The sequence below is a fragment of the Spirosoma sp. genome (genome assembly GCF_026391055.1).
GTDB lineage: Bacteria > Bacteroidota > Bacteroidia > Cytophagales > Spirosomataceae > Spirosoma.
Genome location: NZ_JAPLET010000022.1, coordinates 461,372 through 519,042 on the forward strand (window position 1 = coordinate 461,372; position 57,671 = coordinate 519,042).

A 57,671-nucleotide genomic window follows, 5' to 3' on the forward strand; every position below is an offset into this window, starting at 1 on the left:
CCAGCACGTAGGGTAAGCCGAATTGCAGGGTCCGAAATTCGCCCGCTTTGCCGCCCAAAAATTCGGCGGGGACCAGCTGCACCGGGAGGGCGTAGTTGTAATCGAAGTTGGTAAATAGCCGCGCTTGTGGCAAGAGTGCTGCCCGACTGCCCAACTGCTGCTGGGCTTGTATCAGGCTGTTCTGGCGGGCATTTACCAGGTCAGGATTGTTGCGACGGGCCAACGCCAGGGCTTCCTGAACAGACGATAGCACCGTTTGGGCAGAAGCGGTAAAGGAACAAAGGCACATGCCAAGAAGGGCAAACCGATTCATGTTTTTTTCGAATGGACGACCAAAGGAATAACCTTTCAAATTACCAACCTGACTTGTTTGCGCGAAACGGAAAAAATCATTCACAAAGCTGATTTTTTTACGGGTTAACGCCGTGCTGACTGGGTCGTCAGTCAAGTGAGAAACGGATACGACCCCACCCGATCCTCCCGGTCGGCACTACAGGAGGGCAGCCATCCAGTCAGTAGAAAAGGACTTTAATCGTTTTTTAGAATCAACACTATAACTTCATTTGATCAGGATGACCACAAGACGTTCGTTTCTTAAACATACAGGGGGGAGTCTCGCATTGGCCAGTGTGAGTCCGGCCCTATCGTTGGCCAATTCGCCCGAAACGCGCGGTTCGTCCGGCGATGATCTGTTTAAGCTGGGTATGGCAGGTTTCACGTTCGTTAACTTTAAGCTCGATCAGGCGCTTGAGATGATGCGAAAAACCGATGTTCACTACCTGTGTATCAAAGATTTTCACCTGCCCTACGCCAGCACTGCGGATGAAATAACCGCCTTTCACGAAAAGCTAAAGCAGTCGGGTGTAACGGGCTATGCCGTAGGGCCGATTTATATGAAAACGAAGCAGGAGATCGACAACGGCTTCGACTACGCCAAACGGGTAGGCGTGAACCTCATGGTTGGTATTCCTAATCCGGAAGACTTGCCGTACATCGACAAAAAGGTAAAGGAGTACAACATCCGGTACGCCATTCATAATCACGGGCCGGACATTCCACTATTTCCGAGCGCCACATCGGTCTATACTGCCGTGAAAGATCTGGACCCGCGAATTGGGCTTTGTTTCGATATGGGGCACGACAAACGTTTCGGCGACGACCCCATTGCTGACCTGGAAAAGTACGCCAAACGGATATTCGATATTCATCTGAAAAACGTTACGGCGGCCTCAAAAGAAGGAAAAACCTGTGAACTGGGCCGCGGGGTGATCGATATACCGGCGTTTGTGAGCATGCTTCGTAAGATAAAATACGATGGCTCCTGTAGTCTCGAATATGAGAAAGACATGAAAGACCCACTGGCCGGAATCGCCGAATCCGTCGGGTACTTTAATGGGGTATGTGATACGTCAAAACCAGGTAAGCGGAAGGCCTAAACGGTTCGGCCATTAACGTTTACTACTGTCAGGCTACATCGTGGCTTATCTTGCCGACAGTTAATTAATTAAGCAACCTGTTTCAATGGAAAATTCACGGAGAGAGTTTATCAAAAAAGCGGCTTTGGGCACCGCAGGGGTTACGTTTGGCGGGCTGGCCAATGGCATGTCGGCCAAAAGCTACAATAAAATCATTGGGGCCAATGAACGGCTAAATGTCGCCATTGCCGGACTGGGACGGCGGTTGAGCGCGTATTATGACCCTATTTCGAGAAAAGAAAGCAACGTCGAGCTGGTGTACCTGTGCGACGTAATGAAAAAACAGCGGGAAGCCGCCGTTCAAAAGTTTTCCAAGCACATCACCTACACCCCCAAACTGGAGAACGACATTCGGAAAGTCATCGCCGACAAGAACGTCGATGTCCTGATCAACGCCACACCCGACCACTGGCACGCGCCGGGTACCTGGCTGGCCGTACAGGGCGGTAAGCACGTTTATGTTGAAAAACCGTGTAGCCATAATCCCCGTGAAGGCGAGATTCTGATGGAAATTCAGAAGAAGTACGGTAAAGTTATTCAGATGGGTAACCAGCAGCGGTCGGCACCGGAGTCGATTGATATCGTGACTCAGATTCATAACGGGGTCATCGGAAAAGCTTTCAAAGCCGTTGCTTTTTACGCTAACTCACGTGGTGAGGTGCCCATTCCGAAAAAAGCACCCGTACCCGACGGACTGGACTGGGAGTTGTTTCAGGGACCGGCCCCTCGTACGGCCTATACCCACGATACCTGGGATTACAACTGGCACTGGTATGGCTGGCAGTACGGCACCGCCGAAGCAGGTAACAATGCTACACACGAACTGGATATGGCCCGCTGGGCATTGCAGGTCGAGTACCCAGAGTTCGTATCGGTAGAAGCGGCCAAACGTTACTTTGCTGGTGATGGCTGGGCGGTTTATGATACGATGGATGCTACATTTCGTTTCCCCGGCGATAAAGTCATCAAGTGGGATGGCAACAGCCGGAACGGCTACAAAACGTTTGGCAGTGACCGGGGTACGGTCATTTACGGTACAAACGGCAGCGTGTATGTCGACCGGGATGGCTACACACTGTTCAGTAGGGACGGCAAACCCATCAAAGAAAGCAAGTCAAAGGGGTCGGAGTCGGGCACGGCTTTGGGCGGTGGTGGCGATATGACCACACTCCACATGATGAATTTCTTCGAAGCCATCCGGGGTAAAGCCAAACAGAACTCAACTATTGATGATGGTGCCAAGAGCACACTGCTTTGCCATTTGGCTAATATCTCTTATCGCACAAACAAATCCTTCTCGGTCGATCCGAAGAACGGGCACATAAAAGACGCCGAAGCCATGAAGTTCTGGAGTCGGCAGTACGAGAAAGGCTGGGAACCTCGTGTGTAAATGGTTAGTGGTTAATCGTTATTGCTACCAACTGATACCTGATAACGATTAACCACTAATTATTAACTATAACCCTCTGGCTGTCCAGTCGCTTCATAACGGGTGTAGACAACATGCCGTGCAGGAAGACCGAGAGTAAGATTGTCCAGCCGGTGAGCGACCAGATCCGGGCCGGATCTGCAAAGGAAGCATGATCTAACGCATAGGCTATGTAAAAAAGCGAGCCGATACCCCGTATCCCGAAACCCGCAATAATCCAGCGTTTCAGTCCCCTGGCTCCGGTGCCTCCCAGGGTTATCCAGCCCACCAGCGGCCGAATAATGAACACCAGCAGTAATCCGAGCAGCGCATCCTGCCAGGTTAGTGCAGCCAGCATCCCCTTCGCAATGGCTCCCCCAAACAGCAGCAGCAATAATGCAATCAACAGCCGTTCAATCTGGTCCGAAAACGCGTGCATGTAGGTGTGATATTCGTGCGTACGTTCGCGGCTTCGGATGGTAATGGCCGCAATGAACACCGCCAGAAATCCGTAGCCATGCGCCAGCTCCGTGAGTCCGTAACTGACCAGGGTGACCGCCAGAGCTACAAATCCATAAGCGGTGGTTTTTATGCTAATGCGCTGGGGAAGGCCAAAAATCAGATAGGATAGGAGTTGGCCCGATAACCACCCGCCAAGTATCCCAACACCTACCCGGAAGGCCAGGGCGTACAAGGCCCAATGGGTAAAATCGGCGGTAGAGGCGGATACCGTTTGGGCCAGCATAATAGCCATATATACAAACGGAAACGCCATCCCATCGTTCAGGCCAGCCTCAGCCGTCAGCGCGAACCGGACAGAATCTTCCTGCCCTTCGTTGGGATCGCCCACCTGTACATCCCCTGCCAGAACAGGATCGGTCGGGGCCAGGCTGGCAGCCAAAAGCAAGGCCGAGGCCATCGGCCAACCCGCCCATCCCCAGGCGATTACAGAAAAAACGGCAATGGTAACGGTCATGGTAAGCCACACCAGTCGGATAGGAAGCCGCCAGCCGCGTAAGCTGAACCGACGGTCTATCTTCAGGCCCGTTCCCGTCAGGGCTATAATAACACACAGTTCAGTTAGATGCGTGGTGAGTTTTGGATTTGCCAGAGGAGAGGGGTCTGGCAAGGACACCGGCAACTGGTACAATAGCCACCCCCCAATAACAAACAGAATCGGGTACGAAAGTGGGTATTCTTTTAATAAAGACGGAAGCCAGGCGACGGCCAGAGTAGCTACCGCCACGATGACTAAAACTAAATTATAAGACTCCATAGGAATGTAATGTCATGGTAAGCAGATGGGTATAACCTGCCCACGTTAGAGACAAGTTATACCCATAAAAATTGGAGTCAATGTGTTAGTAAGTAGAGAGTTGGCTCCGGGATTATGTGCTATTGATAAATAGGTCAGTCAATGAATTGTCGGCGTAGCTTATCTCCGGCGTCCCGAAGTCCGGCTGCCCACGAGGGGCCATGACCCTCTGCAAAAAGATCGTTGCCGGGAACGCCCAGCCGCCAGCGGACAAGTTTGTTGTCGGTTGGGTTGCGGCCTTCTTCACGCAGGTAGATGTCTGCCGCAACGATGTCGCTTCGAAAGCGCATGATCCGGCGGAGCTCGTCCTCAACTTGTTCTACTAATTCAGTCGTTTCATTAAAACCAACCGTTTGTAAATCTATTTTGATACTATCAACTGAGTATTGCATAAGGTTATGTTACTGTTTGGGTTTGCCTTCAGTTTACAGATAGCTCCCGGTTTATATTAAAACCGATAAAGCGCTGTAATGTTAACAGAGTTGCGACTGGCCGGAAAACTGGCTTCGTCCAGTACGTACACTTCTCCTCCATGACGCAGTGTGAGTAATGCTACTTTTTCAACCAACGATTCGTCGCCGTCCTGTTTTTCATCGTGGATCGTTGTTGCGAGTGTCACTTCATCAAACTGGCCCCACAACTCAGCATCATCCTGCAGGAAAAGTACCTCGATACGGCCGGTTACGGCCGCTTCCAGTAATTGCCGGAGACCACTCGAAACCAGATTGCTGCCAAGGCTATTCTGATACTGATAGATGCGTTGCTGTTGCGTCTCTTCGAACTTATGGCTGAGCCGTTCATTGGCCATCTGATGCATTTCTTCGGGCTTTATGTGGTCGAAATTGCCCGTTATACCGTCCTCTTGAAGATAGGGGTAAGTATTCACCTGTCGGTAAATGGGTTGGTAGTACGCAACGGATGCCAGCAGCAGAGGAGCATTCTGTGTGCCCATCAGTTTAATGATGGCCTCGTTCACCAGCCGAAAATAATCGGCCAGTAGGTGATCCTTTGCTTTTTGGTCCTTGTTGGAATCGTCGCTGGTGTACACCGCAGCCATGCCGCCCTGGCCTTTGGTACGTCCCTGTAATTCTTCTTCAAAGTCGTAGTATCGTGTGATGGCGTCAAGTCCCGAAGGCATTACCTCCGCTGTGTCAATCAGCGTGATTGAGAAGGGGTCTGCCTGATAAAGACACACGCCTTTTTTGCCGATCTGCAGGATGTAATAGGTAGTAAAAGCCTCAACAAAGGGCAGCAAAGGTCGCAAATGGAAACGCGAATCAAGCCGCGAGCTATCTGTAAAGGGAATTGGACTGTGGAAAATAGAAAAATGATCTGGGTTCCTGAAAACAGCCAGCCCTTCGCGCTGATGTCGCCAGAATTGCGGGTTGTCCAGCAGGGCTTCCATCGGTTCCACGAGATCGTCGATGTCATTGCTGCGTACCATTCGGGCTTCAAGAGCCAAACGGACTGTCTGGACATGGTTTTTAAAGGCAATCTGGTCCTGCCTTTCGTTTACCTGCTTCCCCCGGCGATGGGTTGGTATGAAAATGGAAATGGACTGATCGTGGGCCTTTTGGGCCAGATCGAGCAGAGTTTCTTTACCTGAATTTACGAGAATCATAACCTTGAGCTGTTTATTGTCAAACCACCTGACTGATGGGAATCTGACTAAATACTGTATTAATGAAACGGACGGTTAACAGCAAAAGATTTACAACTGGCAGATTCTAAGGTTTTTCTAAGGCAGGCCGGGCGAAGCTTCTCCTTTTCCTAATGGGTAAGGGCGTAAATAGCCAGGTACGTGGCTGCGCCAGCCACATAGCCCATCAGGGCGAGCCCGGAAACGCGACGTAAGTACCAGCCGAACTCGATTCGTTCCATCCCCATGACTGCTACCCCGGCCGCGGAGCCGATGACCAGCAGGCTACCGCCTGTTCCCGCACAATAAGCCAGAAACTCCCATAATTTGTCATCGGGAGGGTGGGTGCCCAGATCATACATACCCATGGCTGCAGCAACAATAGGTACGTTATCGACAATGGCCGAAGCGATGCCGATAATCAGGACAATACTATCCAGATTGCTAATTGCTTCACTTAAGCTAAGGGCTAGATTTTTCAGGATGCCAGTCGATTCAAGCGCACCTACTGCCAGTAGAATACCAAAGAAGAACAGGATGCTTGGAACATCTACTTTACTCAGGGCATAAGCTGCCGTGTAGCGTTTTCGATCCTCTTCGTCCTTGTCGGCGTGAATGATTTCGGAGACCCCCCATACGATTCCCAGTGACAGCATCATAGCCATATAGGGCGGTAAATGAGTAAGTGATTTTATAACAGGTACCAGAATAATGGCCATCAGTCCAGTGCCGAACATTATACCCCGATCGCGTCGCTGAACGGGTGTAACATAGGGTCTGCTAACGCCAGGGCTATTCGATCCAATCGCTTCGGCAGGAGTTTTTATTGAGAACGTCAGCCAAAGCAGCGGAACGAGCAAACAGACCAGACTGGGCAGAACCAGTTGACTGATGATATTGGCCGTTGTCACCTGTCCGCCGATCCAGAGCATAGTCGTTGTTACGTCGCCAATGGGCGACCAGGCCCCGCCCGCGTTAGCCGAAATAATGATCATCCCGGCCATTAACCGACGCTGTTCAGTATCCCGAACCAGATTCCGGGTTACGGAAACCATTACAATCGCCGATGCCAGGTTATCGAGCAGCGCAGATAGGATGAACGTCAACCCGCTAATGAGCCATAAAAGCGTACGTGGATTTCGCGTAGCAATACGGTCGGTAATAATAGTAAACCCACCATGAATGTCAATGAGCTCAACAATGGTCATGGCACCCAGCAGGAAAAAAAGAATCTGGGCAATTTCGGCCAGGTGATGGGCTAATTGTTCCAGAACGGGTTCAGTATCGTGGACCGAAAGAATATACAGTATCCAACAAACAACGCCGGTTATGAGCGCTGTTGCCGTTTTATTGAAGTGAATAGGGTGCTCAAGGGTAATAAGAATATAACCAATAATAAAGACAAAAATGAGTATGGACATGGAAATAGGTGGCTTAACTTCACTATATCTGATAAGATGTGTATTATCCGCAGAAAAACGCACGACCTGCAAAAGACGGACAATTGCCGCTTATGTTCGAAGAGAAGAGCTTAGAAAATGCTTAGAAATGCTATACTCGTAAACAGGTTAACCAAACGGCTGGTTGTTTTTCAGTATACTCGTGCCGGATAAAAACGTACTTCACAATCGGTGAAATTAACGAGTTCAGGTATGTTAGTAAGCACTTACCAGTCAGACACCATCATTATGCGCAGTATTTTAATAATAGAAGATGACCAGCGTATTGCTAAGAACATTAGCCGTAGCCTGCGCGTGCTGGGTTACAGCACCGAAGTTGCTTTTGACGGGTTTACTGGCCGAGCCCTCGGATTAACCGGCCAATACGAGTTAATTATTCTGGATATCAATCTGCCGGATATAAACGGATACGACATATGCCGTGATATTCGGGCTGAGCACCCTACGCTGCCCATCATCATGCTGACGGCAATGGGTGAGATTGAGGATAAACTAGAGGGGCTGGAATGTGGAGCCGACGATTATATTGTGAAACCCTTTGACCTGCGGGAACTAACCGCTCGTATAGCTACCTGCTTTCGACGGGCCGATCTGCTGGTCAGTTCAACAAGCGAGGAAAGTCTTCAGGTAGCTGACTTAACCCTGAATATAACCTCAAAGATTGTCCGGCGGCAGAACACGCTTATTGAGTTAACCGCCAAAGAGTTTTCTCTTCTGGAATACCTGATGCGGCACCAGGGAAGGGTAGTGTCTAAAATAGACCTGGCCGAAAAGGTCTGGAATTTTAATTTCGATCCGGGTACCAATGTGGTGGAGGTCTACATCAACTACCTCCGCAAAAAGGTTGACAAAGAGTTTGATGTAAAGCTCATTCATACACGTCCCGGACTGGGATACACCTTAAAAGCTGACTAATCGTCCATGACGATCCGAAATCGTATATCGCTGCAGTTTTCATTCATTGTAGCCTCCATTCTGCTGTTGTTTTCGGTAGTCGTTTACGCCACGTCGGCGCATTACCGGAAGGAGGAGTTTTATGAACGGCTAAAACGAAAAGCCCGGACAACGATGCGGTTTCTGGTGGAAGTGAAAGAAATTGATCACAACCTGCTCAAAATTATCGACCGAAATTCGCTGTCTGCACTTATAGATGAGAAAATATTGATATTTAATTCACAGAACAAACTCATCTATGCCAGCATCGACGATAAGATTATTCATTACCGTGCGAGTTTGCTTAACCGGGTGCGTGAGGAACGACAGCTTGAGCTAACCGACGGAGAGAACGAAGTCATTGGCCTGCTGTATCAGGAGAACGGGCAGTCGCTGGTGGTGCTGGCATCGGCCTACGACCAGTTTGGGAAAGCCAAACTCCGCAATCTGCAGCATACACTCATCTGGAGCTTACTGGGGGGCATCGGGCTAACGCTGGCACTCGGCTTCTTTTTTGCCGGGCAGTCGCTACAACCCATATCCCGGATTAATCAGCAAGTACAGACCATTACCGCCAACAACCTACAACAGCGATTGAATGAAGGAAAACGTCAGGACGAGATCGACCAGTTGGCAATTAACTTCAATCACGTGCTGGTCCGCCTGGAACAGGCCTTCGACCAGCAGCGCAGCTTCGTTTCTCATGCTTCTCATGAATTGAGAACGCCTTTAACGGCCTTGAAGTCTGAAATTCAGCTCGGCCTTCTCCAACGCCTTAGTCCTGAGGAGTACGAAGCCATTCTACAAAATCTGCTGGCTGATACCGATCAGCTCATTGCCTTATCCAACAGCCTGCTCTCACTGGCCCGAACACTGGAGAATCTGCCCCGTGTACAGCTAACGACCGTACGGCTCGACGAGATAATCTTTTCGGCTCAGGACGAGCTGCTCACAATCCAGCCCACATTCAGGATTCTGGTCGATTATGACACGATGCCCGAAACAGAATTGCATGTTCAGGGTAATGAAGATTTGCTTCGGCGCGTCGTGTTGAATCTACTGGATAATGCCTGTAAATATTCTGCAAATCACGAAGCGCTGGTGTACATCGGGGCCGATAAGGACAGTTGCTGGTTTACAGTACAGGATAAGGGTATTGGTATGACCGAAGCGGATATATCCCGAATCTTCGAACCATTTTTTCGTGCCAGTAATGCGCTCAGCTACGATGGGTTTGGCGTTGGACTTTCGATTTGCCAGCGCGTTATTGCGCTTCATCAGGGAAGTATAACTGTGGTTAGCGAACCAGCAAAAGGCAGTACATTTACCGTGAAGCTTCCGCAAGCATATAGCCACGCTGCCTGATTACTTTAGCCCGTCCAAAGTCCATTCAGCGCTGAGGAAATCCTTAGTCTTAACCAGCGGAAAATGAAGGGAATTTCTAAGGTTTTTCTAATCGTTTTGTCGCTATTCTTCTACCGTAAACAATGACCTTTGTTGCGTTAATGCTTAGCATTAGTCAATGAGTTTTTGCGCAGGGAACAGGTACGTTTCCTTGTGTTGTTAGTTGGAAAACGCCTAATTCTGGTGAGGGAATGGATAGCCATCTGTCAAAGGCAGATGGCTATTTTGTTGGCTGTAGGTACTGCGTTTGCACAAAAAAAAGAAGCCGTCACCTTGTGGGCTCCGGCTTCTTCAATTGAACTAACTAACTGTATTATAAATCGGCAATTGCTTTATTGATTTCGTCTTTGGTCTTGCCGGTTTTCTGCTGGATTTTACCCCACATTTCGTCTTCCTGACCATCCTGGTAAGTTAGATCGTCATCGGTTAAATCGCCGTAGGCTTGTTTGATTTTGCCTTTCAATTCGTTCCAGCCTCCTTTTAGGGTTGTCTCGTTCATGATCGTAGTGTTTAACGTTGAATGATATTATGTAATCACCGTGATTACATAAATAGAACTATGGAGAGACGAAATTGTTTTCAGCAATGTGGTCGACAATTTTCTTTGAGTCCAGGTTGAGGTGATAGAGAACACCTGTAATAGGAATAGAAAAGCCCAGAAAATACAGTCCCGCTAACTCCGGCTCACCAAACCAGAGCGCTTTCGGATAACCGCGTTCGTTCAGCACTTTTTTTGATACGGTCTCTCCAAGAACAGGCATAAGCCCCGGCCGGTAACCTGTGGCCAGGATAATCGCATCGAAAGGCAGTTCACGTCCGTCGGTGAAGGTTACCGTTTTCTTATTGATACGGGCAATACCCGGCAGAACCGTGATATTGCCCGCTTTGATTTGATCGAGGGTGCCCACATCGATAACGGCGATCTTCCCGTGCCGGGTGTCGTAGGAGGGAGGATGTTTTGGTTTACCCAGTCCATAAGCCGACACATCTCCCACGCTAAGCCGTTGAGACAAACCCGCCATGAAGTCATAAAACCAGTTGGGGAACTTGCTCAGAAATATGGCGGTAGGCTGGGCCGGTTTGCCAAACGTATCTCGTCTAACGATGTTAACCGGCCCCCGAACGGATATAAATGGCTTTGCCTGGTGCTCAAGCAGATCCAGAGCCAGTTCTGCTCCGGTGTTTCCCATGCCCACGATCAGAACATTCTCGTCGCGAAAAGGAGCCCCGTTCCGGTAGTCAACACTGTGCCAGACGATTCCCCGAAAGTCGCGCTGGCCGGGTAGCTCCGGTTGGTTGGGAACCCGGTTATAGCCCGTTGCGACCACAACCCGGTCGGTGGTGAATTGGTCGGTTTCGGTTTGTACCACCCACGTTTTATCTGCTTTGTTTTGCCGGATGCCGATTACCTTTTGATTGAAAAGCGGCTTGATACCAAAGTGTTCCGCATAGCGTTCGAGGTAGTCTACAAACTGAAGCCTGGGTACATAAGTAGGGAAATCGGCGGGGAACGGGAAGTATGGCAACGCCGAGTGCTCCTTAACAGTATGAAGGTGTAGCCGGTCATAATGAGTACGCCAGGCTACACCAATGTGTTCACTAGCCTCCAGTACCGTAAAAGGCAGGTTTCGATGCGCTAGTTGGCCGGCTATGGCCAGTCCCGCCGGACCCGCGCCAATAATGAGTGTATGCATAGGATTGAAGGTTGCCACAGGCCCGAAGCGGACTGCGCCTGGACCGTTATTTTATCCTTGTCCAGGTCTGGGTTTTGCCCAGGAGCGAGATGCCAACGTAGCCACGCACGTCGAGCGTATTCGGGTCTTTGAGGGTCATCTTACAGTTGTATTCCTTGCCATCTTCGGGATTGTAAATTTTCCCGTCACTCCACACATTGCCACCATCGTACTTAAAGTTATACAACAACAGCATGTTCATCAGAGGCCTTGACCTTTTGGAAGCATCGGCGTTTTTTTCGTCGGTTCTGGGCTTGCCCGTGGCGGGGTCTACTGGCTGACCTAACCAGACGAGCTTGCCAAAATAGGTGCCGCCCTGTTTGTAGATTTGAATATGCCCCTTCTTAGTGCCATTGAGCCAGGTACCAACAACCGCTTCGGAATCATCAACTGGGGCAAAAGCTGTGAGTGTCAACAGGAGTGCGAACAGGGGAAGTACTAAACGAAATGATTTCATAAGTGTTAATGAATTGGTATAAAACGATTACTATGTTGAACTAACGCAAATATTGCACAAAATTGTCTGAACCCGAATTTTTAGGATTTAAGTGATTTTTATGATTTTTCATAGAAAGTCAGATTAGTCCGGTGACTGATTGCCGGTTTGGGGAAGGAGTCTGCAACTCAGATTCTTGCCCAGCCTGAACTGATTCAGATGGTTTTTATGTATTCTAAATCAACGTCGCCCAAGGCGTAAGTGCCACCTGGTAAGCCATTGCTCCAGTTAATCCTTTATAAATTCCGCCGGGTTGCCGGCGACAATAGAGCTATGTTCAAACGTGACCCTCAACGCAGCTATCCAACCGAAACTGAATCGCGCGTTATTATTCGTTTCCAGGACTGCGACCCCCTGCAACACCTGAATAACGCCAAGTACTTCGACTATTACTTTAATGCCCGTGAAGATCAGGTTGCCAAGTTGTACGATTTCAACCCCGGCCAGTTATTCCAGGAACTGAAAACCAGCTGGGTCGTTTACCAGCATCAGATCGCCTATGTTCGGCCCGCCCGCGTCAGTGAATGGGTACGCATTTTATCCAGGTTGATCTATGTCAATGAAGACACGACGGTGACGGAATACATCATGACCGACGATGGCAAAACGCACCTCAAAAATGTTCTCTGGGTTACCTCAAAGTATGTCAGCGTAGCCACCGGCAAACGCATTCCGCACGACGACTCAGTGAAGGAACTGCTCGAAGCTATCCTGGTGCCGAACCTGGACTTTCTGCGTATGAACTTCAACGAACGCATCCACGAAATCAAGCAGCAAGTAGTAAAAGCGCATGTTGTATAGGGGAAAATGCCGGGATGTATGACGGAAAATGGCTAATTCAGCTTTTTAGCGGCCATAGTCCGTCATACATTCTTCATTTTGAAGTATCTTTCCCCCAATGAAACTTCTCAATAATCTCACCGTCCGCGTATTGATTGCCATTACGCTGGGTATACTGACCGGCTATTTCTTTCCTGAAACAGCCGCCAAACTAAAACCCCTCGGCGACCTCTTTATCAACCTGATCAAGATGGTCATTGCTCCCATCATATTCCTGACAATTGTGCTGGGGATTAGTAATATGGGCGACCTGAAAAAGGTAGGCCGGGTAGGCGGTAAAGCACTCCTTTATTTTGAGGTCGTTACCACCGGCGCATTGGCTATTGGGCTGGTGCTGGCAAACTTCGTCCGGCCGGGCGATGGTGTTCAAACGGCTTCCGTGAAAGGGGGCGACATTAGCAAATATGCCGAGCAGGGGGCGGGTATGGACTGGACCGAATTCTTTATTCACATCGTTCCCAGTAATGCCATTAAAGCATTTGCCGAAGGTGAGATTTTGCAGGTGCTGGTTTTTTCCGTCCTTTTTGGCGTTGGGCTAACCCGCATGGGTGAAACCGGCAAGCCACTGATTCAAACATTTGAGCGGCTGTCGAAAGTGTTTTTTAACATCCTGGCCGTCGTGATGGTACTGGCTCCACTGGGCGCTTTCGGCGGGATGGCGTTCACGATTGGGAAGTATGGGCTGAGCACGCTGCTACCCCTCGCTAAATTAATGGGAACGGTTTATGCTACCATGATTCTATTCATCTTTGTCGTGCTGAACCTAATCCTTCGCTATTATAAGATCAGTCTGTGGACTGTTCTCAAGTTTATTAAAGAGGAACTGCTGATCGTGCTGGGTACCTCTTCGTCGGAGTCGGCACTGCCGCAGATCATGGACAAACTAGAAAGCCTCGGCTGTTCGCGCTCCGTGGTAGGCCTGGTCGTTCCGGCCGGGTACTCGTTTAATCTCGATGGCACGACTATTTATCTGGTCATGGCTACCGTCTTTCTGGCGCAGGTCTTTGGCGTTGATCTGACTGTTGGTCAGGAGCTAACCATTATTGGTATTTTGATGGTTACGTCGAAAGGGGCGGCCGGGGTTACGGGCAGTGGTTTCATTGTATTGGCCAGTACCCTGACGGCAATCAAAGTTATTCCGGTAGAGGGATTAGCCTTGTTGCTGGGTGTAGACCGGTTCATGTCTGAAGCCCGTTCCATTACCAACATCATCGGAAACACAGTAGCCACCATTTTCATTGCCAACAACGAAGGTGAATTCGACCGGAGCAAATACGAGCGCGTTGTCGGGCAGGAGGGTTAGGTATTGGTGATTAGTTAACCTTCTGGTACTCGCCTTCCAACTGAGTTTGTTGCGCCACCGGGAGTTCGCCCATTAGTATTTCGTGCATATTCCGGCGGATTGTCTGCGAGATTTGATTGAGCGGTAAATCATTACAGTCGAGTCCGAAAGGTTCTTCTATTTCATCGCCAATCATTTCGACACCGAGCAGGGCATAGGCGGCTAGTATAGTTGCCAGAATCGTGAAATAAGCATACGTTTCGACCAGCACGAGGGGCATTATCAGCAGATACAAGGTGATAAACAGCTTGATGAAAAAGCTGTAAGAGAAGGGAATAGGCGTGTTTTTTATTCGTTCGCAGGAGCCGGTAATATCCAGAAAAGCCTGGTGATAAATGCGGATGGTAATCAGGTCGCCGTCGGTCAGAACGCGCTGCTGTTTCAGTTTCTGCAAACGGCGCATCAAAAGGGCGGCAATTCGGCTCGGAACGTGTTTGGACTGGGCCAGCGCTTTACGATCGTTTCCGCCGGTCTCCTCCAGTTCCGTTATGTTCACGCCGGTTCGCAGGTGCCCCTTGAGCGCCACTGCGAAATTGGATAACGCCCGGGCAAAGAACTGCCTGTTCTCCCGGTCGGTATCCGGTAGAAGGGCATCCATCATCACGGCAAAATTACGGCTATAATTGACCAACATGCCCCACTGCCGACGACCCTCCCAGAATCGGTCATATGCGGTGTTGGTTCTGAATACCAGTAGTAAACTTAATAGAATCCCCAGCAGTGAGAAGAAGGTGCCGTCGATCGGTAAATCGATGTTGACTTTGTGCTGGTCAATAAAAGTAACGAGTGCCCCATATGCGCCTACCAGAAGAACACGACGCAGAAGGACCCGGATAACATAGCTGGTATGAAAATGTCGAAGCGCACCAAGCCAATCTTTAGCGTTATAAATAACCACAATTTAACGAGAGTAAGTGAGTGAAAGTCCAGATTGAACTGGAGTAACTAAGTTACAAATCAGCCATTTACGAAAGGATGAATATGTTATTTATCGCTTAAGCGGGCCTTTTTTAGATTTATTTTGAGAATAAGTTAAACCATTCGTGGGCGAATTGTTCAAAAGGACAAATACAACCTGAAACAGTTCACTACCATGAAAAAATTACTGATCTCAGCTGCCGCATTCGTTGTCTTACTCTCCACCAGTGCTTTAGCTCAACGGTACGGCTACCCTTCGCCCAATCCCAACTACCCATCGCAGCCGGATTATAACCGGCAGCCAGACTATAACCAGAACCGGAATTATCCGGGTTATGGTCAGCAAAGTTATAACTATGACTATGACGATTACCAGTTTGATCGGCATCTGGAGTGGTGGGACCGGGAGCTAAATCTAACCCGTCGGCAGGAACGCGAAATTCGAAGAATCCGCGAGCGGTTCACACAGCAAACACAAACCATCGATGTCCGCGACCCGCGCCAGCGGGATTTCTTCCGGCAGGCCAGACAACGCGAATTTATCGACATGATGGCCGTTCTGGGGCCGCAGCAGCGTGACCGGGTTATTGAGCGGATGCGGCCTTACGAGCGTATGGCCGACCGGGGACGTGGGTACGGTAACGGGGGCTACGGAAATAATCGGGGATCAGGAAACAGACCATTCAACTATTAATTTAAAGAAGGGAGAGGAGTAAACGGTCGGCCATTTTGGCTGGCCGTTTTTTGTTTGTCCACTCAGCATTTTTTGCAACCGTCTGTAAGACAAAGGCCTGTATAATTCACGCTAGTTTCGTATTTTTCGGGGAAACTCATTTGACAAACTGGTATGTTAATCCCTCAAATCAAGAAGACTGGCGTTATGCTGGCGATCACTGCTACCGCAGTGTTGGCACAGCCTTCGCCCCAACAACCTAAGATGACCCAAAATCCATTTCTCACGTCGTACACAACACCGCACCAGACGGCGCCGTTCGACAAGATCAAAAATGCTGATTACCTCCCCGCGCTTAAAGATGGTCTGGCACAAGGCCGCAAAGACGTGGATGCAATCGTTACTAATACGGCCGCTCCAACCTTTGAGAATACCATCGTTGCTCTCGAACGTGCGGGCGATTTAGCCGGGAAAGTAACATCGGTGTTGTTTAACCTGAACAGTGCTGAAACAACGCCCGAACTTCAGAAAATTGTGAAGGAAGCGTCGCCCCTGTTGAGTGAGTATGGAAACGACATTACCCTGAACGCCAAGCTTTTTGCCCGAATTAAAGCGGTATACGAGCAACGTGCCAAGCTGAAACTTGACCCGGAAAGTGCTATGCTGCTCGAAAAGACGTACAAACGTTTTTCGCGCAATGGAGCTAATCTGGATGATAAAGGCAAAGAACGTTTGCGGGCTATTGACAAAGAACTGTCGCAACTGTCGCTTCAATTTGGTGAGAATGTCCTGAACGAAACCAACGAATACATGATGGTCGTAACGGACGAGAAAGACCTTGCCGGTTTGCCCGACTTCGCGCGCGATGCCGCCAAAGCAACGGCTAAACAGAAGGGGAAAGAAGGCTGGGTATTCACCTTGCAGGCCCCGAGCTATGGCCCTTTCATGCAGTATGCCGACAATCGGGAACTACGGAAAAAGCTATACCTGGCTTCCAACGGTCGTGGTTTCCACGGCGATAAAAACGATAATTCAGCGATCATCAACAAGATCGTAAACTTACGCTACGAGCGCGCTAATCTGTTGAGTTACAAGACCCATGCTGATTTTGTTCTGGAAGAAAGTATGGCCGGTTCGAGAGATAAAGTCCAAAGTTTCTTGGATGAACTGGTATCGTATGCCCGTCCGGCAGCCGAGCGCCAGCTTGTGGAACTAACGACCTACGCCAAAGCTCATGGTTTCCAGGATGATAAATTGCAGGCCTGGGACAGCGGTTACTATTCTGAAAAGCTGAAGAAAGAAAAATACGATCTTGACGACGAAACGCTCAAACCGTACTTCAAACTGGAAAACGTCCTGAATGGCGTCTTCACGATAGCGAACAAGTTATATGGTGTCACCTTCAAGGAGCGTACCGATATTCCGGTGTACAACCCGGAGGTGAAAACCTTCGATGTTTTCGATAAAGACGGCAAATTTCTGGCGGTTTTTTACGGCGATTACTTCCCACGGGCGGGCAAACGGAGTGGTGCCTGGATGAATGATATCCAGGGACAGAAAATCGAGAACGGAACCAACATCCGGCCGCATATCGTTAACGTCTGCAACTTCACCCGGCCAACGGATACCAAGCCTTCGCTGCTGACATTCTACGAGGTGACAACCCTCTTCCACGAATTCGGACATGGCTTGCATGGTATGCTGGCGAATGGTAAATACGAAAGCCTAAGTGGCACTAGTGTTCCCCGCGATTTCGTTGAGTTACCCTCGCAGGTGATGGAAAACTGGTGTTACGACCCCGAAGCGCTTAAGCTTTTTGCGAAACACTACCAAACCGGTGAAGTGATTCCCAATGAACTGATTGAGAAAATCCGCGCCAGCCAGAACTTCATGGCGGGTATGGCAAACCTGCGTCAATTGCGTTTGGGGCTGATCGACATGTATTATCACGGGCAAAAACCTACGGGAGAAACAATCTCGCAGGTTGAAGGTCGGGTGGATTCCGTTGCGAACCTGTTCCCGCACGTGGATGGGGTAGCAATCAGTCCGGCTTTCTCGCACATTTTTGCGGGGGGCTACTCGGCCGGTTATTACAGCTACAAATGGAGTGAAGTGCTGGACGCCGATGCTTTTGAGTTCTTTAAAGAAAAAGGTGGCCTCGAAAACAAAGCTGCCGCCGACAGTTTCCGGAAGAACGTACTGGAAAAGGGTGGCAGTGAAAAACCTATGGAACTCTACAAAAAATTCCGGGGCCGCGAACCATCGCCCAAAGCCATGCTCCGGCGCAGTGGATTGATATTGTAAAAATAGGCTTACGCAAAAAAGGGGCTGCCATTCATCGGCAGCCCCTTTTTTATGGGTAATAGTTATTGGTTAATGTGTTATTCCTTCCGAATCAATAACCAATAACCAACGACTAATTAAACGATTGTCTAAACTCCAGGGGCGATATGTGCGTCTTGCTTTTAAACAGTTTGTTGAACGATTGCGGGTACTCAAAGCCAAGCTGATACGCAATTTCACTGACGGATAAAGAGGTTGTTGACAGTATCTCTTTCGCTTTGTCAATCAGCTTGTTGTGAATATGCTGTTGGGCGCTTTGGCCCGTAAGCTTCCGTAGCATATCGCTCAGATACGTGGGCGAAAGATGGAGTTTCTCAGATAAGTACTGCACCGTCGGCAGGCCCTGTTCCCGAACCTGTTCATTGTCAAAATAATCAGACAGCAGAACCTCCAAATTCGTCAGCAGATCGTGACTGGCGTTTTTACGGGTAATGAACTGCCGGTTGTAATACCGGTTGGCATACGTGAGCAGGACGTCAATATGCGACACGATCACATCCTGACTATAACTGTCAATCACAGACCGATACTCCTGCTCGATCGTCTGCATGATCGAGTTGATCGTCATCTCTTCTTTATCGGAAAGAAAAAGAGCTTCATTGACCGCATACGAGAAAAAGCCGTGTTCTTTGATGCTTTTGGCTAACGGATAATTTTGGATAAAGTCCGGGTGAATCACCAACCAGCAGCCCGTAAGCGCCATGCCGTCCGGAGTGACCGTCGATATGACCTGCCCGGGAGAGAAAAAAGTCATTACTCCTTCGTCGAAATCGTAGTAGTTCTGCCCGTATCTCAACTTCCCCGTAAAATCCTTTTTGATGCAGATCGAGTAAAAGTTGTAAACTACACTTTTCAGTGTCTCATCGAAATGGCACTTAACGTCGGCCAGATTAATGACGCTCACACATGGATGCTCTGGTTTGGGCAAACCCAACAGGCGGTGCAACTCAGAAATGGAATTGATTATGTATGGGGAAGTCGTCTCTTTTCTCATCTGTAAACGTATTGAACGCTATTGATCGATCCACTGCATACCTGCCGCATCATATCTGTCGCCCGTCGACATACCTAACGGAACAATGGACTCCAGACGTTCCATCTCATCGGCCGTTAACGAAACGCTGGCAGCTGCAATATTCTGCTCCAGGTACGAAACCCGCTTAGTACCGGGAATGGGAACAAATCCTTTGGCTATTACCCACGCGAGCGCTAGTTGGGAAGGCGTCATGTCCTTTTCGTCGGCCAGTTGTTTGATTGCTTTTACCAGGTCGAGGTTCCGGTAAAAGTTGTCACCCTGAAACCTGGGAATGCTGCGCCGGAAGTCATCGGCCGGAAAGTCGTCCGGGCTTTTAAAGGTCATATCGCCCGATAGAAACCCGCGTCCCAGGGGGGAATACGCGATAAAGCCAATACCAAGCTCTTGTAGCGTATCGGTAATGCCCGCTTCCTCTGCTGTTCGCTCAAACAGAGAGTACTCCGTCTGTACGGCGGTTAGCGGGTGAATTTGATGGGCTTTTCGGATGGTTGCCGACGACACTTCCGACAGGCCAATGTACCCGACTTTCCCTTCTTTCACCAGATCAGCCATAGCGCCTACCGTTTCGTCAATGGGTGTATTGGGGTCCAGGCGGTGTAAATAATACAGATCGATGAAATCGGTGCCCAGATTTTTCAGGGAGCGTTCAACGGCTTTTCTGACATAGGCAGGCTGCCCGTTGAACTGCCAGGTAAGTTGTTCATTGTCGTCAATTTCAAAGCCGAATTTGGTCGCAATGATGTAGCTGTTCCGGTTGCCCCGGATGGCTTTAGCAATTAGCCGTTCATTGGCCAGCGGGCCGTACAGATCGGCGGTGTCGAGGAAGTTGCCGCCTAAATCCAGCGACCGATGAATAGTAGCGATAGCTTCCGACTCGTTCGCTTTCCCATAAATATCGGCTCCTGCAATCTGAGTCATGCCCATGCAGCCCAGACCTATGTTGGGCACTGCAAGGCCCTGACTTCCTAAATTAACTGGTTGAATCTTTTCCATAACCTGCCTACTCGTTGTTTAAATTTCTGTCACAAAGGTCAGGGCGAGCAAAAATCAAACAGTAGCCAAATTGAGGAATGTTGTATCCGGATTTTGGTCCGGAGAAATCAAGCACCATAACGTGGTTTAACAGGCGAGGGAGATTTTATCAAAACCTCCCTCGCCTGTTAAATTCACTTTTCCGTTCCTACCGCCAATTCCTGCGGTTGGGTCTGGTACTTGTAAAGGTACTCGATCAGGTCGGCGACGAGGCCCGTCCAGCCGGTTTGGTGGCTGGCGCCAAGGCCCATGCCATTGTCGCCGTTGAAGTATTCGTAGAAGAGATACAGATCCTTGAAATGCGGGTCGTTTTGCATCTTTCTGTCGGCGCCAAAGGCCGCAATACGCCCTGAATCGTCGCGCCGGAAGATATTCAGCAGCCGTTCGATCACGAGAAGCGTTGCTTCTTTCACGCTCATGATATGGCCCGAATGCGTAGGGTATTCTATCTCGAAATCGTCGCCGTAATATTGGTAAAACTTCAGCAGCGAGTCGATGAGCAGAAAGTTTACCGGGAACCAGATGGGACCGCGCCAGTTGGAGTTACCCCCGAACATGCTCATCTCCGACTCGGCTGCTACGTAACGAACCTGGAAAATCTCGCTGTTCAGTTCAAACTGATACGGTGTTTTCTCGTGGTATTTCGATAACGCCCGAATCCCGTAGTCTGACAGGAATTCGGTTTCGTCGAACATTCGTTTCAAGATCATCTTCATACGGTGTCCACGGAGCAAGCTCAGCAGGTGCGTTTCGCCCTTACCCGGCTCGTGCCAGCGCGAAACGAGCGAGGCCAGATCTGGCCGGTTGGTCAGCACCCATTCCACCCGGCGTTTGAAGTCGGGCAGTTGCGAAAGTAGTGACTCGTCCAGAATCTCTACGGCAAAGAGCGGGATGAGCCCTACCATCGACCGAATTTTCAATAGCCGCGCGTTATGGTCGGGCATGTGCAGCACATCGTAATAGAACTGATCTACCTCGTCCCACAGGCTGATGTTCTGCTTGCCGAGGTTGTTCATAGCCGATGCGATATGGAGGAAATGCTCGAAAAACTTGCTGGCCATATCCTGATAGGAGGGGCGCGTGAGCGAAATCTCGCAGGCAATTCGGAGCATGTTCAGCGTATACATGGCCATCCAGCCCGTACCATCGGCTTGTTCAATGCGTCCGCCCATCGGTAATGGCTGGCTCCGGTCAAAAACCCCGATGTTATCCAGCCCCAGGAAGCCCCCGCCAAAGATATTATTGCCCGAAACGTCCTTCCTGTTCACCCACCAGGTGAAGTTCAGCAGCAGCTTGTGGAAGACCCGTTCCAGGAAGTTTACATCCCCAACGCCATTTTGCTCCTTGTCGATTTCATACACTTTCCAGGTGGCCCAGGCATGAACTGGTGGATTTACATCGCTGAAATTCCATTCGTAGGCCGGAATCTGGCCGTTTGGATGCATGTAATATTCGCGCAGGATTACCGCCAGTTGCCGTTTAGCGAAATGAGGGTCAAGTCGGGCTAGGGTTAGGGTATGGAAAGCCAGATCCCAGGCCGCAAACCAGGGGTATTCCCACTTGTCGGGCATCGACAGGATGTTGGCGGTGTACATATGCCGCCACGTTTCATTGCGGGCGTACACCCGTCCCTGAAACGGTACCGGCATTTTGGGGTCGCCTTTTAGCCATTCATTGACATTGTAATAGTAAAACTGCTTGCTCCAGAGCATGCCCGCGTAGGCTTGCCGCTGAATGGCGAGCAGTTCAGTGTCCTGTACATTCTTCTGCAAATCGGCATAAAAGGCGTCTGCTTCATCAAGCCGGTTTTTCCAGATGTCGTCGAAATCCTCAAACGGGCCGGTCAATGTTGTTTGATCACTGAAGCGAAGCCGAACGCTCACACTTCCGCCTGCGGGTACCAGGCGCGTATATTGCGCTGAGGCTTTGGTGCCGATCTGGTTTGGGTTGATAAAGCTTTTCTTACCACCCGAAACGATGTAATTGTTTATGCCGTCTTTGGTGTATTTCGATACGTTTGGCCGTCCGTAGAGTCGTTCAGAGTTCGTGTCGTTATCGCAGAAAAGGAGCGCATCGGCGTCTTCGCAATAGAGTTTATATTTGCCTAATTGCCTGTGATTAACCTCAATCTGATTATTGGCAATGCCGTTGAGCATGGGCCGGGAATTGTACTGCTCGTAGCCCCACGACCAGGTATTACGAAACCAGATGGTCGGCAACAAGGTGAGGGGAGCCTCCGAAGCCGAGCGGTTATGGGCCGTAATTGTAACCAGCCAGTCGTTCTGATCAGCTTTGGCATATTCGATGAAAATGTCGAAATATTCGTCTTTATCGAAAATACCCGTGTCGGTCAGTTCAAATTCGGGTTCCTGCCGATTTCGGCGCGACGATTCGATAACCAGCCGGTTGTACGGAAACTCCTGCTGTGGGTACTTGTACAGCATTTTCATGTACGAATGCGTTGGGGTACTGTCGAGATAATAATACAGTTCCTTTACGTCTTCGCCATGATTGCCCTCGGGTCCGGCCAGACCGAAAAGACGCTCTTTCAGAATATTATCTTTATGGTTCCAGAAGGCCAGAGCAAAGCAAATGTGCCCTTTATTGTCCGAAATGCCACCAATGCCTTCTTCTCCCCAGCGGTAAGCGCGGGAGCGGGCCATGTCATGACTGACAAAGTTCCAGGCATCTCCATAGGGACTATAATCTTCACGGACCGTGCCCCAGGCTCGTTCGGAGAGGTAAGGCCCCCATTTTTTCCAGCCTTTGTTATCGGCTCGTTCGTAGATGCGTTCGCGTTCAGCAGTAGGCATAATGAGTAGCTAATGTCAATTTTACGGTGGTTGAGTGGTGAACTCGGTAAGTTTAACTATCAAAGATAGTAGGCGTGCCGGGTATGTACGAGAAAATTCTTTTGTACTTTACCGTTTACTTCAGGTAATTGTTTGGCAAAATCGATTAAAAATATTCATTATTCTTTATAAAGAGACATAGTTCAGAATATTAATATGAATATTGTGTCAAAAAAGTTGGTTTTGTACTGCCAGTTTAGACTCTCCTTTTTTATGGTTTGTCACGGTCAGGCTATAGATCAACTGGAGAGAAATAGGTTTATTTTTTTTACGGAGGCCTTCCGTCTTAAAACATGGCGATACTACGAAGTGGCTTTCCAGCCTTTTTTCAAGATTACCTTCCTTGGAAGTTTGTTTATAAGTTAGTGGGATTGAGCTACTAATAGGTACCTTCATAACCCCTAAACCAATAACTCAATACTACTAACCAGAACTAAATTATTTACCGTTTTTACAGCATGAATGCGCAACCTAACAATCCACTGCACGGCAAAACACTCGAAGCTATCCTGACCGATTTAGTTGCTCATTACGGTTGGGAGCGGCTGGCTAGGAAAATCAGAATCAACTGTTTTGTGAGCAATCCAAGCATAAAATCAAGCCTTACGTTTCTTCGTAAGACCGACTGGGCACGGAAACAGGTAGAAGAACTCTATCTCGAAATGACTGAACATTGAGACGCTCAAATTTAACTACCTGGTCAATTAGCCACTATGGCGGCTCAGACAGCATCCTGCTGTCTGCTACTAAATTGAAGGGTTACTCGGATATCAACTTGAGAATATCCTGCAAGATGGCATCGGTCTGGCTCGGGCGTTTGGCATTTTCGTCGGCAACCTTGCCTTTCCTATCGATCAAGAGATAACGCGGGATGCTGCCAATGCCGAAATACTGAACGGTTCGGGAATGCCAGCCTCCTTTCGACAAGCCTTGTTCGCCGGTCAGCTGCAGCGCGTTGAGGGCTTTTTTCCAGGCTTCCTCGGAATCGTCAATGGAGAGGTACAAAAAGACGACCTGTTCTTTCTGCTTCTTGGTCAGGCGTTCCTGAAGTTGTTTGGAGAAAGGAAATTCGGCCCGACAGGGGCCACACCAGCTCGCCCACACATCCAGGTAAATTACTTTTCCGATAAACTCATCGAGTGTAACGACTTCGCCACTTAGATTGGTAAAGGAAAATGCATTTGGATCGGCGGGCTTCTTTTTGGTGGTGGCAACGGGTTCGTCTTTCCTGTCCATGACCGCTCCGCATCGGGCTTTCACGATCATTACATACCTGCCTGCATTGGGTGTATTGCCCAATAAGTCGAATACAGTACGAACAGAAGCAGGGGTTGCCTTTTCGCAGTTTTCGACTAGTAGCCGCGCCAGAGCATACTGATAAGGTTGTCCTGTAAGGTGCTTACGCGCCACGGAGGCTTTATCGGTTAAACTGGTGTGTATATCGGCCTGCGTATATTTTACAAAGTTGCGGGCTTTGGAGTTGAGGTAGGTAATGTAGAAATACAGGAAATGTTGATACGGTTCAGCGTAGAGGGCAGCTTCATCATTTACATTCAGGCCAGCCAATTCATCGACCATAATGGCGGGCAGCGATAGCACGTTAGGCTGACTCGTTTGGGCATTGCCGCGTAGAATGGGGTAAGCCAGCAACAAATGCCAGTAATTCCACCGGATACAGGCGTCGATATACAGTTTAAAAGGTGCTGAAAACTGACTCCCCTGGGGGTAGGCTTCGTAAAAAGCAAGCTGGGCTTTCCGGGCATCAAAGAGCTGCATTTCCCAGGCGTCCAGGCCGGTGGTGGCTAGTTTGGTGTATTGGCCGGACGCGTCGAAATTGGTCTTAAACGTTGTTTTAAATGCGGCTAGAAATGCTTTTTCAGCTTCCGTCGTTGCAAGCGTTTCGGCTTCGGGCCCCTGATAAATTGACTGAGCAAAGCTCCGGCTAATGCCCAGGAACAGCAGCAGGATAAGGAAGCGGTAGTAAGTCATATAGTTTTTTGTCTGATCGAAGGGAAGAACAAGTCATTCTTTGCCCAATTTTACGGGCAGATTATCCGAATAAGGTTCGTGCGTTTTCTGCTCAATCGTCAATCCTGTCCTGAAAGAACCTGTTTTATCTGAAGCACAGGCAAACATCATTCCAAATGAAATGTATTTATACGCTGGTCGTGGCGTACTTTTTATCGACTGTCGGAATTGCTCAGTCATCTAATTCGATCGGTATGCAATTCGTCCCGGTTCCGGCGGGCCGGTTTTACATGGGGTCGGAAGGAGAAGGAAAAGATGCCGACGAAAATCCGGTACACCGGGTGACGATCGCCAATGGATTCCAGATGTCGGCTACCGAAGTGACCAACGCCCAGTACGAACGCTTCAGGCCAGAACATAAGGCCCTGCGGGGCAAGAATGGTTTTTCGAAGGAAGACGACGAAGCCGTGGTTTTTATCAGTTATGCCGAAGCCGTTGCTTTTTGCGACTGGCTCTCCCGTAAAGAAGGGAAGTTGTACCGGTTGCCCACGGAAGCGGAGTGGGAATATACCTGTCGGGCGGGTACTGTCAGTAATTTCTGGACCGGAAATACCTTACCGCAGGCATTTCAGAAAAGTCAGAAAACCGACAGGAATCCCGTTGTTGTTTCGTTGAAAGTAGGGCAGACACCGGCTAACCCCTGGGGCCTATACGACATGCATGGCAATGTGGAGGAGTGGTGCCTGGACTGGTACGGCCCTTATCAGGCGGGGGAGCAGCAGGACCCGGTTGGGCGGGAAAGTGGCCTGTTTCGGGTGAGTCGGGGCGGGAGTCATGGCACACCGGTGTCGTTCCTGCGATCGGCTAACCGAATGGCCCTGGTGCCCGATGATAAAAGCTGGCTTGTTGGATTTCGGGTCGTGGAAGCAGCTATGCCCGCCACGAAGTCCCTGCCAGCGGTGACATCGACGGTGACGGTGTCGCAGAAAAGGGCCACCTGGCGACCGGCGCCACCCCAGATTCCCATCTTTAGCGAACCGAAACGGTACATTCGTAAGCCCGATTGCAGCGCGAACGTGCCTTTTTACAGTCATAACCACCAACCGGCCGTAACCTGGTGCTCCAATGGCGATCTACTAGCCATCTGGTTTTCGACGGATGAAGAGTCCGGGCGCGAAATGACCGTGCTGGCGAGCCGATTCCATACTGGTGCGGCCGGTTGGGATGAGCCGTATGAATTCTTTAAAGTACCCGATCGAAATATGACCGGCGCATCGCTCTTTCATGATGGGAAAGGCACGATCTACCACATGAATGGTGTTGAAACCGATGGCGACTGGCAGGATCTGGCTATGGTTCAGCGGACCAGTAAGGACAATGGAGCCACCTGGTCCACCCCCCGTTTTGCCAACGCCGAGCACACCAAACGCAATCAGGTGATAGCGGGGATGTTCCAGACGAAAGAGGGCTGGCTGGTTCAGGCGGCCGACGCCGATCCCGGCCCCAGCGGTGGCAGTGCTATCCACATCAGTAAAGACGGCGGCAACACCTGGGTGAAACCCTACACCGGAGAGCAAACGCCAGCTTTCCGCGCCGGAGAAACTGGTGGGCTTATTGCCGGTATTCACACGGGTGTAGTTCAGTTGACGGATGGACGTTTGCTGGCGTTCGGCCGGAAAGATGATATCCCCGGCCCCAACGGTATTGGTCCGCGAATGCCCATGAGCGTATCCAGTGATATGGGCAAAACGTGGACTTATTCGGCTTCGGAATTTCCGCCGGTTTGGAGCGGGCAGCGGCTGGTGTTGTACCGACTCAACGAAGGCGCCATTTTACTGGTATCGTTCACCCATCACCCCGACGAACGGGATGGTGAAAAGGCGGGAATGTTGTTCCGCGATGCGCAGGGAAATACGTATAAAGGATATGGCATGTATGCGTCTGTTTCGTTCGATGAGGGCAAAACCTGGCCCATTAAAAAACTCCTGACTGACGGGAAGGAACGCTACCTCAACGGTGGTGCCTGGACCGGGGCGTTCCAAATGGATGCTACGCACGCTGAACCCAAGGGGTATCTGGCCATGACCCAAACGCCGGATAATATGATTCATCTGCTCAGCAGCAGTGTACATTATCAGTTTAATCTGGAGTGGCTCAAACAACTGCCGGTCGCGGTTAAATGAGCTGATTTGTTGACGAGACATGTGTGTTTTTAAGGAATGAGAGCAGGCTATCTTTAATCAAAGATTAACGCCTGTTTTATCCATTTTTGAGGCCTTTTGATGTTCATGTTATAGTCGGCGAAATGGTTTATCTGCTGCGGAAAACGACATTTTTCCAGATTGCCGACAGTCAATTTAGTGTTGACAGAACCGTTAAATCAAGGCATCAATCATGAAAACGTTCATCCATCAAATCCCGGCCAAAACCCTGCTCCTCGCACTCGGGTTGGTGGTCGCAGGATGGCAACCCATCATTGCCCAGAATACGCCCTTCGAGCAGCAGCCCGTTACGACCAACGACCCCAATCAATCGCTTTCGTCGACCATCGCACCCTACCGGGACGATGTTCGGCAGTCTGTTTTACTGGCTGCGGGGCAGCCGCAGATCATAAATGGCCTGGTTGCGCAACGAACCGCCAGTCAGCAAGCATTTACTCGCCTGATTCAGACCTACGGGCAGTCCAAGCAGGGCTGGTTCTATGACCTGTCCCGCTTTCCCGATGTTATGCATACGCTAGCTACACAGCCCGCCAGTTCGAGTGAACAGGAGGTGAAGGAGTTAGCCAAAAGCCTGCCCGCCGATACGCAAGAAGCGGCCTGGAAACTATACCGACATCATCATGACGATCTGGTTCAGGTCGATAACATCAGCCAGCAGGCACAGCAGGCGTTCGACGCGATGATTGCCCCCCTCGACAATCAGACCCAACAGGCGTTCCGGCAGTTGATCGACATGCCGGACGTGCTCACCAAGCTAACCGAGCATCCTGAGCAGACAGCTCAGCTTGGCGAAGCGTACCGCAACAACCCCGACCAGGTAACAAGAGACCTGTCTGCCCTGCACGATACGCTCCAGGCACAAAGCCAGCAGGAACTGGCCGATTATCAGAATCAGTTGAATCAGGACCCACAGGCCCGCCAGGAGTTACAGCAGGCCGGGCAAGCCTACGCCCAGGCGAACGGCTATAAAACAGGTGGGATTAATCCCAATCCGGCCTGGGTGAACAGCTCAAATTATTATCAGAACCCGTATCCATTCTGGTTTGGTTATCCCTACTGGTACACCTCGGCAATGTGGTATCCATCGGCCTGGTGGTATGGTACCGGATTCTACAATGGAATGGGAGGCAATATGGTGGTGTTCGGATTGCCTTCGTTCGGGTTTTCCAACTGGTTTTTCCGGACCGGATACACCTATTATCCGCACCTGTACGGGCGTTATAATCAATATTATAATCGCTATATGGGCATGAATCGGCCGTATACACCGGTCAATACCGGATTCATGTCGGCGGCTCACCGGGCTTTTGGCTCACCATCGGGTTTCTCATCTTCCCGTGCCAACTGGCTCAGTAATGGGCGTCAGTATAGCGGGCCGAGCCGTGTGTTTAGCGGAGGAGGCAGGGTAACCGCGCCCTCGACTAATTTTGGCGGTTCCCGTGTACAAAGTTGGGGTGGAGGGGGCATACGCTCCTTCGGTGGTGGTGGCTTTAGTGGCGGCTTTCACGGTGGGGGTGGTTTTCACGGCGGTGGCCGTCGGTAAACAACGCCGTTGATTCGTTTACGCGAATAGAATGTATATAACCAGAGAGGCCCCGCAACAACGGGGCCTCTCTGGTTATATACATGAACGTTTTCCTTCGACTAACTCAGCTATCGTTCCAGCTTGAAACCCGGATCGACCTTTACCCGGTCCGGACGGTTCGCCACGTCCCAGCCCGTCAGGTAAATCCATTTCGCAATGCGGGTTACCTTGGCGGTGTTGATACGGTCGGGTTCGTCTTTTGGCGTGTGGTAATCGGCGTGGAGCAGGGTCGTAAACGCAATGGCCGGTACGTTCGCACGGGCGTAAGGGAGGTGGTCAGACCGGAAATACCAGCCTTCCGGATGCTCCGGTTTGTCCCACAAGGTGTCGAGTTTGAAATGAGCTTCAGACTGGTTCACTACCAGTGCGGCATTAACCAGATCAGTCGAGTTGCGGTGCGGAGGCTGCTGGCCCAGAATAGCCGCACTGTCAGGGGCATTCCGGCCAATCATTTCGGCATTGAGTACCGCTACAATAGACCCTTTGGGTACCGTTGGGTGCTCTACGTAGTAGCGTGACCCTAGCAGACCGCGCTCCTCGGCCCCGTGAAAAACGATCAGCGCCGACCGTTTGCCGGGTTTCTGGGCAAAGGCGCGGCCAATGGCCATCGTCGCCACACAGCCGCTGGCATTGTCGTCGGCTCCGTTCCAGATCGAATCGCCCGCTACTGCCCGGCGAACGCCGTCGTGGTCCTGGTGGGTGCTGAACAACACGTACTCATCTTTAAGCTTAGGGTCCGTTCCCGGCACCTTGGCGACGATATTGACCGATGGATAGTTGAAGCTTTCCACATTCACCACGTTCGTAAACTGCTGTCCGGGTTGTTTTACCCATTCCAGCGCACTGGAAGGAAGCCAGACTGTGGGTGCCTGCGAAAATACCCGCGTGTTGGCACCGCCCGGCAAATCGTATCGGCCCCGCTCCAGGCCGGTTGTCCAGCGTTCAAAATACGATTGAGCGGGTGTATCTGAGACCCAAACGACGGCCAGCGCCCCGGCTTTTACCAGCTCCGAGGCCCGGCGGTTCATGGTGCCAAACAGATACCGGCGATAGCTTATATCCGCCGGGCCGGTACCCGAAAACTCCAGCGCGACGGCTTTGCCTTTGATGTCGACCTTCGCCACATCTTCCGGTGTTCCTTTGCCCACGAAGACCAGCGGGGCATCAACCGAGGCAATGGCTGGTGCCAGAATGAATGCGTCCTGACCATGAACGAGTTGATGCGAACCGATATTCAGGCGGCTGGTTTCGGTGATGCGGGTACGCTGGATGTGGAAAAACTGGAAGAACGTGCCGTCATCGCCAGCGGGTTGCAGGCCCATAGCCCGCAGTTGGTCGGCAATCCAGACGGATGCTTTCAGTTCATCGAGCGAACCGCCTTCCCGACCCCGGAAATGATCACCCGCCAGGGCAAAGAGGTCACGTTTAATGTCGCTCTCCTTAATGGCCGACATCGCGTTAGCCGTTTTAGGGGCACTCGTTTTGGGCTGTGCGTATCCGGGAAGCTGGCCGACCAGCACCGAAAGGGTCAGCAGAGCAGCAGGAATAAAGGGTATCTTTTTCAAGGTCAGGTTAATCATTGATTTATTATATGTTGATGATTAGAGAATAACAAATCTACTTCAGAAGCCCGGATGATTTGGCCCAGACGGCTAAAAAAATGTGTTTTACCGCATCGAAAAGCAATAATACGCTATCTTGGAGAGGTAAATAGCCCTAGATGAAAAAGAATCTACTTGTGTTCGTCCTGGTTACCAGTTGGTGTGTGGTAACGTCTGCAGTAGCTCAATCGAAAAAAACAGTCTCCGACCCGGTGGCCCGCTATGATGCCTATATCCAGCAGGCGGTACGTGACTGGAAAGTGCCCGGCCTGACGGTTACGGTCGTTAAAGACGGTAAAGTTCTGCTGAAGAAAGGCTATGGCGTTCGGGTAATCGGCAAGCCCGAACCCGTGGATTCACAAACCCTCTTCGCCATGGCATCGACAACCAAAGCCATGACGGCGGCCTGCCTGGGTATGCTGGTCGACGAGGGCAAGCTAAACTGGGATGATCCGGTAGCCGACTACCTGCCCGATTTTCAGCTTTACGATCCTGCTGTGACACGAGAGCTTCGGGTGCGGGATTTGCTGATTCATAATACCGGCGTTGGCAATGCCGATGTGTTCTGGGCGGCTATGAAAATCCCGAGCGACGAAATCCTGCGCCGGATGCGGTACGTGAAGCCGAGCTACTCGCTGCGGGCGGGATTCATCTACCAGAATATTATGTACCTGGCAGCGGGAAAAGTGCTGGAGAAAGTGAGCGGCATGTCGTGGGATAAATTTATCCGTACCCGTATTTTCGAACCGCTCAACATGCGCCGGACAAAGGCGCTATTTGGCGAGGTGACGGATGCTAACCGCGCTAAACCACACCTGGAGGTGAATGACACCGTTCGGTTGGTCGATAGCCCGTTGGAAGAGGGTCTGGTCGATGCCGTTGGACCGGCTGGGTCTGTCTGGACGTGTCCTGATGATGTTACGGCCTGGATGCAGTGTATGCTCGACTCAGGGCGCTATCATGGCAAAACGCTCCTGAAACCGGCCACCTGGGCTGAGTTATTCAAGCCTCAGACCTTCGTCACCGATGCCGAGTTCTATCCAACCCAACTATTAACTAAACCCGTCTGGAAAACGTACGGTCTAGGATGGTTTCAGCAGGATTACCGCGGGCATCGGATTAATTTCCATACCGGCAGTCTGACAGGGATGATTGCCATTCACGGGCAGCTACCCGACCAGAAACTGGCTGTTTATGTGCAAGGTAATCTCGATCATGCCGAACTTCGCCACGCGCTGATGTTCCGGGCATTCGATGAGTTTGCCCTGGGGCCGGATCAGGACTGGAGTGCCTCGCTTCAGAAATTATACGGAGGCTTCAAACAGAAAGCTAAACTGGCCGAGCGTAAAGCCGACAGCACACGCGTACTGAATACCAACCCATCACTTCCGTTAACAGCGTATGTTGGTACATACAACAGTCCTGTTTACGGTAAGATTGACGTAACCCTTCGGCAGGGCAAACTTTATGTATCCATTAATGACATCATGACCGGCAGTATGGAACATTGGCATTTTGATACCTTTCGGCTGGTTTACGACCAATTCTGGAATGGCAAAGACCTCGTCAGTTTTATGCTCGACACGCGGGGAAAAGCCACTACCTTCAAAACGTTTGGCCTGGAATTCAACAAAGCTGCCGATGCCGGGGGAAAAGGTGTTGCCGAACGGTAGCCATGTTGGTATGTACTATTTGCTACATGTAATTTCCCATACACTGAATAAACCTTTAACTACGTATTACCCACCTGATTGATTATGTCCGTTAAAACCAGTTTGCTTTTATTGATTTTACTTTCAGTAAATAGTTTCGCCCAAACACCGCAGCAGCGTGTTCGGCAATACCGGCAGGTGCAGGAAACCGCCCTAATGGATGAGTATCGGGACTTTCTGTCCATTCCCAATGTTTCTGCCGACTCAGTGAACATCCGTAGAAACGCAGCTTTTATCCTTCAGATGATGAAGAAGCGGGGCATTTCGGGAATGCTTCTCGATGGCCCAGCACCGGGTTCAACTCCCGCCGTATTCGGTGAGGTTCGTGTGCCGGGGGCTAAAAAGACGCTTGTTTTTTATGCCCATTACGACGGGCAGCCGGTTAACCCAAAGCAGTGGGGAGAAGGGTTGCAGCCGTTTGTACCCGTCTTTATCACGGCTCCGGTGGAGCAAGGGGGCAAGATCGTGACAACCTATAAATCGGGCGATCCGATCGATCCAAACTGGCGCTTATCGGGCCGGGGCAGCGCCGACGATAAGGCTGGTGTCATGACCATCCTGAACGCTTACGATGCTTTGGTAAAGTCGAATATACCCCTCACGGCCAACCTGAAGTTCTTTTTTGAAGGCGAGGAAGAAGTGGGTTCAACGCACTTGGGCGAGATATTCGACAAACACCGCGACAAACTGGCAAGTGATCTCTGGATTATTGCCGATGGGCCACGGCATGTGTCGGGCAAGCCCGTTGTGCAGTTTGGCGTTCGGGGTGATGTGAACATGTACCTGACGTTGTATGGCCCTAAGCGACCCTTACACAGCGGCAATTACGGCAACTGGGCACCCAACCCCGCCATGCGGATGGTTAAGCTACTGGCCAGCATGAAAGACGAGAACGACCACGTTATCATCAAGGGTTTTTATGACGATGTGGTGCCGCTAACGGCCAGCGAACGAAGTGCTTTGGCGAAGGTGCCTAATATGGAAGCGGCTTTAAAGAAAGAATTAGGCCTTGCACAACCCGATGGCAATGGAACCCCGTTTGTGGAACTGCTCATGCGCCCAACCTTGAATATCAACGGAATGCAAAGCGCAAACGTTGGCGCTATGGCAGGTAACATCATTCCGACGAAAGCCGAAGCTGTCCTTGACTTACGGCTCGTGCGGGGCAATGAGGTAACCCGTCAGGTTGGGCGGGTAATCGACCATATCCGGGCGCAGGGGTATCAGGTGCTGGACCACGAACCGACCGATGCCGAACGGCAGCAGTTTCCGAAGCTGATCAAAATTACGACCGGTCATGGCTACAACGCCCAGCGGACGCCAATGGATTTGCCCGTTGCTCAGGGCGTCGTGGCGGCTGTTCAGGCAGTTAGCCCGGAACCCATTGTTCTGTCGCCTTCGTCGGGGGGAAGTTTGCCGCTGTACATGTTCGAGAAAGTGCTGAAAGCCAATGTAGTATCGGTGCCAGTGGTTAATTACGATAACAATCAACATGCCGAAAATGAGAACGTAAAGGTTCAGTATCTCTGGGAAGGTATCGAGATTATGGCGTCGATCATGCTGATTAAGTAAAATACATTTCATGAACTTCGAATCGTGTTTAAGTTGGCGTAACGACTGCATTACGACACAATTTGAGGTCCGTGAAGCCAGTTCTAAAAAAGATGAGGAAATTTTTGAACTGGTGAAACGATTTCTAAAAATTAAATGTATATACATCAAATACTCTTACACGTAATTAAACGACTCAAACAATGGAAGCACAACCCGCAACCGCTACTACCTGGGCTATCGACCCAACCCACTCCGAAGTTCAATTCAAAGTTAAACACTTGGTTATTTCGACTGTAACGGGTTCTTTTGGCCAGTACGAAGGACAAGTAGAAACTGTAGGGGATGATTTTGCCGATGCCAAAGTCTCTTTTTCAGCCGATATAAGCAGCATTAGCACAGGGCAGGAGCAACGTGATGGTCACCTGAAATCAGCTGATTTCTTCGATGCCGAGCAGTTTCCTAAACTGACCTTTGTATCGACATCCATGACTAAAACGGGTGACGATACCTATTCGCTGGCGGGCGATCTAACCATTCGCGGAGTTACAAAGCCAGTTACGCTGAAAGTTGAGCACGGCGGACAGATGGTAGATTTCTACGGACAAACCAAAGCCGGTTTTGAAGCTACCGGTACCATCAAGCGTAAAGAATTTGGCCTTACCTGGGATGGCGTTACCGAAGCGGGTGGCGTTGTTGTCAGCGACGACGTTAAGCTGGTCCTGAATATTCAGTTAACGAAGCAGGCTTAATTTACGGGGTAAACCATCCGGTTTCCCTGTTCCCAAATCCGGTATGTGTTCGTACACATACCGGATTTTTTTGCAGCTATATCAGTCTACCACGTTGCTGGTTTTATGAACTCACGACATATGACTTAGCGAACAAGTACGATTCGACCGCGTATAACGGGTTTCTTGGGGGCTGTGTACAGGGTGTACGCATAAACCCCCGTTGGCAGGGCCGTTCCGTTCAGTGTTCCATCGAATGGATTGGTGTACCCTTTGCCGGACGAATAAACGACTTCGCCCCATCGATTGAACAGCGTAAAGACCGCATCGGGGAAGGCCGTAATACCGGGCAGTTCCAGAACATCATTCTGACCGTCGCCATTGGGTGAAAAAGCGTCAGGTACCCAGGCGCGGGCAAAAACCGTAATGTGAATTGTGTCTTTCACAGCGCAGCCGGTGGTGTTGGTTGCATCGATTGTGTACGTAATGTCGTCGGCGATATCCGTGATGGTTGGGTTGGCGGCAGTCGGGTTATCCAGATACGTAGCCGATGTCCACTGGAACTGAACGGGGTCGCCGGTGTATACGGGATTCAGGGAAAAGTTGTTGCCCCGATAGGTCGTCAGCGAGTCGGCTAGCTGAATGGTAGGAATAGGTGCCACAACGGCGATCCGGGTAGCAACCGTTCCGGCACATTCGGGGGCAGGCTTAACCGTATACGTTACGGTATGGTTGCCAACGCCTGCCTGCTCGGGGACGAATGAATCGGTTTCGATACCGGCTCCGGCAAAATCGCCCCCCGGCGGGTTCCCCGTTAATGTATATGCTGGATTATTGGGCCCGCAAACACCCGGAATAGAGTCGAGAGTGACTACTACTGGTGCAACGCTAGTGATGGTTATGGGGCTGGAGGTACCTTCGCACCCGTATATATCCGTGGCCGTGACCACAAACGTGCCCGGGTTACTGGCAACCAATTGCGCCGATTCGTTATTGCTGATTGATGTACCATCTTTCTGCCAGCGGTATAATAAGCCACCACTACCTACGAGCGGAAGCGAACTGTTCGGACAAATCCGATTGAAGCCGGATGATGAGGTAATGGATGGCAGAACAGGGGCAGAGCGGTCGAGAATGGTCGTATCGGTTCGGGCTTTACAACCCAGCGTACGGTACGTAAGAACAGCCCAGTACTTACCGGCCTCCGTGGTTCGAAGCGAATCCGTTGTCTGACCCGTCAGGAACTGACTATCCTTGTACCACTGGTAAGTAACGTCCGTAACACCCGTTGCTACCAGTTTTATTGAACCGGTTGTGGCGCATAAATGCCCCGTTGCCGAAACTCGCGCATCGCTCCCGATCACATCAACTGTGATAACTTCTGAATTTCCGACTTTGCTGCAAACGGCTTTTTGTGAAACCACAATCGAATACTGACCGGACTCCCGAACGGCCAGGGTTGGATTCGTAGCCCCTACAATGTTAATGTCGTTCTTCCTCCACTGGTAATTCCAGTTGGGGTCCAGCGCTGCTATCAGTACCGCCGAGTCGCCCTGGCAAATGGTGGTGGTTAGTTGCTTGGGGTAATTTTTGATCTGAACGGCCGGGTCGGGTGTTGTCTGAGGAGGACAGTCGATCACCAGAAATTGAAAATCGCGTCGTACTTCACCAATTTTCACCCCATTTCGATACTCTTCAACGTTGATGGCAAAGACAAATAAACCCAGTTGAGTAGCCGTTACAGATAGTTCGCCGGTTTGTGCATTGATCTGAAGGCTTGGGTTTCCAGAAATAGCATTATTAGCGTCATACCCTGCGAGCCAAGTCACGTCGGGGTAGGGGCCTGGGGAAACAGGATTGACGGTTGCATTCTGGCCGGTAGCTCCCTTTTGGTTTAGCGGGGTAATCATGGAGTAGCGGAGTTCATCGCCATCGGGGTCCGTACCGCCGAAAGGAAAGGTAAAGGCATCACCTAAACAGATATATTCACCATTAATGGGGCCAAAGTGAGGGGATGAGTTCTCGAAGAACTGATTATTCTGCTGAATAGCCGGAAACTCCAGATAAAAGGTAAAGCCCGTTTGACTAGGTCCGTTGATATTGCTGATGCCCGCATTTCGGTTACGGGTCTGATAGGAAATGTAATATCCCTGTGTGTCGGTGTAGTTGCCGGGTGGTAGCTGAATATCCGCTTCGTAGGTCAGGACAATGAACTTTAGGTTACGTTGGGCTGCGCAAAATCCATTGGCATAAACGATGGGAACCCGCGAACCGGTTTGCTGAACCATAAAGGTCGTCATCAGCGCATTATCGCGTTTTCGAAAAATGCCTAACGTACCGATAGTCGACTGGTTGGCTGCCCCGCGCGTACCGTCTTCGAGGTAATTGATAACGGTGATCCGATAATGGCCGGCAACATTACCTACGGCTTTCATCTCAATATGCCCACCAACCTGGTGAGTACCCTTGGCTGCCATTGGCAACGCCAGAATCAGGATTAGTACTAAGTGTCGTAAGGTAAATGTGCGCATAAGCAATCCGTTAAAAACTTCACTCTCATTCACTCATTACAACTGGTATGGACTGGTTTGTTGGTTTTCCTGACAATGACTACGTTCAGCAATCGAATAAGCGTAGTTCAGTGCATAGATCTAGAAGGTCTATAAAAAAGGAAGTAGACCATTAAATATACGCACTCCTTTGTTGATAAAAGTACCGGATAATCGCTAGCTGTACTCGTTCATGCATGATGATGGTTACCACTTATCCGGTTTACTACGTGTTGGCTCTCTATTTAAGTTTGGCCAGCAGAGTTACGTTATTTGCAACCATACCGGTACTGCGAACATAATGGCCGTAGCGGAGTTCGAGGCTTTGCCAATGACCAATTCCCAGTAAGCCACCGGGGGGAGCCATTCGAACACCAGTCCCTAAAAATTGACTATTGAATCCGGAGATGTCATAATCACTTGTGTAGTACTTCTGTGTCAGCTGATGCTCGCCATAAGGCGCAAAGTATCGAACGGCGGTCTGATGACTGAATCGGTAAAAAGGACTGATCGAAATGAAAGACGTGAGTTTAATGGGTGTTTCGAGGTTGACAGTATGCGCCTGCATGCCCCAATCATCAATGTAATAGCGATAGAATGCCCGGACGATAACCTGGTCGCCCAGGAAATAATGCAGCCGTACACCGATGGGCAGTTTCAGGCGGCTACCCGGCAGTCGTTCCACCGTTTCGGCCCCGTCCCGAAAATAAATCCGGTGGAAGGGCGTACTCAGTAACCCCTGCTGAAACGCGGGCTCCACCGTCAACAGTACCTGAAGCCGCTTGTTGATGATCTGCGAAACCGACAGGCTGGCGTTATAGGAGTTTCGGGGCTTGTAATCAATGGGGTCGGTATCCCGATGGGCACCGGACCCGTAGCCTTCCGGCCTGAGTTCGGCGGGTAAGATCACTTTCCAGGTATCAAAAAAAGCACCAGCTTTAAGGCTTACCTCCCGGTTGTTATCAGCCGAGGCTTTCGCAAAACTCAGGTTGATTCCGTACGATTTGTAATCATATTCCGTCGAGTAAGAGAGGGCAATGCCATGTGTGGTATGCCGGGCGTTATCCTGCACACTCCAGGAAACTGACGGATAAATGTGAGTGTCGCTTTTGGAGGCAGACGATACCGTAAGCGGGTCAATCTTATCCGACTAAGCCGAGGTATAGTGGTCGATGTTCAGGTCGAACGCCAGGGTATGCTGGCGGTTCAGTCGACTAGTGCTCTTGAGAACCAGGTCTATGGATTGAGCAAAGTCGGTTAATTGTTCGGAGCCAATGCCGCCTGTGACGGCTGAGTTGTTTCCGTTTTGGTTATAGTAGCCCGACACCAGATTTACCTCCTGTATACTTAACTTACGCGCTTCGTAAGCAGGTTTTTCAATGGACTGAGCGTGGCCCGAACGCAGTAGACTAAGCAGTACGCCGACGGTTATACATATTTTTTTCATTGTCAGCGTTTCTTAGTTACAACCACAGCCACCACCACTTTTGCCGCCATTCGCGCCGGCGGCTCCTTCGCGGTAGAGGTAAAAATTTTGTTCGAACTTCTCCGATTTTCGGGCCGAAAGCTCCATTTCGGCGTCGTTTATACGATTCTTCTGGTATTCCTTAACGGTGGTGCAGCCTGCCAGTCCGGCCAGGGAAAGACCCGCCAGTAGGACCAGTTTTGTGGATTGTTTCGTTGTGTTCATAGCTTGGTTTGGTACAGGTTTTCAGACGGTGGCCGGTGCTACAAGCCGGATGTTGGCTGATGTATGTAGTTTGTCGGTATCGTCAATAATAATGCAGGCAATGTGCCGCATCTGGTTAATGAGGTTGAGCCCTACTCGAACGCCCATTACCATAACGGGGGTGGCCAGGGCGTCGGCTAATTCAGCATTTGGGGCAATAATTGTTACGCTCTTAATGCCCGATACCGGGTAGCCTGTTTTAGGATCGATGGTATGCGAATAGCGTTTGCCGTCGATCAGGGCGTATTTTTCGTAATTGCCGGAGGTTGCTACGGCCATATTGCTAATTTCCAGAAAAGAAAATGCCTGCTGGTTGATCTGGTTAGGATCGGCAATGCCAATTGTCCAGGGCTTTCCATTTGGCTGGCTTCCCCAGGTGGTCAGGTCACCGGCGGCATTGACAATGCCACTCGTTACACCCAGGTCGCGTAGAATACGTTTTGCCTGTTCGGCAGCATAGCCTTTGCCAATGCCCCCGAAACCAATCCGCATTCCCTTTTCTTTGAGAAAAACAGTTTGTTCTCCCGCATCCAGGAGTACGTTCCGGTAATTGATGAGCCGAACCATGCGACGGGCTGTTTTGGGGTCGGGGAGGGACGTCATGGTCGTGTCGAAATTCCAGAATCGCTTGTCGATGGACCCGTACGTAATGTCGAACGCCCCCTGGGTGAGTGCTGATAAACGCAGAGACCGCTCAATGAGCGCAACTACTTCCTGATCGACAGGCTCGGGTCGCAGCCCCGCGCTGGCATTGATCCGGTTGGTTTGACTATCCTTGCTATACGTTGTGAGCAACTGCTCGATTCGGCTGATCTCCGCTACGGCTTTGTCCAGACAGTCATTTGCCCAGGCGGCATCGGTACAGACAACGCTCAGCTCGAACCGGTTACCCATAAGCCGCTGCACCCGTTTGTAGATCAGGGGATCGGTACTCATTTCGATGCGGGGGTAGCCGTCTGAATAGCGTCGATGAAGCCGGGAATGGTCAGCGATTGAGGGTAGCCGTCCCACTCTTTCAGCACCTTGCCATTAGCATCCAGCAATACCGTAAAAGGAAATTTTCCCTGTTTATTGTATTGCTCAGCCAGCGACTCGTTATGAGCAGTTTGCCGGGCGTCCAGCTGATTTTTAGATAGTCGGGGGAAATCTGCGCGGACTAGTACCAGATGCTCATTGGCATACTGGCCAAATTCGGCCGATTCAAAAATTGTTTTCTTAAGTTTGATACAGGGTCCGCACCAGTCCGAACCTGAGAAGTTAAGTAGTATCAATTTATGCGATTGGGCTGCTTCGGTTTTGGCCTGGTCAAAATTTAATATCCAGTTCGGGGCCAGCGTTGCCAGGCTAATAAGCAGCGAAATCAGGGTGAGTTTCATGTTTATTCGGGTTTGCTGTTGGTAATGGGAGAATTCTAGGTATAAACGACCAGAGTTTTGCCGTCGGTGGCCACTTTATAAACGGCGATTCCCCGGCTGCCGAAGCTATTTTTTCCGACCCCGTTCAGGTCGAACCGGGCGCCGTGCTGGGTGCAGTAGAACTCTGTCTTGTTAAAGATGATGGCCTTTTTAGGCTCATGGCTGCACGTTTGTGTGACGGCTACGTAAACACCGGCGCTTACCTGAGCTACTACAATGCCACTTTGCGCAATATAGCCGCCAACGGTTTTAAGGGCCGAAGCAGTCGTGCTGGCCAGATCGATCGTGAGCAGACGATTCTTAATGGTGCTTAAGTCAACACCGCTGGATGTGGTTGTTGTGGTCGACGGCGTTGTTGTGCCACCCGAACCGGGTGTTGTGGTCGTGCTGGTTGGGGGGGTAACTGACGTACCTTGTGAACCCGGTAGAGTCAGCGCATTAACGACCGTATCTTCTTCATGGACGCAGGAAGTAAGCGCGGCCATAAGGGCTGCGCCCGTAAAACCCATCGATTTTAAAAAATCGTACCGTGTCATAATATATTTTAATGAATTAGCTAAGTGGGTATTTATACTACAATACGTCTGCTATTTCTCAAACGTGGCAAACTTTAACCTTACTAGCTACGCCGAAAATTCGAAATCGCTGAGCAGTTACTGTACAGAGGGAATAACGATTTTGTAACTTAAATTAATGTTAAGTGAGATTAAAATAAGATTGAAATTGCTTGAGTTGGAGGCATTTTGCCCGATGCACCTATCTACTTTACGTGAGTCTGGTGAAAAACGTTGCTTGGATCTAAAATCTGATTCGCAGAAATTGGTGTAATTCCGGCTGCATTGACCAGTCGCTATGCAGCTGCCGAGGAAAATTTAAATCAATTTTTCAGGATAAATCAAGCGGTAGATGCTTTCCTGATAGGGCTGGTTGGCATAAAATTTATAGGCTGGCTCATTTACCTGAAAACTTATTCGTTGCAATGAAGCTAAATCGTTGGTTGTGTCTGTCTCTCTTTTTTTCATCGCCAGTATGGGCGCAGTCGAATCTAAAACTCTGGTATACCAAACCCGCTGCGGTCTGGACAGAAGCCCTACCCGTTGGTAATGGGCGAATTGGGGCCATGATTTTTGGAAAAGTGGAGGATGAACTCATTCAGCTTAACGAAAGCACCCTCTGGTCGGGTGGGCCGGTTTCCGGGAATGTCAACCCCGAATCGCCGTCGTACCTGCCCCAGGTTCGAGAAGCACTCAACCGGGAAGATTACAAGCAGGCCGTCACGCTGGTGAAGAAGATGCAGGGGCTATATACCCAATCCTACATGCCGCTAGGCGATTTGTCCCTGAAACAAAACCTCAACGGAGCTACGCCAACCGGGTATTACCGGGATCTGGATATTCAGAAAGCCCTCGCTACAACCCGCTTTACGGCCAATGGCGTTACGTACAAGCGTGAGATGTTTACCTCCGCCCCCGATGGTGTGATGGTGATTCGGCTGACGGCCAGCAAACCCGGTCAGCTCAGCTTCGATGCCTCAACGAGCACTCAGCTTCGGGCCCAAAACAAGCGCGGAAGCAATGGCGATCTGGTCATGAAAGGCAAAGCACCCGCTCAGGTCGACCCGAATTATTATAGCCCCAAAGACCGTGAGCACGTTATTTATGAAGATGCCACCGGCTGCAAAGGAATGCGGTTTCAACTGCGGCTAAAAGCGCTGAACAAAGGCGGCACCGTCCAGACCGATAAAGAGGGTATTCACGTTCGCAATGCTTCGGAAGTCTTGTTATTCGTAGCGGCTACCACCAGTTTCAACGGCTACGACAAGTGCCCGGATAAAGACGGGAAAGACGAAAACAAACTGGCCGAAGAACTGATCCGCAAAGCCACCGCCACCAGTTACCAGACTCTCCTAAATCGGCACACGGCTGATTATCAGGGGTACTTCAACCGGTTCTCGTTTCAGATCAACGATACCACCAGCGTTAACAAAAATGCCGCTTTACCCTCCGACGAACGGCTGGAAATGTACAGCAAGGGCGTTTATGACCCCGGTATCGAAACCCTCTACTGTCAGTATGGCCGCTATCTGTTGATTTCCAGTTCGCGCGTGACGGATGTACCCGCTAACCTTCAGGGTATCTGGAACAAGGAGTTGCGGGCACCTTGGAGTTCGAACTATACCATCAACATCAATACCCAGATGAACTACTGGCCCGTAGAGGTAACAAACCTCTCGGAGTTGCACCGGCCTCTACTGAGTTTTATTGGTGAACTGGCCAAAACAGGAGCCGTCACAGCCAAAGAGTTTTATAACATGAACGGCTGGGTGGCGCACCACAACACCGACATCTGGGCCATTTCAAACCCCGTAGGCGACAAAGGACAGGGCGACCCGAAATGGGCTAACTGGAACCAGGGAGCGGGTTGGCTGAGCCAGCATCTCTGGGAACATTACCGCTTCACGGGCGATAAAAAGTTCCTGCGCGAATCGGCCTACCCCATCATGAAAGGGGCCGCTCAGTTTTACCTCGATTGGCTGGTAGCCGACAAAGATGGCTACCTGGTGGTGTCGCCATCGGTATCACCTGAGAACGATTTTATCGATGCCAAAGGGCAGCCCGCGTCGATTTCTGTGGCGACAACCATGGACATGTCGATCATGTGGGACTTGTTCACCAACCTGATCGATGCATCGACGGTCCTGAACATTGAGCCGGACTTTCGAAAGCTGCTGATTGAGAAAAAAAGTAAATTCTATCCGCTGCACATCGGTCATAAAGGAAACCTGCAGGAGTGGAGCAGAGACTTTGAAGATGTCGATCCGCAGCACCGGCACGTATCACACCTGTTTGGCTTGCACCCCGGTCGGCAGATTTCGCCCATCAGTACACCCGAGTTTGCGGCTGCGGCCGAAAAAACGCTCGAACTTCGGGGCGATGCCGGAACCGGCTGGAGCCGGGCGTGGAAAGTGAACTTCTGGGCCAGACTGCTCGACGGTAACCACGCCTATAAGCTCCTTCGTGAACTTTTGCGCTACACCAGCCAGACGAACACCAACTACAGCAGCCAGGGCGGGGGCGGTACCTACCCGAATTTCTTCGATGCCCACCCGCCGTTTCAGATCGACGGTAATTTTGGCGGTACGGCGGGCATGGCGGAGATGCTGGTGCAGAGCCACCTGGATGCCATTCATCTGCTGGCCGCGTTGCCGAATGCCTGGCGGGATGGCCGCGTTTCGGGCCTGCGGGCACGGGGTGGATTTGAACTGGCCATGCAGTGGAAAAACCGCCGACTAACGACCGCAACCGTCAAATCACTGGATGGCGAACCCTGTAGCCTTCGAACAAGTGAGCCGATTCGCATAAAAGGTATCAAAGTCGAATCCAAAGCAACCAATTTAGGGTATGTTACAACGTTTAATACGCAAAAGGGTGCTGTGTATGAACTAAGCGGCATGTAACTTTGTAGAAAACTGCATCCTGAATCAGGCTATTGCTTTAGGAATGGAACAGTTCAAATAAACTAATCACCTTAAATTGAAAAAAGGCGATCGGACAGCCAGTAAGTTACTCCCCATCCGTTATCCTTTTCTGTACACATGTATCGCAAATTTTTAGGCGTATTGCTCGGCTTGCAGGTTTATGCGCTGAGCACGCTGGCGCAATCGAGTGAACTGCCGTATGCAACGGTAAGCCTCCAGAATCTGGCTGATTTTAAACCAACCGGTTCTAACTGGAAGATCGTTGGCGATGTCTTCTACGACCTCAACAAAGAGGGCAAAGGGACAACCAAATCCGGGACGGGTGTGCTGGTCAATGATCTGTCCGGCAAAAATAAAGAGCAGCTCTTCACCAAACTCGAACACGGTGACCTGGAACTTGACTTCGACTTCATGATGGAAAAAGGCTCCAATTCGGGCATTTATTTTCAGGGTCGGTACGAAGTTCAGCTGTTCGACAGCTGGGGCGTAAAAGTGCCCAAGTCGAGCGATTGCGGGGCCATTTATGAGCGCTGGGACGATAAACGACCCGATGGGCAGAAAGGCTACCAGGGTCACCCGCCAACGCAGAATGTCAGCAAGGCACCGGGGTTGTGGCAGCATTTTCATATCGTTTTCCGGGCACCCCGTTTCAACCAGGCGGGCCAGAAAATAGCCAATGCGCGCTTCCTGAAAGTGATTATGAACGGGGTTACCGTTCAGGAGAACATCGAAGTACTCGGACCAACCCGCTCGGCAGGTTTCGCCGACGAAAAACCCACGGGGCCACTCATGATTCAGGGCGACCATGGGCCGGTGGCGTTTCGGAATATCCGCTACAAAGCATACGAAACAGAACTGGTTACCCTATCTAACCTCAAGTTGAGTGCCTACGAGGGTAAATTCAAATCGGTGAGCGAATTGGCGTCGCTAACACCGAAACGGGAAATGTCAATCGACGTACTGGCCCATCAGGCCCCCGGCAGCCGCGACAATTTTGCCGGAAAGATTACGGGAACTATCCACATTCCCCGCGCTGGTGAATACGTGCTGTCGCTGCAACTGCCCTGGGTTCCGGCAGAGGTAAATAAAACGGTGCGCAACGGTGCCGGTGAGTTGACAATTGCTGGTAAAAAGATTCTGTCTATCGATACAGAAGATGGGGGTAAGGCATCGGCTAAGGTGAGCCTGCAGGCGGGCGATTTCCCGATCGAGCTGAGTTATTACAAAAATTTTGGTTTGTGGTACGCCCGCAGCAACGACATTACACTGGCGGCAGAAGGTCCTGGGGTTCCCTACATGGCGCTCAACCAGATGATTCGGTCGGAAGAGCCCGTCGGCGAAATTTCGGTGTTGGCAAAAGATGAACCCGTTATGCAGCGGGGCTTCGTGAATCACCACGGCATAAAACACACGCATACGATTTCCGTGGGCGAACCGGGAGCCGCCAACTACAGCGTCGACCTCCAAAAAGGGCAGTTTCTCCAGATCTGGCGGGGAGATTTTCTGGAAACGACCCCTATGTGGTACGGTCGTGGCGAAACGCAGTTGTCCGTTCCAATTGGCAGTGTTATCGAGCTTTCGGGCAAGCCATCGCTGGCTATGCTGGCCGATCAGAATGCCGTCTGGCCCGACTCTAATGCCACGTATACGAACCTGGGTTATGATGTCGATAAGAGTGGTCGGCCGATTTTTAAGTACACTCTGGGGGGGGCTTCTGTGCGGGAGTCGATTGCCGCCGAAGAGAACGGCCGGAAACTGGCGCATTCGTTTAGCATTACGCCGGGAGCTTCCGGCAACGGTAACCTCTGGTGTCTGGTCGCTGAAGGGGCCGACATTCAGCAACTGCCCAATGGCTTGTACGCCATAAACGATAAACAGTATTTTGTTGAACTGCCGGGAAAAGAGAAACCGCTTATTCGGAACACTGCCCGGAACACCAAAGAACTGCTGCTACCCATCAAATCGACCAATAATGTGGGCACGGCGAGTTACTCAATCATCTGGTAATCAGTCAACGTTTTGCGTGAACCTTCTTATGAAACGTATTCAACCAACCATACATCATTTTGCCAGACTGGCCCTGTTGGCCGCTGGCCTTGCCTGGTTCAGCCAACCGGCTGCCTGGGCGCAGATTCAGTCCAAAAACGGGCTGCCCGTTAGTTCCAGCAGCAAACAACCGGCCCCGGCTCCCAAAGGGCTGGCTAAAGTAGAAGCGGACCCTGAAAAAGAAGACGATTTTTATAAACTCATTTCGCTGCCCGTTCCGGAAGATATTATCCTGGAAGTAGGGGGGATGGTGACCTTGCCCGATGGCAATCTGGCCGTTTGTACCCGACGGGGCGAAGTCTGGATTGTTTCGAACCCCTACATCAGCGGCTCAACCCGGCCTACCTACAAGCGGTTTGCCTATGGTCTGCACGAGCCGCTGGGACTGGCTTACAAGGACGGCGACATCTTTGTAACCCAGCGCAGTGAAGTAACCCGCCTGCGCGACACCGATCAGGACGGACGGGCTGATTCGTACGATAAAATGTACTCCTGGCCATTGTCGGGTAATTACCATGAGTACTCCTACGGGCCTACCTTCCTGCCCAACGGGAACATGCTGGTTACGCTGAACGTGGGCTGGAGCAATAGCCTTGGGCATGGCGTAAGTCTGGTTCCCTGGCGTGGCTGGACGCTGGAAATTACCCCCGAAGGCAAGATGATGCCGTTCGCAGCCGGGATGCGCTCACCGGCGGGCTACGGTATGAATGCCGCCGGCGACTTTTTCTATACCGAAAACCAGGGCGACTGGGTTGGATCGGGACGTATTTCGCAGGTTGAGAAAGGCGATTTTCTAGGTAATGCCGAGAGTTTGCGCTGGACGGGCCTGCCAGGTTCGCCCCTGACCATTAAGCCGCAGGACGTGCCCAATACCGGCGAACCGCTGTATGACGTGGCCAAACAGTTTACGGCTCTGAAAGCTCCCGCCGTCTGGCTGCCCCACGGTATTCTGGGTATTTCGACCTCGGGTATGCTGCTGGATAACACCAAAGGGGGCTTCGGCCCGTTTGAAAACCAGCTTTTCGTAGGCGATCAGGGACAGAGTATCGTATCCCGTGTTGATTTTGAGAAAGTTAAGGGCAAATACCAGGGCGTCGTCTTTCCATTCCGCGAAGGTTTCTCGTCGGGGGTGCTGCGGATGGTGTGGGGCCACGATGCATCCATGTTTGTGGGCATGACCAGCCGGGGCTGGTCATCGACCGGGAAAGAACTGTTCAGTTTGCAGCGTGTCGTCTGGACGGGTAAGATGCCGTTCGAGATGAAAACGATCCATGCCATGCCGGATGGGTTTGAGATAGAGTTTACTACGCCCGTCGATCAGGAACTGGCCGCCGACCCCACTTCGTATAAGATTACAGGCTTCAACTACAAGTACCACGCTACCTACGGAAGCCCGGTAATCAACCGGGCGGGTTGCCCGATTCGGGGGGTTGTTGTGTCGAAAGATGGCCTGAAAGCCAGGCTGGTCGTTGATAGCCTGCGTCTGGGATACATTCACGAGATCACCACCGCCGGTATTCGCTCAACCACGGGAAGAGCGTTATTACACAACGTGGGGTATTATACGCTGAACAATATTCCCGATGGCGAAAAGCTGGCTGTTGCTCCTTTGCCCTTGAAGCATAATCATGAGGATATGATGACGGCCTCCACGTCGACGGCCCCGCCGGTTGGTCGCAAAACCCCTGGTCAGAAAGCGGTCTCGGCAAAAGCAACTGGCGTAGTAAAGTCAGCGGGTAAGGCCATGGTTAAGCGGGTTACGGAGATGCCTGCTTCCTGGGGCGAGCCGGACTATACCATCAACATGGGTACCAAACCCGGCCTTAAATTCTCGACCGAGCAGTTTCAGGTAAAGGCCGGGAGCAAGGTGCGGGTTGTCTTCAATAACGAAGACGATATGCTCCATAACTTCGTGGTGGTAACACCCGGCTCGGCCGTTCAGGTGGGCGAACTGGCCATGAAACTCGGGTTAGAAGGGCAGGAGAAGAATTACATCCCACAAACGGATAAAGTGCTGTATCACACGAATCTGCTACAGCCCAACACCAACGAGTCAATCTATTTTATTGCTCCCGAGAAACCCGGCGACTACATGTACGAATGCTCCGTTCCGGGGCACTTTTACGTCATGCAGGGAACAATGAAAGTAGTTAAGTAAGCAATGGTTATTGAATGATTAGGTTGTACCCATGGGATGAAGCCCGTGGGTACAACCTAATCACTCAATCATATCTCATGGCTTTGGCAGATATACGCTGAACGTTGCTCCCTGTCCGGGTTGGCTACTGGCACTGATGGCCCCACCGTGATTAGCTACTACTTTCTCACAGATCGCCAGGCCAATCCCCGTCCCGATATATTCGTTTTTGCCGTGTAATCGCTGAAATACCTGAAAAATCCTGTCAACGTACTTTTCGTCAAAACCAATACCATTGTCACTTACGTCGATGCGATGGTAAGTGGCTGTTTGTCGGGTCGGCTTAACGAACGCTGGTAAGTCTTCGGCGGGTAGCGGCTTTGAGCTTACATGAATAACAGGGCGTTCGCCGGGACGGCGGAATTTCAGCGCGTTACTCACCAGATTCTGAAACAATTGCTCCAGCTGCGACTGGTCACCCTGGATGTCAGGCAGCGTATTTAAGGTGATCATCGCATTGGTTTCCTGAATGCGCAGGTCTAAATCGGTCAGTACATTTTTAAATACAGCCGACAGCGAAACGGGTGCAATGGTATCCTGTTGGGTAGAAATGCGGGAGAAACTTAGCAGATCGCGAATCAGCGTCGACATACGGCTCGCTGCCGACTGCATGCGTTCGAGGTAGTTAATTCCATCACCTAGTTGCCCGGCGTATCGATTTTTAAGGAGGTCACCAAACTGCTGAACTTTGCGGAGAGGTTCCTGCAAATCGTGACTGGCAACGTAAGCAAACTGCTGAAGGTTGCTGTTGGAGCGGTTCAACGCCTGATTGCTGACTTCGAGGGCGGTGTTCGTTTGGGCCAGTTCTTCATTTTTTATCTTTAACAGCTTTTGGGTTTCTTTCTGCGCTGTTAAATCCGTAAGAATCAGGCTCAGGCAGTCCCCGCCGTCTAACTGCATGGGGGTTACCGACAAAAGACACGGGACGATAGTGTGGTTGATACTTTTAATGGATAGCTCCTCTTTCTTGTTCCCTAGCCAGCTTTCGTTGAAGAGTAGGTCAAAGGCCGACTGCATGTCGGGTGACACAAACTCTCTGAATCGTAAGCCAAAGACTTTTGTCAACGGTAACTCAACCATAGTGGCAAAGGCTGAATTACTATACAGGATATACCCTTCACGGTTGAGGGTTACGGCCCCTTCATTCATGGTTTCGATGAAGATGCGGTATGTATGGTCTGCCGTTTTAAGTGTATAGAGTTCGTGCCCTTCCGTTCCCTGAACAACAAGTGCGTCAATCTGACCGGTTCGGATGGCCTGAATTGTTTCGGTTGCTTCGTAAAGTTGCCAGCGTAGATTTTCATTTTCAGCCAGCAACTGTTCATATGGTTTGGCCCCGTTCATCCTCCTCAATTAGTAATGCCTAAGCCCGATAAAACTTTTTTTGTGTCGGATAGATCGCCTATCAGTCTCCGCTCCGGTAGCGGCAAACGTTTGATCAGCAAAGGTAGAGCAATAAGCTGCTCCCGCTCAGCCAGCATTTTTTGCTGGTGAACATCAATGATTTCCAATGAGTATTTGCCGGGCAGATACTGTTCACAAATTTGCTTGATGTTTGCAATCGCCCGTACCGAGTTCAGGGAAATGCCGGTTACAAATAATTGTAAGACATAGTGCTGACCTTCGCTGTACGGATCAGTGCTCTCCTGGGTTGGTGATTGATTGATCATTTACTTAATTGCCGGGCGAATATTCAAACCTACCAGCACTTTCTCCTCATTCGATAAGTCGCCGATGATCTTACGAATAGGCTCAGGTACTTTTTTTACCAGCGTTGGTACTGCAAATATCTGATCGCCTTCTGCCAGTTGTGGTTTTACCAGCAGGTCAATGACTTCAATAGCGTATTTGCCTTTTAAATGCTCTTCGCAATACTTTTTCAAGTTCGAGAGCGCCATTTTGGATTTAGGTGTGTTACCGGCAATGTAGAGTCGTAACTCCCAGTTTTCTTCGTTCGTTTCCATTCATCAAGTGGGTGATCAATCGTTATTAGACATTGGTTAATCGATATGTCGCCAGCGTAATGATTGACGTGTAGTCGTTTGTCCAATGGCGTGAATAACCTTATGTCCTAATAACCAGTACTTACGTAGCCAGGGGTGAGTTATTCGTTATGACGGCTACGGGTCATCTGTTCCCGGTTTTTCTCCATCACTTCTTTTCGTAACTCATCCTCAATGTACGTTTTATTCAACTCATCCTGAACAGACTCAAATTCTTCTTTCAGGCTGGCAATCTTCGATTCCAGTATCAGCTTCTTACGCTCAATTTCGCGATCTTTCCGGTTGGTCGCATACTCCCGTATAACAATGCCCGTTTCTTCAAGAAGTTGCTGCGCTTCCCGGGCAGAACCCGTAAGCACACCCTCTGAGCCAAGGTAAACATTAACCAGATCAAGGCCTTTGTCGGTTATGATAAACTCCCGGACCTGATTGGAGTGTTTCATTCCCCGCGATTTCATCACGTATAGCCCACGGTTCCGTTCGCCGTTAAATTCGATATCCTTTACCAGTAGCCAGGCGTCTACCAGTGATGAAACACCCTCGTCGGTCTGCTCATTAATAACATTATTAAGCGTAAGGGCCGTAAACAAAACCGTAATCTGCTCCGCCTGTAAGAAGTCGATCAGCCGGATCAGCATCGACTTCACATCGCTGACCGTTCCAACGGTAATCAGGTTGGTAATCGGGTCCAGAATGACGACTGATGGCTTGAACTCTTTGATTTGTTTATGAATAGCCACCAGGTGCATCTCAAGCCCGTTCAGGGTTGGGCGCGACGCCTGGAACTTCAGCAAGCCTTTATCAATATGCGTTTGAAGGTCGAAACCAATCGAGCGCATGTTACGAATGATCTGAAATGATGACTCTTCGAAGGCAAAATAAATGCAGCGTTCATTCCGGAGGCAGGCTTCATTGGCAAAGCTGGCCGCAATACTTGTTTTACCGGTACCGGCGGTGCCTGAAATCAGAATGCTGCTGCCTTTGAAAAAGCCCTGCCCGTCGAGCATCTTATCCAGGGCCGGAATCCCGGACGACACTCGTTCCGACGATACCGGATGATCGAGCGTCAGGGAGGTAACGGGCAATACGGAAATCCCTTTCTCATTGATCAGGAAAGGGTATTCATTCGTACCATGCATGGACCCCCGGTATTTGACAATACGCAGCAGCCGTGTTGAAATCTGGTTACTGACCCGGTGGTCAAGTAGAATAACACAGTCGGATACGTATTCTTCCAGCCCGTGGCGGGTTAAGGTACCGTCACCACGTTCACCGGTAATAATGGTTGTAACTTTGCGCGCTTTAAGCCACTCGAAAAGCCGCCTTAACTCAGCCCGAAGAATCCCCTGGTTTGACAGACCAGAAAATAGATTCTCAATCGTATCCAGCACGACCCGTTTGGCACCAATCTGGTCTATGGCATAGCCCAGCCGGATAAATAGCCCATCGAGGTCATACTCGCCAGTTTCTTCTATTTCACTTCGTTCAATGTGAACGTGATCCAGCTTGATGAGTTTATCTTTTTGAAGCTGGTTCAGGTCGAATCCCAGTGAGGCTACATTTTGAGCCAGCTCTTCCGATTTCTCTTCAAAAGCCATAAAGACTCCCGGTTCGTTAAATTCCAGGGCGCCCCGCACGATGAACTCAATGGAAAAAAGCGTTTTACCGCAGCCAGCGCTACCGCAAATCAGTGTTGGACGACCTTTCGGTAGCCCCCCTTTGGTAATTTCATCCAATCCTGTAATGCCGGTAAGCGTTTTGGGGAGGGATGATAAATAAGAATTTGGCGTGTTAGCTGTCTCTAAACTCATTTACGTACAAAAAGGATGAACAACTTTTACTCTTGACTCAGTAGAAAAATTATCCGAACCTGACAAATGATAGGCTTATAACTCTACGCTTCGACAATCTCGTATCTTATTTATCTAATAACATACGATAGCAAACAAATCAATATATATACTATTAAATGTACTGAATAGTTTGAAGATTCGGTTAGAGCGAATGGGGTTACAGGTAAAACGTACTGGTTAATGTAAATAGAATATTAAAGTGATAAATTAAGTAGATTAATTGGCTGAACATCCGATTAACGGTGTGACATGTGGAGAGAATTAATACTTAAATCAGCGAGCGTTTGATACTAGCCATGAGCTAACACCAAACGCTCGCTGATTTAAGACGCCAGATAAGCCTAAAATTGACCGATTTACGTACCAGAAGTGACAAATAGTTTCAGCTGCAATTGATCATTCTGCTTGAGCTGATCCCCAAGCGCAGACCGCTGAAGCAGCGTTCTGATCGTATAACCGCCTTGAGGGGTTGGTGCCGCCAGCAGCAGCGGTTGCGCCAGTGCTTTTTTCTTAATAATCTGGCCAATGTAGTAGGTCAGGTCAATCGTATAACTATCGGTAAACAAAATAGCCAGCGGGTCTACGTAATAGCTGCCACTTGCGGTTTCACCGCCGGAAACACCACCCGGTATTGAGGCAATGAATTCGTTCTGGTTATTGGTTTGGTACAGTTGCAGACTCGATAGGGGCGGGTAGTTGTCCCGTCTGTCGAGACGAACGGAGCTAACAACCAGAAGGGCTCTATTCAGATCAGCAAGGTTCTCAGGTCGAAAGAAATTATTCAGATAAGGGAACTCAATCCGGGTTTGTAGGCCGGAACCTACTGAAACAAAGGTCGTATTGTTAGTCTGGCTGCTGCTGACAATGTCGGAACGGCTTTTTAAAGCACTCAATGGCGTACCACTACGGTCATTGATGATCTTGGTGAAATGCAGCGAAGTCACCGGGAACAGAAGTGTAGCGGCCGTGCGGTTCAGGTCGGTATCATGGTAATACATTCGTAGTCCGCTAACAGTACTACTCGTCGACAAGCCGATAAATGTATTGGCGGCCGAACTGGAGGTTATCGCAAAACCCGGCAGAAAATCGTTCAGGTTTACGTTGTTGCTGATCTCCCCGCTAATGATTTTATCGAACAGGTTCTGCGCCAGTGAATCCGGCATGCGAACCTGTATGCGACGGGTGCCGCTAAATGGATGAGGAACAAACGATCGTTTGGCAATGGGTTTGGCGGCATACCCAATCGAACTGGTATTATAATAATACTGGGCGGGCATCGGTCTGTTGAGCAGACTAACATTCATATCAAATGTTGAGGTCGTATCGCCGTAAACGAACGAATAACCGAATTCCAGCACCAGCGAATCCAGCCGAAAGTTTGTCTGGGAGACTAATGAGTTGGTAGGGTAATCGATGGCCGCAAATGATTGAACGGTCTGCTGTCCAGTTTGCGCGTCCTTCCAATACCCAACAGCTATATCCGGCTCAGAAGATCCCGATGTCAGGAATGAGTCGGTCCGCATAACCGTGGAGGAACGTACCGTCACGGAGTCGAGGGAAAAGACCTGCAACTGCTGCGGATTAATAACCGACTGACCTACGTTGAGATCGCCCGATTGACAACCAGATAGCACGATACCGGCCAGCCAAAGCAAACCGGCGTACCAGAGAATACGCATAAGCAAATAATTCAGGGAATTTTTACGCCCAACCGGCGTAGTTCGTCATTCGTTAGGGTAGGCATGGCCTTATCCTTTTGTATCTTCTCGGCTACCCGCTCACCAACGCGTTTTGCTTCATCTTTGGAAGCAAAGCCTACTATTCCGGGCTGACCCGGAATAGTAGGCTGATGAATGAGTAGCTCTCCGTTAGTGACTATAGAATAGCCCCAGCCGCCAGCCGTTTGAAACACGTCAACTGTATACGGATGCATACGCTGGTAAACAAGCCTGACCGTTAGAACCGCCAGTACAAGCAACACCAGAAGCAAGCCTTTGCGTACCAGGTTAGTTTTCACTGATGGGCCAGCTTTTTTTAATGAGCTATCCTGCACCTTGCTTAGTTAATAACCTGCTCAACGGCCGGATCGAAATCCCACAGATCGTCGAAACGGCTTGTTCCGCTGGAACTACCCGTAGTAACGTAACCTTTGTTTCCAATTGCAAAGCCTACTGCGTTCTGACGGGGAGATCCTTCAAAAGACCCGAGTTGTGCCCAGGTATCATCGGCCGGGTTGTACTGCCAAACGGATACGTTATCGCCAAGTGTTACATACCCTTTGCCATTAATGGCGAACCCAATACCATAGCTGCGCTGAACGGCCTGATCGGTCAGGAAGTCGAGCTTCTGCGTCCATACATCCGTGGCTGGATCATATACATACCAGTCACGCTGGGCAATACCATTGTTGTTCCCGGTACCTGCATAGGCTTTCCCATCAATCACAAAAGCGACACCGCCAATGCGTTTTTCACCACCGTAGCTAGCTACCTTGGTCCAGGTATTGGCCGTGGGGTCAAACGCCCACATGTCTTTGAGGTAGTTACCGTCGTTGCCGGTGGCCACATACCCTTTGTTGCCAATCCCGAAAGCCAGCGAACCGTAGCGGGCTGTTCCGCCGAAATCCGAAACTTTAGTCCAAATGTTGGTTGTTGGATCGTAGCTCCAGAAATCCTTCAGCTTGTCGCTGTTGACATTGATGCCAGTGCCGATATACCCTTTGTTGCCGACAGCAAACCCTACGCCAGAATAGCGTGCTACACCACCATAGTTGGCTTTTTGTGTCCAGGCATTTTTGGCCGGATCATAAGCCCAGAAATCCTGAAGCCGCTGGTTACTGGCGTCAAGGCCGGTACCCATATAAGCAATATTATTAATGACAAAACTAGACGCACCCGAACGGCCTACGCCTTCAAATGCGGACCGTTTTGTCCAGTCGCCCAGAGTCGACACCGTAGTGGAGCTGCTACAGCCAATCAGGAGTCCTGCCCAGCCGATAGAAAGAGCACCCAGCATCCAGTTTATCCGTTGCTGTTTTTTACCTGTCTTCGTTACGGGAGAGAGCAGAGCCTCTTGGGATACAGATTGCGGCTGGGAGTCGGTAGCCGAATGAAATCGGAATGGTAAATGAATCATGAACAAGAGCGTAAACGAACGAACTAAAACGTAAAGTTATACCAATTTGAGTTAAGAACGACGATTTTGCCATCCCGGTCGGGATGAGTTAGCCCGGAAAGAAGCCTGAACGTATCACAAATGAGGCAAACTGGACAACCTTCAGTGTGATTGGGGACTCAAAAGCGTTCTGCAAAATTACGTCAAACAGGTGTTACATACCAACGTACTACTTTCATAAAAATTCTTAATTGTTGCCGAATAAGGTAAGTAAAAGGACAAAGTAAGACGACTACCACATCAGGACCCGCCTGGTATGGTAGTCGTTGGAACAGGGTTGAAAAAAGGCAATTATAATTTCAGATTCTTAATGGCCCGTATCATGGATTGACCACCGGCTTTCCGCTGAATTGATGAACCCATCTGTATAAATGGATTTCGGACAGCCGCCCGGCGTCCGCCCGCAGTATTTCCCGAAATCTGATTCAGGGCTGCGTTCAGCAAGTTTTCGTTCGTATCGCCTAGTGGCAACAGCGGCATCGTTTCCTCTACCTCAATGTTAGGCGTAAACCCGGTTGAGTAGTCAGACTGACCTGCGTTATTGTACGATTTGAACACAATGGGCTGCATGCCCCACTTAATCTTGCCGGTCTCATCGGTAACGGTGATCGACCCTACGTTTTTACCGTATGTGGTCGTGCCAATGGTCGTAACGGTCATGTACGGGCGCAGCCCATTAATGATCAGTTCACTGGCCGAAGCGGTTTGATCCGTCGTAAGGACAAATACCCGTGATAGGTTATTGCCTATATTCTGAGGTTTGTCAAGAAAATTCTGAAGAAAGAAGCTGCTGCCGTACTCCTGCTGTAAATAGGGAGTAATGGTGCTGTTCCATTCTTCACGAAAATACAGTTTACTGGAGTTAATACCCTTTCCGATCAGGCTGGCCAGGTTGGCAGACGAGGACGTGTAGCCGCCCGGGTTATACCGTAAATCCAATACCAGTTCACTAACCCCCTGGGCTTTAAATTTACTGAAGATGGCATCGACCTGCGCATCATACTCATTGGCTTTGCTGCCATTCGCACCGGGAACAAACTGATTGTAGACCAGATACCCGACTTTTTTGGAACCAACGGTGTAGATCGAGTCCAGAAAGACGGGGTTTTCCTGAAACACGGTGGCTGTTACGCTGCGGGTCTGGTCCGAATCAACGATTGAATTACCGCTTACCGTACCCAGTCCATACGTAAACGTGGTGCCCGTAAACAACAGGTCCGAATAATTCGTGGTGTTAAGTAACTGACCGTTCACTTTTGTGATGACGTCGCCCCGTTTCAACCCCGCTTTTTCTGCCGGAGAACCGGGCGATACGTACAGCACCTGGGCGATAACCCCCGTTGAGCCTGATGCCCGCAGGTACAGGTTGAAATTCATGCCGGTTGTCGTTGATTCGCCACTTAACTCAGCCGTCAATGTATTTGCATCGTTTTCAATCCACGAAAAACGGTCGCCGGTAGGATTCGTCGTGGCGTTATATTTGTTCAGGATGGAATCGAAGAAAACATCGGGAGCTAAAGTCGTATCTGGATTAGCCGGGATTTTATCGTTCCAGTAATACAGATCTCTCATGTTGGCCAGTATCCAACTATCTACCGTGGTGTTTTCGTTTACTAGGGCCGTCGTCGTTTGCGGGGTAACGTCATCGGTCGTTTTCTTACAGCCCGATAAGGACCCGATAAAACCAAGCAGTACGACGACCAGTAAGGATTTATGCTGCCCAATCACCTGATTTAAAGTTGCCCGTTGGGCTTTGTTCACAACGTGTTGTTTCATAGAGTTTTTAGGCGGGTTGAAAGACCGACCTGCCTACTCTATTTTACGTATCTGAAAAGCTAAATGTTGCAGACGTACCCTAAAGAAAGATGATTTAATTAGCATTTAATCTGTTTGATAAATACTATTTCTGATTGTATTTACTAGTATACTTGTAAAGTAGGGTAATTGGTTTTTAAAACACTTTACTTACTGCCTGAAAGCAACTGAATAGGCTAGGGAATACCCTAATATTAGCTTAGAATCAGGCAATTAACCGAAAATGAGGTATATATTTATCCGGATTATATCGTTTAATGGGTATAAGTCATCCATGTTTGTTTTGTATCTTTGACAGACTAATCAACGACCGTAGTAACTATTCCTGTGGAAAGACGTAATGCGTTAAAAACAATGGCGGGCGCCCTTGGTGGTCTGGTAAGCCTACCCGCCTGGGCTAACGGCTGGACGACCGAAACTGTCCAATCGACCCGTACAATCCTCTCCCAAAGCCAGACTGACCTGCTGGCCGAGTTAGTTGAAACAATCATCCCGGCAACGGATACCCCCGGGGCAAAGGCACTCAACGTTCATCAGTTTGTGCAGAAAATGGTGGCCGACTGCTACCCGAAAACTGTGCAGGAGAATTTTCAGAAAGGGCTCGATTCGCTCGATGGACTGGCTAAATCGGCCTTTAGTAAATCATTTACGGAAGGGGATACCGCCCAGCGCATTGCCCTGCTAACGCTGCTGTCAAAATCATCGGATAGTGCGCAAAAGGATTTTTATTCGCTTGTGAAAGGGTTGACGGTTAGGGGATATACCACGTCGGAGTACGTTATGACCAACCTGACCCATTACCAATTTATTCCCGGTCATTATTACGGGTGTGTTCCCGTGCAACAAAAGGCCGTTTCCCAGACCAAATAAAGTTGACCGTTGCTGGGTGTTAGTAACGTCACAGACCGGCAATGTCCGACAATTAAAAAACCACGTTTATCATGTCTTATTTTAATATAGACGCTCAGGCAATCAATACTTACGACGCCATAGTCATTGGCTCGGGTATCAGTGGGGGGTGGGCCGCCAAAGAACTGACTGGCAAAGGGTTACGTACACTCGTTCTCGAACGGGGTCGGGATGTTCGGCATATTACGGATTACCCCACAACCAACACACAGCCCTGGGAATTCGAGCACCGCA

At 50.2% G+C, this 57,671-nt stretch carries 48 protein-coding genes (2 of these 48 running past the window's edge); 19 read left to right on the plus strand and 29 right to left on the minus strand.

Annotated features, from left to right (window positions below):
- Nucleotides 1–313, minus strand: partial view of a TolC family protein gene (locus NT073_RS17065; protein ID WP_297377051.1) — the 5' end (the start) only. It extends 1,004 nt beyond the left edge of the window; 313 of the gene's 1,317 nt are visible here — the first part of the coding sequence; it begins with the start codon at nt 311–313; its stop codon lies beyond the left edge, outside the window.
- Nucleotides 314–572: 259 nt separating this feature from the next.
- Between NT073_RS17065 and NT073_RS17070 the strand changes: the two genes are divergently transcribed.
- Both NT073_RS17070 and NT073_RS17075 read left to right on the plus strand, forming a co-directional pair.
- Entirely contained in the window at nt 573–1,436 is an 864-nt protein-coding gene (locus NT073_RS17070) for a sugar phosphate isomerase/epimerase family protein (RefSeq protein ID WP_297375761.1), read from the plus strand.
- An 85-nt stretch (nt 1,437–1,521) separates the two neighbouring features.
- The gene (locus tag NT073_RS17075; RefSeq protein WP_297375763.1) at nt 1,522–2,865 is read left to right on the plus strand and encodes a Gfo/Idh/MocA family oxidoreductase; all 1,344 of its coding nucleotides are present in this window, start codon (nt 1,522–1,524) and stop codon (nt 2,863–2,865) included.
- A 55-nt stretch (nt 2,866–2,920) separates the two neighbouring features.
- On the opposite strand, the gene NT073_RS17080 is transcribed toward NT073_RS17075, so the two are convergent.
- From NT073_RS17080 to nhaD, 4 genes are all read right to left on the minus strand, one after another.
- Complete coding sequence (locus NT073_RS17080; RefSeq protein WP_297375765.1) at nt 2,921–4,159, minus strand: cation:proton antiporter; 1,239 nt, start codon at nt 4,157–4,159, stop codon at nt 2,921–2,923.
- A gap of 134 nt (nt 4,160–4,293) precedes the next feature.
- Complete coding sequence (locus NT073_RS17085; RefSeq protein ID WP_297375767.1) at nt 4,294–4,590, minus strand: HPF/RaiA family ribosome-associated protein; 297 nt, start codon at nt 4,588–4,590, stop codon at nt 4,294–4,296.
- A gap of 56 nt (nt 4,591–4,646) precedes the next feature.
- Nucleotides 4,647–5,819 carry a hypothetical protein gene (locus NT073_RS17090; RefSeq protein WP_297375769.1) on the minus strand — a complete coding sequence of 391 codons (1,173 nt, stop codon included), beginning with the start codon at nt 5,817–5,819 and terminating at the stop codon, nt 4,647–4,649.
- 149 nt (nt 5,820–5,968) lie between these two features.
- The gene (nhaD, locus tag NT073_RS17095; protein WP_297375771.1) at nt 5,969–7,258 is read right to left on the minus strand and encodes a sodium:proton antiporter NhaD; all 1,290 of its coding nucleotides are present in this window, start codon (nt 7,256–7,258) and stop codon (nt 5,969–5,971) included.
- Nucleotides 7,259–7,525: 267 nt separating this feature from the next.
- Between nhaD and NT073_RS17100 the strand changes: the two genes are divergently transcribed.
- Together NT073_RS17100 and NT073_RS17105 are read left to right on the plus strand one after the other, a co-directional pair.
- Complete coding sequence (locus NT073_RS17100) at nt 7,526–8,212, plus strand: response regulator transcription factor (protein WP_297377053.1); 687 nt, start codon at nt 7,526–7,528, stop codon at nt 8,210–8,212.
- Nucleotides 8,213–8,218: 6 nt separating this feature from the next.
- Nucleotides 8,219–9,595: an ATP-binding protein gene (locus tag NT073_RS17105; RefSeq protein ID WP_297375773.1), complete on the plus strand. Its 1,377-nt coding sequence runs from the start codon at nt 8,219–8,221 to the stop codon at nt 9,593–9,595.
- A 352-nt stretch (nt 9,596–9,947) separates the two neighbouring features.
- On the opposite strand, the gene NT073_RS17110 is transcribed toward NT073_RS17105, so the two are convergent.
- Genes NT073_RS17110 through NT073_RS17120 form a run of 3 tightly spaced genes read right to left on the minus strand, consistent with a single transcriptional unit; the run spans nt 9,948 to nt 11,824 of the window.
- The gene (locus tag NT073_RS17110; RefSeq protein ID WP_012926446.1) at nt 9,948–10,133 is read right to left on the minus strand and encodes a CsbD family protein; all 186 of its coding nucleotides are present in this window, start codon (nt 10,131–10,133) and stop codon (nt 9,948–9,950) included.
- Nucleotides 10,134–10,191: 58 nt separating this feature from the next.
- Nucleotides 10,192–11,328, minus strand: coding sequence for an NAD(P)/FAD-dependent oxidoreductase (locus NT073_RS17115; RefSeq protein ID WP_297375776.1), 1,137 nt, complete (start codon nt 11,326–11,328; stop codon nt 10,192–10,194).
- Nucleotides 11,329–11,374: 46 nt separating this feature from the next.
- On the minus strand, nt 11,375–11,824 hold the full coding sequence (locus NT073_RS17120; protein WP_297375778.1) for a DUF2147 domain-containing protein: 450 nt from the start codon (nt 11,822–11,824) through the stop codon (nt 11,375–11,377).
- Nucleotides 11,825–12,136: 312 nt separating this feature from the next.
- Between NT073_RS17120 and NT073_RS17125 the strand changes: the two genes are divergently transcribed.
- Nucleotides 12,137–12,664, plus strand: a complete 528-nt coding sequence (locus tag NT073_RS17125; protein WP_297375780.1) for an acyl-CoA thioesterase — start codon at nt 12,137–12,139, stop codon at nt 12,662–12,664.
- 97 nt (nt 12,665–12,761) lie between these two features.
- Nucleotides 12,762–14,006: a dicarboxylate/amino acid:cation symporter gene (locus NT073_RS17130; protein WP_297375782.1), complete on the plus strand. Its 1,245-nt coding sequence runs from the start codon at nt 12,762–12,764 to the stop codon at nt 14,004–14,006.
- A 10-nt stretch (nt 14,007–14,016) separates the two neighbouring features.
- On the opposite strand, the gene NT073_RS17135 is transcribed toward NT073_RS17130, so the two are convergent.
- On the minus strand, nt 14,017–14,943 hold the full coding sequence (locus NT073_RS17135) for a bestrophin family ion channel (protein ID WP_297375784.1): 927 nt from the start codon (nt 14,941–14,943) through the stop codon (nt 14,017–14,019).
- Between the two features lie 195 nt (nt 14,944–15,138).
- Here NT073_RS17135 and NT073_RS17140 point away from each other — a divergent pair, with 195 nt between their 5' ends.
- Nucleotides 15,139–15,657, plus strand: a complete 519-nt coding sequence (locus tag NT073_RS17140; RefSeq protein ID WP_297375786.1) for a hypothetical protein — start codon at nt 15,139–15,141, stop codon at nt 15,655–15,657.
- Between the two features lie 186 nt (nt 15,658–15,843).
- Complete coding sequence (locus tag NT073_RS17145) at nt 15,844–17,940, plus strand: M3 family metallopeptidase (RefSeq protein WP_297377055.1); 2,097 nt, start codon at nt 15,844–15,846, stop codon at nt 17,938–17,940.
- A 112-nt stretch (nt 17,941–18,052) separates the two neighbouring features.
- Here the strand turns inward: NT073_RS17145 and NT073_RS17150 are convergent, their stop codons facing one another.
- The 3 genes from NT073_RS17150 to NT073_RS17160 form a co-directional block, all read right to left on the minus strand.
- Nucleotides 18,053–18,973, minus strand: coding sequence for an AraC family transcriptional regulator (locus NT073_RS17150; RefSeq protein ID WP_297375788.1), 921 nt, complete (start codon nt 18,971–18,973; stop codon nt 18,053–18,055).
- Nucleotides 18,974–18,991: 18 nt separating this feature from the next.
- The gene (locus NT073_RS17155; protein WP_297375790.1) at nt 18,992–20,008 is read right to left on the minus strand and encodes an aldo/keto reductase; all 1,017 of its coding nucleotides are present in this window, start codon (nt 20,006–20,008) and stop codon (nt 18,992–18,994) included.
- Nucleotides 20,009–20,181: 173 nt separating this feature from the next.
- Complete coding sequence (locus NT073_RS17160) at nt 20,182–22,860, minus strand: glucosidase (RefSeq protein WP_297375792.1); 2,679 nt, start codon at nt 22,858–22,860, stop codon at nt 20,182–20,184.
- 497 nt (nt 22,861–23,357) lie between these two features.
- Here NT073_RS17160 and NT073_RS17165 point away from each other — a divergent pair, with 497 nt between their 5' ends.
- On the plus strand, nt 23,358–23,576 hold the full coding sequence (locus NT073_RS17165) for a VF530 family protein (protein WP_297375794.1): 219 nt from the start codon (nt 23,358–23,360) through the stop codon (nt 23,574–23,576).
- A gap of 82 nt (nt 23,577–23,658) precedes the next feature.
- Here the strand turns inward: NT073_RS17165 and NT073_RS17170 are convergent, their stop codons facing one another.
- The gene (locus tag NT073_RS17170) at nt 23,659–24,888 is read right to left on the minus strand and encodes a TlpA disulfide reductase family protein (protein ID WP_297375796.1); all 1,230 of its coding nucleotides are present in this window, start codon (nt 24,886–24,888) and stop codon (nt 23,659–23,661) included.
- Nucleotides 24,889–25,043: 155 nt separating this feature from the next.
- Between NT073_RS17170 and NT073_RS17175 the strand changes: the two genes are divergently transcribed.
- Entirely contained in the window at nt 25,044–27,050 is a 2,007-nt protein-coding gene (locus NT073_RS17175; protein WP_297375798.1) for an SUMF1/EgtB/PvdO family nonheme iron enzyme, read from the plus strand.
- A gap of 211 nt (nt 27,051–27,261) precedes the next feature.
- Nucleotides 27,262–28,632, plus strand: a complete 1,371-nt coding sequence (locus NT073_RS17180) for a hypothetical protein (protein WP_297375800.1) — start codon at nt 27,262–27,264, stop codon at nt 28,630–28,632.
- A 110-nt stretch (nt 28,633–28,742) separates the two neighbouring features.
- Here the strand turns inward: NT073_RS17180 and NT073_RS17185 are convergent, their stop codons facing one another.
- On the minus strand, nt 28,743–30,254 hold the full coding sequence (locus NT073_RS17185) for a M28 family peptidase (protein ID WP_297375802.1): 1,512 nt from the start codon (nt 30,252–30,254) through the stop codon (nt 28,743–28,745).
- Nucleotides 30,255–30,394: 140 nt separating this feature from the next.
- Here NT073_RS17185 and NT073_RS17190 point away from each other — a divergent pair, with 140 nt between their 5' ends.
- From NT073_RS17190 to NT073_RS17200, 3 genes are all read left to right on the plus strand, one after another.
- Entirely contained in the window at nt 30,395–31,948 is a 1,554-nt protein-coding gene (locus NT073_RS17190; protein ID WP_297375804.1) for a serine hydrolase, read from the plus strand.
- An 84-nt stretch (nt 31,949–32,032) separates the two neighbouring features.
- The gene (locus NT073_RS17195; RefSeq protein WP_297375806.1) at nt 32,033–33,559 is read left to right on the plus strand and encodes a M20/M25/M40 family metallo-hydrolase; all 1,527 of its coding nucleotides are present in this window, start codon (nt 32,033–32,035) and stop codon (nt 33,557–33,559) included.
- 182 nt (nt 33,560–33,741) lie between these two features.
- Nucleotides 33,742–34,290 carry a YceI family protein gene (locus NT073_RS17200; RefSeq protein WP_297375808.1) on the plus strand — a complete coding sequence of 183 codons (549 nt, stop codon included), beginning with the start codon at nt 33,742–33,744 and terminating at the stop codon, nt 34,288–34,290.
- A gap of 125 nt (nt 34,291–34,415) precedes the next feature.
- Here the strand turns inward: NT073_RS17200 and NT073_RS17205 are convergent, their stop codons facing one another.
- From NT073_RS17205 to NT073_RS17230, 7 genes are all read right to left on the minus strand, one after another.
- Complete coding sequence (locus tag NT073_RS17205; RefSeq protein WP_297375810.1) at nt 34,416–36,800, minus strand: gliding motility-associated C-terminal domain-containing protein; 2,385 nt, start codon at nt 36,798–36,800, stop codon at nt 34,416–34,418.
- Nucleotides 36,801–37,059: 259 nt separating this feature from the next.
- The gene (locus tag NT073_RS17210) at nt 37,060–37,959 is read right to left on the minus strand and encodes a DUF3570 domain-containing protein (RefSeq protein WP_366107569.1); all 900 of its coding nucleotides are present in this window, start codon (nt 37,957–37,959) and stop codon (nt 37,060–37,062) included.
- 9 nt (nt 37,960–37,968) lie between these two features.
- Nucleotides 37,969–38,265: a hypothetical protein gene (locus NT073_RS33405; protein ID WP_366107434.1), complete on the minus strand. Its 297-nt coding sequence runs from the start codon at nt 38,263–38,265 to the stop codon at nt 37,969–37,971.
- A gap of 12 nt (nt 38,266–38,277) precedes the next feature.
- On the minus strand, nt 38,278–38,508 hold the full coding sequence (locus NT073_RS17215; protein WP_297375812.1) for a DUF4266 domain-containing protein: 231 nt from the start codon (nt 38,506–38,508) through the stop codon (nt 38,278–38,280).
- 21 nt (nt 38,509–38,529) lie between these two features.
- Nucleotides 38,530–39,483 carry an FAD:protein FMN transferase gene (locus NT073_RS17220; protein WP_297375814.1) on the minus strand — a complete coding sequence of 318 codons (954 nt, stop codon included), beginning with the start codon at nt 39,481–39,483 and terminating at the stop codon, nt 38,530–38,532.
- On the minus strand, nt 39,480–39,923 hold the full coding sequence (locus NT073_RS17225; RefSeq protein WP_297375816.1) for a thioredoxin family protein: 444 nt from the start codon (nt 39,921–39,923) through the stop codon (nt 39,480–39,482). Before NT073_RS17225 ends, NT073_RS17220 begins: the two co-directional genes overlap by 4 nt.
- A 35-nt stretch (nt 39,924–39,958) precedes the next feature.
- Nucleotides 39,959–40,498 carry a Rieske 2Fe-2S domain-containing protein gene (locus NT073_RS17230; protein ID WP_297375818.1) on the minus strand — a complete coding sequence of 180 codons (540 nt, stop codon included), beginning with the start codon at nt 40,496–40,498 and terminating at the stop codon, nt 39,959–39,961.
- 443 nt (nt 40,499–40,941) lie between these two features.
- On the opposite strand from NT073_RS17230, the gene NT073_RS17235 reads away from it, so the two are divergent.
- The 3 genes from NT073_RS17235 to NT073_RS17245 all read left to right on the plus strand — a co-directional run bounded on the left by NT073_RS17235 (nt 40,942) and on the right by NT073_RS17245 (nt 47,644).
- The gene (locus tag NT073_RS17235) at nt 40,942–43,419 is read left to right on the plus strand and encodes a glycoside hydrolase family 95 protein (protein WP_297375820.1); all 2,478 of its coding nucleotides are present in this window, start codon (nt 40,942–40,944) and stop codon (nt 43,417–43,419) included.
- A 138-nt stretch (nt 43,420–43,557) separates the two neighbouring features.
- Nucleotides 43,558–45,447, plus strand: a complete 1,890-nt coding sequence (locus NT073_RS17240) for a DUF1080 domain-containing protein (RefSeq protein WP_297375822.1) — start codon at nt 43,558–43,560, stop codon at nt 45,445–45,447.
- Between the two features lie 28 nt (nt 45,448–45,475).
- Nucleotides 45,476–47,644: a plastocyanin/azurin family copper-binding protein gene (locus NT073_RS17245; protein WP_297375825.1), complete on the plus strand. Its 2,169-nt coding sequence runs from the start codon at nt 45,476–45,478 to the stop codon at nt 47,642–47,644.
- A 75-nt stretch (nt 47,645–47,719) separates the two neighbouring features.
- Here NT073_RS17245 and NT073_RS17250 read toward each other — a convergent pair whose 3' ends face one another.
- The 8 genes from NT073_RS17250 to NT073_RS17285 form a co-directional block, all read right to left on the minus strand.
- The gene (locus tag NT073_RS17250) at nt 47,720–49,027 is read right to left on the minus strand and encodes an ATP-binding protein (protein ID WP_297375827.1); all 1,308 of its coding nucleotides are present in this window, start codon (nt 49,025–49,027) and stop codon (nt 47,720–47,722) included.
- Between the two features lie 5 nt (nt 49,028–49,032).
- The gene (locus NT073_RS17255; RefSeq protein WP_297375829.1) at nt 49,033–49,353 is read right to left on the minus strand and encodes a circadian clock KaiB family protein; all 321 of its coding nucleotides are present in this window, start codon (nt 49,351–49,353) and stop codon (nt 49,033–49,035) included.
- Entirely contained in the window at nt 49,354–49,647 is a 294-nt protein-coding gene (locus NT073_RS17260; RefSeq protein WP_012926478.1) for a circadian clock KaiB family protein, read from the minus strand.
- A gap of 140 nt (nt 49,648–49,787) precedes the next feature.
- The gene (gene kaiC, locus NT073_RS17265; RefSeq protein WP_297375833.1) at nt 49,788–51,497 is read right to left on the minus strand and encodes a circadian clock protein KaiC; all 1,710 of its coding nucleotides are present in this window, start codon (nt 51,495–51,497) and stop codon (nt 49,788–49,790) included.
- Nucleotides 51,498–51,895: 398 nt separating this feature from the next.
- Nucleotides 51,896–53,218, minus strand: coding sequence for a DUF4270 family protein (locus NT073_RS17270; RefSeq protein WP_297375835.1), 1,323 nt, complete (start codon nt 53,216–53,218; stop codon nt 51,896–51,898).
- Nucleotides 53,219–53,229: 11 nt separating this feature from the next.
- A complete protein-coding gene (locus NT073_RS17275) occupies nt 53,230–53,556 on the minus strand; it encodes a DUF4907 domain-containing protein (protein WP_297375837.1) in 327 nt (108 codons plus the stop codon).
- A 41-nt stretch (nt 53,557–53,597) separates the two neighbouring features.
- Nucleotides 53,598–54,674, minus strand: coding sequence for a kelch repeat-containing protein (locus NT073_RS17280; protein WP_297375839.1), 1,077 nt, complete (start codon nt 54,672–54,674; stop codon nt 53,598–53,600).
- 330 nt (nt 54,675–55,004) lie between these two features.
- A complete protein-coding gene (locus tag NT073_RS17285; protein ID WP_297375841.1) occupies nt 55,005–56,489 on the minus strand; it encodes a S41 family peptidase in 1,485 nt (494 codons plus the stop codon).
- A gap of 393 nt (nt 56,490–56,882) precedes the next feature.
- Between NT073_RS17285 and NT073_RS17290 the strand changes: the two genes are divergently transcribed.
- The gene (locus NT073_RS17290) at nt 56,883–57,398 is read left to right on the plus strand and encodes a gluconate 2-dehydrogenase subunit 3 family protein (RefSeq protein ID WP_297377057.1); all 516 of its coding nucleotides are present in this window, start codon (nt 56,883–56,885) and stop codon (nt 57,396–57,398) included.
- 71 nt (nt 57,399–57,469) lie between these two features.
- A protein-coding gene (locus tag NT073_RS17295) for a GMC family oxidoreductase (protein ID WP_297375843.1) crosses the window boundary here: on the plus strand, nt 57,470–57,671 show its start. 1,511 nt of this gene lie beyond the right edge of the window; only the first 202 of its 1,713 coding nucleotides appear in the window; the start codon lies at nt 57,470–57,472; the stop codon falls past the right edge of the window.

Bases quoted from the DNA above. Each gene is read 5' to 3' on its own strand.
- NT073_RS17070 (WP_297375761.1), top strand. From the start codon at position 573: ATGACCACAAGACGTTCGTTTCTTAAACATACAGGGGGGAGTCTCGCA.
- NT073_RS17075 (WP_297375763.1), top strand. From the start codon at position 1,522: ATGGAAAATTCACGGAGAGAGTTTATCAAAAAAGCGGCTTTGGGCACC.
- NT073_RS17080 (WP_297375765.1), bottom strand. From the start codon at position 4,159: ATGGAGTCTTATAATTTAGTTTTAGTCATCGTGGCGGTAGCTACTCTG.
- NT073_RS17085 (WP_297375767.1), bottom strand. From the start codon at position 4,590: ATGCAATACTCAGTTGATAGTATCAAAATAGATTTACAAACGGTTGGT.
- NT073_RS17090 (WP_297375769.1), bottom strand. From the start codon at position 5,819: ATGATTCTCGTAAATTCAGGTAAAGAAACTCTGCTCGATCTGGCCCAA.
- nhaD (WP_297375771.1), bottom strand. From the start codon at position 7,258: ATGTCCATACTCATTTTTGTCTTTATTATTGGTTATATTCTTATTACC.
- NT073_RS17100 (WP_297377053.1), top strand. From the start codon at position 7,526: ATGCGCAGTATTTTAATAATAGAAGATGACCAGCGTATTGCTAAGAAC.
- NT073_RS17105 (WP_297375773.1), top strand. From the start codon at position 8,219: ATGACGATCCGAAATCGTATATCGCTGCAGTTTTCATTCATTGTAGCC.
- NT073_RS17110 (WP_012926446.1), bottom strand. From the start codon at position 10,133: ATGAACGAGACAACCCTAAAAGGAGGCTGGAACGAATTGAAAGGCAAA.
- NT073_RS17115 (WP_297375776.1), bottom strand. From the start codon at position 11,328: ATGCATACACTCATTATTGGCGCGGGTCCGGCGGGACTGGCCATAGCC.
- NT073_RS17120 (WP_297375778.1), bottom strand. From the start codon at position 11,824: ATGAAATCATTTCGTTTAGTACTTCCCCTGTTCGCACTCCTGTTGACA.
- NT073_RS17125 (WP_297375780.1), top strand. From the start codon at position 12,137: ATGTTCAAACGTGACCCTCAACGCAGCTATCCAACCGAAACTGAATCG.
- NT073_RS17130 (WP_297375782.1), top strand. From the start codon at position 12,762: ATGAAACTTCTCAATAATCTCACCGTCCGCGTATTGATTGCCATTACG.
- NT073_RS17140 (WP_297375786.1), top strand. From the start codon at position 15,139: ATGAAAAAATTACTGATCTCAGCTGCCGCATTCGTTGTCTTACTCTCC.
- NT073_RS17145 (WP_297377055.1), top strand. From the start codon at position 15,844: ATGCTGGCGATCACTGCTACCGCAGTGTTGGCACAGCCTTCGCCCCAA.
- NT073_RS17150 (WP_297375788.1), bottom strand. From the start codon at position 18,973: ATGAGAAAAGAGACGACTTCCCCATACATAATCAATTCCATTTCTGAG.
- NT073_RS17155 (WP_297375790.1), bottom strand. From the start codon at position 20,008: ATGGAAAAGATTCAACCAGTTAATTTAGGAAGTCAGGGCCTTGCAGTG.
- NT073_RS17160 (WP_297375792.1), bottom strand. From the start codon at position 22,860: ATGCCTACTGCTGAACGCGAACGCATCTACGAACGAGCCGATAACAAA.
- NT073_RS17165 (WP_297375794.1), top strand. From the start codon at position 23,358: ATGAATGCGCAACCTAACAATCCACTGCACGGCAAAACACTCGAAGCT.
- NT073_RS17170 (WP_297375796.1), bottom strand. From the start codon at position 24,888: ATGACTTACTACCGCTTCCTTATCCTGCTGCTGTTCCTGGGCATTAGC.
- NT073_RS17175 (WP_297375798.1), top strand. From the start codon at position 25,044: ATGAAATGTATTTATACGCTGGTCGTGGCGTACTTTTTATCGACTGTC.
- NT073_RS17180 (WP_297375800.1), top strand. From the start codon at position 27,262: ATGAAAACGTTCATCCATCAAATCCCGGCCAAAACCCTGCTCCTCGCA.
- NT073_RS17185 (WP_297375802.1), bottom strand. From the start codon at position 30,254: ATGATTAACCTGACCTTGAAAAAGATACCCTTTATTCCTGCTGCTCTG.
- NT073_RS17190 (WP_297375804.1), top strand. From the start codon at position 30,395: ATGAAAAAGAATCTACTTGTGTTCGTCCTGGTTACCAGTTGGTGTGTG.
- NT073_RS17195 (WP_297375806.1), top strand. From the start codon at position 32,033: ATGTCCGTTAAAACCAGTTTGCTTTTATTGATTTTACTTTCAGTAAAT.
- NT073_RS17200 (WP_297375808.1), top strand. From the start codon at position 33,742: ATGGAAGCACAACCCGCAACCGCTACTACCTGGGCTATCGACCCAACC.
- NT073_RS17205 (WP_297375810.1), bottom strand. From the start codon at position 36,800: ATGCGCACATTTACCTTACGACACTTAGTACTAATCCTGATTCTGGCG.
- NT073_RS33405 (WP_366107434.1), bottom strand. From the start codon at position 38,265: ATGAAAAAAATATGTATAACCGTCGGCGTACTGCTTAGTCTACTGCGT.
- NT073_RS17215 (WP_297375812.1), bottom strand. From the start codon at position 38,508: ATGAACACAACGAAACAATCCACAAAACTGGTCCTACTGGCGGGTCTT.
- NT073_RS17220 (WP_297375814.1), bottom strand. From the start codon at position 39,483: ATGAGTACCGATCCCCTGATCTACAAACGGGTGCAGCGGCTTATGGGT.
- NT073_RS17225 (WP_297375816.1), bottom strand. From the start codon at position 39,923: ATGAAACTCACCCTGATTTCGCTGCTTATTAGCCTGGCAACGCTGGCC.
- NT073_RS17230 (WP_297375818.1), bottom strand. From the start codon at position 40,498: ATGACACGGTACGATTTTTTAAAATCGATGGGTTTTACGGGCGCAGCC.
- NT073_RS17235 (WP_297375820.1), top strand. From the start codon at position 40,942: ATGAAGCTAAATCGTTGGTTGTGTCTGTCTCTCTTTTTTTCATCGCCA.
- NT073_RS17240 (WP_297375822.1), top strand. From the start codon at position 43,558: ATGTATCGCAAATTTTTAGGCGTATTGCTCGGCTTGCAGGTTTATGCG.
- NT073_RS17245 (WP_297375825.1), top strand. From the start codon at position 45,476: ATGAAACGTATTCAACCAACCATACATCATTTTGCCAGACTGGCCCTG.
- NT073_RS17250 (WP_297375827.1), bottom strand. From the start codon at position 49,027: ATGAACGGGGCCAAACCATATGAACAGTTGCTGGCTGAAAATGAAAAT.
- NT073_RS17255 (WP_297375829.1), bottom strand. From the start codon at position 49,353: ATGATCAATCAATCACCAACCCAGGAGAGCACTGATCCGTACAGCGAA.
- NT073_RS17260 (WP_012926478.1), bottom strand. From the start codon at position 49,647: ATGGAAACGAACGAAGAAAACTGGGAGTTACGACTCTACATTGCCGGT.
- kaiC (WP_297375833.1), bottom strand. From the start codon at position 51,497: ATGAGTTTAGAGACAGCTAACACGCCAAATTCTTATTTATCATCCCTC.
- NT073_RS17270 (WP_297375835.1), bottom strand. From the start codon at position 53,218: ATGCGTATTCTCTGGTACGCCGGTTTGCTTTGGCTGGCCGGTATCGTG.
- NT073_RS17280 (WP_297375839.1), bottom strand. From the start codon at position 54,674: ATGATTCATTTACCATTCCGATTTCATTCGGCTACCGACTCCCAGCCG.
- NT073_RS17285 (WP_297375841.1), bottom strand. From the start codon at position 56,489: ATGAAACAACACGTTGTGAACAAAGCCCAACGGGCAACTTTAAATCAG.
- NT073_RS17290 (WP_297377057.1), top strand. From the start codon at position 56,883: ATGGCGGGCGCCCTTGGTGGTCTGGTAAGCCTACCCGCCTGGGCTAAC.